The organism is Pseudovibrio sp. Ad37, assembly GCF_001623075.1.
Taxonomy (GTDB): Bacteria; Pseudomonadota; Alphaproteobacteria; order Rhizobiales; family Stappiaceae; genus Pseudovibrio.
Map to the genome: position 1 here is coordinate 1 of NZ_LMCF01000211.1, position 54723 is coordinate 54723.

The window sequence follows — 54723 nt, forward strand, 5'->3', positions numbered from 1 at the left end:
GCAGCAAGAAGTTATCAAGCACTGTGGCAGGCCGTAGGCCAAGTCTGCGACCTCTTCACAAAGCAAGAGTGCAACAACTTCTTCAAAACAGCTGGATACATGACCGATTAAACGCGACAAGCTCTAGCACGAACAGGGAAGGGTTTCAGAACACAGATTGAAGCATCATTTAAGGCTAAAAATGTAAAATTAGGGGATGAGCACCTTCAAGTGATTGAAGAAATCTTCGTTGACGAATTCAAAAAAGAACTCCCAGAACTGATGAAAGAAATCCGCACTCTCTCACTTGAGACCTATACGGTTGAAGAACTTAAGAAAGCTCTTGAGTTACTGAGAACACCTGAAGGCCAGCGCTTTCAGAAAAAACAAGAAATGCTCATTCAAAAGCTCGTAATGATTAGCGTGCAAAGTGGAATGAGGGCGGGCAAAAGAGCCCAACCGGCAATGGCAGATTACATGAAGGCACACGTTGTTCCTAAGCAAAGCAAATAAGCAGATCATCAAAAGCAACAAGTCAAAGACCTCCACCAGAGGTGGGGGGTTGTTTTGCCTACAAAAAAAGGCCCCGGATCTCTCCGAGGCCTTTCTCATTTCATAGCAGCAGCGCTGAGGCTTACTTGCTCCACCAGTTGGCGGAAGGTTCGAAGCGGCCAGCGGCTTGCTCAATCACTTCACCAACCTGGAACAGGGTGCCTTCGTCGAATGGTTTACCGATCAGCTGCAGGCCCAGTGGCAGGCCGTCTTTGTTAAGGCCAGCTGGGATGGACATGCCCGGAACGCCAGCCATGTTAGCAGTCACGGTAAACACGTCATTCATGTACATGGTCACTGGATCAGTGATCTCGCCTGGAGCAAAGGCAGCATCAGGAGTGGTCGGTGTCAGGATTGCATCCACACCGTCCGTCCATGCATTGTCAAAGTCCTGCTTGATCAGGGTACGAACCTTCTGCGCTTTCAGGTAGTACGCATCGTAATAACCTGCAGACAGAACATAGGTGCCGATCATCACGCGGCGCTTCACTTCATCACCGAAGCCAGCTGCACGAGTGTTCTCATACATCTCTACAATGTCATTGCCCGGCACACGCAGACCGTAACGAACACCATCATAACGCGCCAGGTTGGAAGACGCTTCCGCTGGTGCCACAATGTAATAAGCAGGCAAAGCGTATTTAGTGTGTGGCAGAGAAATCTCGACGATCTCAGCGCCAGCTTCCTTCAGCCATGCAATACCCTGCTGCCAGAGTGCTTCAATCTCCTCTGGAATACCGTCCATGTGGTATTCTTTAGGAATACCGATCTTCATGCCCTTGATGGACTTGCCGATGAAATCTTCATAGTTCGGCACAGGCGCATCAACAGAAGTGGTGTCTTTCGCATCAACAGAAGCCATGGACTTCAGCAGGATCGCGTTGTCACGCACGGTACGGCCAATTGGACCAGCCTGATCCAATGAGGACGCAAACGCAACCATGCCCCAACGAGAGCAGCGGCCATAGGTTGGCTTGATGCCAACAGTACCGGTCAGTGCCGCAGGCTGACGAATGGAACCACCGGTATCAGAAGCTGTTGCCGCCGCACAAAGATGTGCAGCAACGGCAGAAGCGGAACCACCAGAAGACCCACCAGGAACCAGCGCAGTCTCAGTGCCATTGCGGCGCCAAGGGTTCACAACATTGCCGTAAAAAGAAGTCTCGTTGGAAGAGCCCATCGCGAACTCGTCCATGTTCAGCTTACCCAGCATCACAGCACCGTCGTCAAACAGGTTCTGCGTAACAGTGGACTCGTACTCAGGCTTGAAGCCATCGAGGATATGAGAACACGCCTGAGTGTGAACACCTTTGGTCGCGTAAAGGTCTTTAATGCCGAGAGGAATACCTTCCAGCGGACGCGCCTCGCCAGCAGCGATTTTTGCGTCAGACGCTTTGGCCTGCTCACGCGCAATATCACCAGTCACAGCAATATACGCATTAAGCGCCTCATTGCCGGACTCGATAGCACCAAGATAGCTCTCAGTCAGTTCAGTTGCAGTAAAATCACGGGCAGCAAGCTTGTCGCGCGCCTCAGCGATCGTCAGTTTGGTAAGATCAGTCACAGTCATTATCCTTGTGAAATCGGGCGCTTATTCAACAACTTTAGGCACGGTGAAGAAGTTGTCTTCATGCACTGGCGCGTTGGAAACGATCTTGTCCGCATAACCGCCATCGCTCTGGCCGTCAGCCCGCTTCTTCATGGTGGTTTCAACCACAGAGGTCATTGGCTCAACGCCGTCAACATTCACCTCATCCAGCTGCTCAACAAAACCAAGGATCGTGTTCAGCTCACCAGTCATTTTCTCCGCCTGCGCGTCATCAACCTTGATGCGCGCCAGACCGGCAACACGTTTTACGGTGTTCAGATCAACCGACATGTTTCACTCCGAAATTACGGGGGCAAAAGACTGCCCGCCTCGAATTCATGGCAAAGAGCTATAAACACAAAAAAACAGCAGAACAATCACTGCCCTGCTGTTCATCCCTCATATTCTCTATATTACGGAACTAATCAGTACCGATTATTGAGGAGCGTATGCAGGCAATCTCCCGCGAACGCCTGACACCACCAACCACAACGCCAGACCTAGCAACAGCGGAAGCGCAGAAAGTGAAAGCCCTGCCCAGCCAACAGTGCTGAACAAAATACCCGTTGAAAGTGCACAGATCGCAGACACCAAGGCCACGACTGAATCATTGGCTCCTTGAGCAAGCGGCGCATCTTCAGGTGCAACAACCTCAACCAAACGAGACGTCGCGCCGATAAAACCAAAGTTCCAGCCAACACCCAGCAGGATCAAAGCCACATAGAAGGCCCAAATCTCAACACTCAGCGCACCAATCACACCAGCCCCAGCAAGCATCAACAAACCCAGCACCATGACCGAGGTCGTTCCAATCCGGCGGATGATAAAGCCAGTAACAAAGCTCGGACCAAACATGGCAACCAAATGCCAGCGGATTACATCGCTGGATTGACCAACAGAAAACCCACAATAGTCCATCGCAAGCGGTGTCGGAGACATCTGCATAGTCATGAAGCCAAAGGAAAGCCCGGCACACGCCGTCGCACTCCAGACAGCTGGTCGGCGCAGCACCTTCAAGGACGCAACAAACCCTTTGGTAGTCTGATCTTTCTTCAAAGCAGGTGGCAGGCTCAAACCAAGCACAGGCAATGCGCCCACAACAGCAACACCTGCCAACGCCAGATAACTGCCCACAAACGGAATGACTCCGCCGAAATCTTTCACCACACCAACAAGGCTTGGGCCAAGCAGCGCAGAGAGCAACCCCATAGACATGCTTAGCGAGATCGCCATGGGCTTCCACTTTTCGCTGGCGCTATCAGACGCAGCAAACCGCATAAAAGTGTAGGCCGCCGTGGCAATGCCTAAAAGAACATGTCCAACAAGCAACACAACAAACTGATTGGAATAAAGCGCATAAACGCAGAGCAACGAACCGATAATGCTCAGGACTACACCCAACAATATCCCGTTCCGACGCCCATACCGCCCCATAAACAGCGAGATAGGTGTAGCAAACAGAAAGTTACCAAACATCTGCAAGGCAAGCGGCACAGTTGCCATGCTGGGATGGGGCGCAAGATACGATCCTGCCAGAGCACTGATCGCAATCAGAATAGGCATCTTCATAGAAAGGATTGCTGTTGCAATCAAAATGAGCGGAAAATTGCGCGCCCTATAGGCAGTCCCCGGCTCCGCTACCTTTGAAAATTCCATTATAATTCCTCGAAGAAACTTTGACCTCCTTGAGATTACCCCCTACAACAATTGGCAGTTAGGACATTCAAGCTTCAAATCATGCCAAACACACAAATCGAGCATTACCGTCATATAGATGCACTCGTGTATCACGGGATCAACCTTCTGGATCTGGCAGGCCCGATGCAGGCTTTCTGGACGGCAGACAGTTATCATCCCAAGTATAAGCTCAGAATTCTCTCTGTTGATGGTCAGCCGGTAGAAACCCAGCCCGGGATCAAAATCGCCGTTGATGGCAATATATCCGACTGGAACCCAGCCGCTGATCTTCTCATCCCCGGAGGGCGTGTCGATAAAGAGCTGGGCAGCAGTACCCTTCGCTCGCTTCTTCAAAAAGCTGCAGCAAGAACGAACGGAGAGCGCATCATCTCCATCTGCTCCGGCGCACTTATTCTGGCAGACGCTGGCATTTTAGATGGCAAGCAAGCCAGCACTCATTGGAGCCGCGCTTCCACAGCACAAACAGAGTTCCCAAATGTGAACTGGCAGCTCAACCAACTCTTCGTCAATGCAGGCAATGTCTACAGCTCTGCAGGTGTCACTGCAGGCATCGACCTGACCTTGCACCTCATCGAGCAAGATCTGGGAGCTGCGATCTCACTGAAGACCGCGCAGGAGCTGGTGGTCTATCTGCGTCGCAACGGGGGGCAAGCCCAGTTCTCCTCCGCCCTTTCCCTGCAAGCCGCCGGTCAATCCAACATCGCAAAACTCTCAGAGATCATTCTGTCAGAGCCGGAAGCTGACTGGACCATCGAGAACATGGCAAAATCAGCTGGTGTCTCCACGCGCACCCTGCACCGCCGCCTGAAAGAAGATATTGGCGCAACCCCAGCTCAGTTCGTAGAGCGTCTTCGGTTGGATCTTGCCAGAACAGCCCTTCTCAAACGCAGCTCCATCAAACAGGCAGCTCATTTGTCCGGCTTTGGCCATATCCAAAACCTGCGCCGCGCCTTCCAACGCAACTTCGGCATCACACCCTCTGAATATGTAGAGAGGTTTTCCTGATGCCCGAGACAACCACACCACGAGGCCGACCACAAAACAGTGAGCTTACCCGCCAGATCCTGACCACAACGCTCAATGCGCTTGCAGCGGGCGGATATCATGGAACCTCAACGCAGCAAATTGCAGATGCGACAGGCACGTCCAAACAAGCGCTTTATCGCCGCTGGAAGAATAAAGCCGTCTTGGCACTCGAAACCCTCCGCTACGGGTTCCGACAAGTGCCACCCACCTATCCCGGTATGTCCTCTTTTCACAATGATCTGCTGGAAGCCACCTCAGGCACCCTCAACGCCCTACACGAAACCCCGCTAGGCACCGCATGGCTCGCCTTGCTCTCAGAACCTTCGTTAGCGGAGGAACTTTCCCTCATTGAAGGCGAACAGCGCACGCACTTCAGACAGATTTTCGTCTACTGGAATACCACTGCAACCATGGAGACAAGCATCGACCAACTGCTCGGTTTTGTGTTTTTCACCAGCCTCGTTCGCAGGAGAAAACCGACACTACGGGAAATTACCGAGTTAATTCAGAGCATTACAAGCCGATCATAAAAAATCAAAGCCGCTCTCCTCTTGGTGAAGACACTTGATTGGCACTTGTACACCCTCCTGGGGCAAGAAGATTGGGCCTCGCAAGAACGGGCAATTTCCGCAGGCCGAGGTTGTCGAACAAACAAAGCATTCTTCCTGACCAGGTTTTGTTTGTCCGGCGAAATTCATTGTTTCATTGAGGGTAATATAATGAAAATCAAATCTATCGCTGTTGCAGCGGCTATTGCAGGTGCTGCCCTGTCCGCAAGCACATTCGGCGCATTCGCTGATGAAATCTCGACCTACACCTCTGGTGGTTATGCGATTGGTGGCACCGATCCTGTTGCATACTTCACACAAAACAAGCCTGTTCAGGGTAAAGCTGAATTCACCGCACAGTACGACGGCGTAACCTGGAAATTCTCCAGCGCTGAAAACCGCGACAAGTTCGTTGCAGAACCAGCAAAGTTTGCTCCGCAGTACGGTGGCTGGTGTGCAGTTGGTGCTTCCTTCGGCAGCAAGCTTGAAACCAAGCCTGAGCTTTGGGACATCGTTGACGGTAAGCTCTACCTCAATGCCCACGATGGTGCAGTAAAGCGCATGCAGTCCCGCACAATCGAAACAATCACCAATGCAGACACAAACTGGGTTGAGATCCGCGACGTGCCAGCAGACAAACTCTAAGTTTCCTTCAGTGCATATGCCGCAATAGGCGATGCCTAGCGCCTATTCCGACATCTCCCCAAATCTCATGGTGGCATATGTATTGAGCCCTAGAGAAAGCCGCAGATTTCTGCGGCTTTCTTTCGTTTAGGGCACCCATTCGCTCAAAGCACACATAAACGAAACTAACGCTGCATTTACAACGAGTTGCACATCTTGAAATGCACTTTGCAGCGAGTAAACCTTCCCCTCACAACCACTTCTCAAAACGGTGATGAAGCGTTATTGGCCTTCAAATAGGTATTCACGCATAGTGTTTTCAGAACATAGATAAAAACCAGTGGTTCCCCCTAATCAACTGGTAAACGAAACAAGCCAGACTTGGCTTCAATGATCAGTCCGAAGGAGTTGCCCATGCCGATCAAATCTTCAGTTCTTGCAGTTGGACTAGCACTGTCAGCACTTGTAACTGTTCCGATGACGGCAATGGCCGATGACGTAACCAACTTCGTTGAAGAAGGCTACGCAATCAAAGGAACTGATCCGGTCGCTTATTTCACTGAAGGCAAGCCAGTCCCAGGCAAAAAAGAGTATTCCACGCAGTATCAGGACGTAACATGGCTGTTCTCTTCTGCTGAAAATCTCGACAAGTTCAAAAAGGATCCAACCAAGTACGCGCCTCAGTATGGCGGTTGGTGTGCAACTGGTGTGAGCTTCGGAGTAAAAATTCCGATCCAGCCAGAGCAATGGAAGATCGTTGACGGCAAACTTTACCTGAATGCCCATGCAGGTGCACAGCGTCACTTCCTGAAAGACCCGAACGCTTCCATCGCCCGGGCAAATGAAAACTGGCCAACAATCATACACACGCCAGAAGCAGACCTTTAAGCGAACCCCACCCAAGCTCCCTTGAAGGCCATTCAAGCTACGCGTGCCCCCAACTAAGCGTAGCTCCCGCGGTGAAAGCAAAAAAACGCGGAATGTGTCCCTTTCAAACTTTAAAGGCCTCAGTTCATGCTGAGGCTTTTTCTTGTCCCAGTAACAAAAATCGACGCAGCTATGAAGCAGCAACACTGTTATTGACTGTCACCGTCTCCCCTGGCTTCAGTTTAGCCACCCGAAACGCATCATCCTCCATGCATTCGGTAAACTGATCTGCGCTTTGGTCTAAAATTGGGAAGGTACCGTAGTGGCACGGAATGATGGTTTGAAACTCGAAGAACCTCTGACATGCCATCGATGCGGTGCGAGCGCCCATGGTGAACCGATCCCCGATCGGCACAATCCCAATCTGGGGCCGGTAAATCTCGTTGATCAACTCCATATCAGAGAAGATATCCGTATCACCCATATGTAACAGTGTTGGCTCATCCTCAGCCATCACCACAACGCCCGCCGGATTGCCCAGATACACATCCGCAACGCAGCCTTCACTATCAAACGAACAGGCAGAACTGTGCACTGCATTGATAAGCGCCACACCAAACGCCCCCATGTTCACGCAGCCGCCATGGTTCATAGGATTGATCTTCTCAATACCTTTGTCCTGCGCCCACATACAGATTTCCCAGTTCGCCGTAAGCGTTGCACCAGTCGCTTTCAAAATATCGATGGTATCGCCCACATGATCATCATGGCCGTGAGTCAGCAGAACATGATCAACACCTTCACTCACCTGCTCCACACTCATCTCTGCCGGAAAGCTCGGGTTGCCAGACAAGAACGGGTCAATCAGAAGCGTTGCCCCTGGAATGTAAACCTTGAAAGCAGAATGGCCCAGAAACTGTAAATCCATACTACCAATCCCCCAATGCGGAGCGCCGAAACGCGGCACATCCGTGATACCGAAAATATTATCTAAACTAGTAGGAATTTGGTTACACAACCCTTAAATGTAACCGGACACTGGCAAAACTCCGATAATGCCCTAGGAGATCTTCCAGTCAATCTCTGCAATACCATGTTCTTTCAGGTAGGCATTCGTTTTGGAAAATGGAGCCGACCCGATAAAGCCGCGCCGTGCCGACAACGGCGATGGATGGGCACTCATCAAAACCAGATGCTTACTCTCATCAATCAGATCCAGCTTCTTCTGTGCATGCGCGCCCCAGAGGATAAACACCAGATGCTCTCGTGCCTCGGACAAGCCCTTGATCGCAGCATCTGTAAACGGCGCCCACCCTTTCTTGGCATGAGACCCGGCCTTGGCTTCCTCCACACTCAAAGACGTGTTGAGCAGCAAAACACCCTGCTCCGCCCAATGCGTTAAACACCCATGAGTTGCTGGCGCTAAGCCAAGGTCACTCTCCAACTCCTTGTAGATATTGCGAAGCGACGGCGGTAGTTTCACGCCTTTGCGAACTGAGAAAGAAAGTCCATGTGCCTGCCCTTCCCCGTGGTAGGGATCTTGCCCAAGAATGACAACACGCACATCACTCAGAGCAGCTGCATTAAAGGCAGCGTAGCAGTCAGCTGTCGGAGGATAAATGGTCTTACCTTCCGCTTCCTCAGCATCCAGAAAGGCCTGGAGTTTCTGAAAGTAGGGTTTATCCATTTCAGGAGCCAGAATGCCCTGCCATCCCTCTTCAAACTGCACTTGCATCACGCCTATATCCACCTGCTCAATCGTCTTGCACCCTTACCTTTATCAGAACAGCTGTCGCACAGTTCAGCAGGAAACAGCATGTCCCCGAGAAAAATATAGATTACCTGCTTGGCGTTGCTCTCAAGCCGTGCTAACCCGCCGCCATGGCAAATGATCCCTCACTTTCTCTCGAAGATTTCTGCGACGCGCTTTATGATGATGACCGCTTGATTGGTATCGATCTTGGCAGCAAGACCATTGGTTTGGCACTGACTGATTCAGGTCGGCAGATTGCATCTCCGCTGGAGACCATCAAGCGCAAGAAGTTTACGCAGGATGTCGAACGTCTGCTGGATCTTTGTAAGGAACACAGCGTCTTTGGCCTCGTGATTGGCCTGCCGCTCAACATGGATGGCACCGAGGGCCCACGCTGTCAGGCGACCCGCGCGTTTGTGCGCAACCTTGCCCAGAAAACGGAAATCCCAATCACCTACTGGGACGAGCGTCTCTCCACCGCTGCAGTCACACGCACACTTATCGAAGCAGACCGTTCCCGCGCCCGCCGAGCCGAGCTGGTCGACAAGATGGCTGCCTCCTACATCCTGCAGGGCTTCCTGGACCGCATCAACTATGGCGGCACCTCTCTCTTTGAGGACGAGTAGGTCCAGCTCTCAAGCAACAACACTTGAGAAAATTTAAGGCGCCCTGCGCTTTACCACTCTGCTTTTTTCAGGCTACGTGAATAAACGGATACGCGCCTCAATGCGCTGTTTGTCCATCCACTTGCAAAGACACTTTCCTGTCTATGCAACAGCCTGAAAAGCATAAGCATGTTCTCTGCCCTGTCAGCCATCATCTCTGTCTTGCTCCTCACAGCCACAGGATGGTTCCTCCGTCACCGCAATCTCATCCCAAGAGAGCGCTGGAGCGGTATGGAAGATCTGGCCTATTGGGTTCTGTTCCCTGCGATCATCCTGATCAACGTGGGCACCTCAGACTTTTCGGCAATGCCAGTCATGGAAATCACCATATCCGTACTGGGAACCTTCTCGCTTCTGGCCATTCTCTGCCTCGTCCTGCAACCCTTTCTAAAACAGAAGTTTGCAATCGAAGGTCCGCGCTTCACTTCCATTTTTCAAGGTGTTGTGCGCTGGAATGGTTTTGTCGCCATGGCAATCGCAGCCAATAGTTTTGGAGAGGAAGGTGTGGCGCTGGTGGCGGTCATCATGGCAATCATGATCCCGGCTGCAAACTTGCTCTGCGTGATCGTTCTGTCGATCTACGCAGGAGGGTCTGTCCCCTCACCAAAGACGCTTGCAAAAGAACTGATCAAGAACCCTTTCATCATCAGCGTTGCAGCTGGAGGCCTCATCAACGCCTCCGGTGGCTATATCCCAGAAGTTATTGCAAACTATTTGACATTTTTAGGAAGTGCCGCCCTGCCAATCGCAGTTCTGTGTGTCGGTGCAGCTTTAGATTTGGGAGCACTACGACGCCCAGGCTCAGCGCTCACATCAGCTCTGCTGTTGCGCAACGTACTTGCACCGGGCATCGCATTGAGTTTCGCGCTCGCACTTGGGCTTGACGAAATCTCGGCAACCATCGTCACACTGGTGTTTTCTGTTCCGGCAGCAGGGGCAAGTTTTGTTCTGGCGAGGAAAATGGGCGGCGACGCCAAGTTGATGGCCGAAATTCTGACCCTTCAGACAGTCGCCGCCGCAATCACTATTCCGACGTGGTTATTGGTCGTGGCCTACTTGATCGGGTAAAGCCACTCAAGGATCCCCTTGGCGTCATAGCGTGCATCCAGCATGCCATAGCTTGAACGCCACTGACCTGCCATACGGGTCTCAATAAACGCATTGGCAATCGCTGGAGGAGCAACTTCTTTCAGCGCTGCAGCTGCAGCTGTGATCGCCAGTTGTTCAGTCAGCAACCGGGCACCACCTTCATCTTCCAGACACGTCCGCGCTGCAGCCTGCAACACTTCAACAGACACCTTGCCGGCAGGGCCAAGATCAGCTTCCAGCATGCCAAGCACATTCATGAAGCTGTCTGGAGTGCGGTGCATAGCCCGCAGCAAATCCAGCGCCATGATGTTGCCTGAGCCTTCCCAGATGCTGTTGACTGGAGCTTCACGGTAGATACGAGCCATATCGTGATCTTCCACGTACCCGTTGCCACCCAGACACTCCATCGCCTCAGCCGCAACGTTCTCTGCACTCTTGCAGATCCAGTATTTTGCAGCAGGTGTGATGATCCGCAGGAAGTCAGCGGCCTGGCTGTCTTCACCTTCCAAATCCATGCAATGCGACAGTTTCAGCGCCAGTGCCTCACTTGCTGCCATATCCAGAGACATATCCGCAAGAACCCGCTGCATCAGTGGCTTCTCAATAAGACGAGCCCCAAATGCACTGCGGTTGGAGGTGTGATGAACCGCTCTGGAAATCGCAGCCCGCATAAGGGCAGAAGACCCAATACAACAGTCCACACGGGTAGGTGTCACCATTTTCAAAATGGTCTTGATGCCCTTACCCACTTCCCCGACAAGGAAACCAACAGCGTTGTTAAACTCAACCTCGGAAGAAGCGTTGGACTTGTTACCCAGTTTGTTCTTCAGGCGCTGGAAGTCCAGTCCATTCACTTCGCCAGATTCCAAAATACGCGGCACAAGGAAACAGGTCGGCCCCTCTTCCAACTTCGCCAACACAAGGAACGCATCACACATTGGCGCAGAGAAAAACCACTTATGACCATTGATCACATAAGTGTCGTCAGAAACCTTTTCAGCGCGAGTGATGATCTGACGCAAGTCGGACCCACCCTGCTTCTCCGTCATGCCCATGCCAAGGCTCGCACCCATCTTCTGGCTGGCAGGGCGGAAACGTTGATCATATTTGCGGCTCAGGATGCGCTCATTCCACACCTTGGCAAGTTCAGCGGCCTGAGTAAGGGCCATGGCAGACGCGTTGGTCATGGTCACCGGGCAAAGGTGCCCACCTTCCACCTGACTCATCACGAAATACTTGCGCGCACGATTATAAAACGCACGCTCACCACCCGGTTCCATGGACTCAACGGACGCACTGTGCAGGCCAGCTTCAAACGAGCGGCGCATCAGCGCGTGATAGGACGGGTGAAATTCAACAACATCCAGACGGCGACCATACGGATCGTGTGTTTTCAGCACCGGTTCATTAACATTTGCCAATCTCCCCAGATCCAGTGCATCTGCGGCTCCACACTGCTCGCCAAACTTGATAAGCTCTTCTCGTGCAGAATCGTTGGTTCCCGTGCCACCCAGATCAGCAAGGAGAATTGGATCACTCTCGGCAAGGTTATACCCACAATATGGCGGGGCCTGATTAATTACCCCTGTCGTCATAGTGGCTTGTGAAACTTTATCCATTTTTCCTCCCGCGAGTTGCCCCAGCGATTTTGATAGGTTAGCGCGCACGTTGCAACTGCGATTTGCACAATAAAAACTATACATCTGTTGAGCTCTTTACGAACTCGGTGTTTCTGCCTATAAAAGGGTCTTCGATGAGCAAGAAAACCACACATCGATCCTCAGCGTTCCCGCATCGCCATCTCCTCGGTATCGAGGGATTGCAGCCTCCCCACATTAATTACCTTTTGGACCTTGCCGACGAAGCCGTCGAAGTCTCCAGACAGGTAGAAAAGCAGAAAGCTGTTCTGCGTGGGCGAACGCAAATCAACCTCTTCTTTGAGGCTTCCACCCGCACCCAATCTTCTTTTGAGCTTGCAGGCAAGCGCCTGGGCGCGGATGTTATGAACATGTCGGTCTCCACCTCTTCGGTGAAAAAGGGTGAAACTCTGATCGACACCGCAGCAACCCTGAACGCCATGCGCCCTGATTTGCTGGTTGTTCGCCACCACGCCGCTGGAGCAGTCCACCTGCTGGCCCGCAAAGTCGGCTGCGCGGTCGTCAACGCCGGCGACGGCCCTCACGAGCACCCAACACAGGCTCTGCTGGATGCCTTGACCATCCGCCGTCACAAAGGAACCCTCGGCGGCCTGACAGTAGCTATATGCGGCGACATCCGCCATTCCCGTGTCGCACGCTCCAACATCATCCTTCTCTCCAATATGGGAGCCCGCGTGCGTGTCATAGCTCCCTCTACACTACTGCCCTCTGGTATTCATAGTATGGGCGTCGAAGTATTCACAGACATGCGCGAAGGACTAAAAGGCTGCGACATCGTCATGATGCTGCGTTTGCAACGCGAACGTATGAGCGGTGCGTTTGTACCATCTGTTCGTGAGTATTTCCGTTACCACGGTCTGGACTCCGAAAAACTCTCCTACGCCAAACCTGATGCTCTGGTCATGCACCCCGGCCCTATGAACCGTGGTGTCGAGATCTCGGCAGAAGTTGCAGATGGTCCACAAAGTCTTATCCGCGAGCAAGTGGAGATGGGCGTTGCCATTCGCATGGCAGTGCTTGAAGCTCTTGCCCAAAACCTTCCTGACAACCACTAGAGGACACGCGCATGTACAAGAATGTAAACCCGCTGGTCCTGACAAACGCCCGCATCATCGACCCAGCAAACAATGTTGATGAAGCAGGTGCAGTGATTGTACAGGACGGCACCATTCTCGCCGCTGGTGCAGAGGCTCTCAATCAAGGTGCTCCAGATGGAGCAAAAACCGTTGACTGCCACGGTGCTGTCGTCGCACCCGGTCTCATAGACATGGGCGTCAGCGTAGGCGAACCCGGCGCAGAACACCGCGAAACGCTGGAGAGCGCCAGCCGCGCAGCAGCCGTTGGCGGTGTAACCACCATCCTCACCAGCCCCAACACGGACCCGGTGATTGATGATCCTGCACTGGTGGATTTCATGCTCCGCCGCGCCCGCGACACGGCCATTGTCAACGTCCATCCAATGGCCGCCCTTACCAAGGGCCTGGCTGGCAAGGACATGAGCGAGATCGGTTTGCTTAAGGAAGCAGGCGCCATCGCCTTTTCCAATGACAGACTGCCAATCACCAACTCCTCCGTTCTGGTCCGTCTGCTGACCTACGCTCGTGACTTCGACGCGCTGGTGGTTCATCAGGCTCAGGATAAGGATCTGGCAGGCTCCGGCGTCATGAACGCAGGTCTGAGGGCCTCATGGCTGGGTCTGGGCGGCATCCCACGCGAGGCTGAGTTCGTCGCAATCGAACGCGATATGCGCCTCGTTGCCATGGCAAAAGGCAAGTATCACGCACGCCTGATCTCCTGTCCGCAAAGCGCTGAAGCCATCCAGAAAGCAAAGAACGACGGCCTCAACGTCACTGCAGGCATCTCCATCAATCATCTCACGCTCAACGAAAACGACATCGGCCCCTACCGGACCTTCCATAAGATGTCGCCACCGCTGCGCACGGAAGATGATCGTCAGGCCATGGTAAAAGCACTGGCAGATGGCACAATCGACATCATTATGTCCGATCACAACCCACAAGATGTGGAAACTAAGCGTCACCCCTTTGCAGAAGCCGAATATGGTGCTTTAGGGCTTGAAACAATGCTTGGAGCTGGAATGCGCCTCGTTCTGAATGAGGACATCTCACTTTCCAAACTGCTTGCAACAATGACCTGCAATCCAGCGGACCGTCTTGGTCTTCCTGCTGGCCGCCTCTCAAAAGGTGCTCCAGCAGACCTGATCGTGTTCGACCCGCAAAAACCATGGATCGTAGAAAAAGATAAAATCCGTTCGCGCTCAAAGAATACCCCTTTTGAGGACGAAACTTTGACAGGTCGGGTTTTGACAACCATCGTTGCAGGCGGCATCCTAGATCACGACGCAATTTAACGTGTAGCTCTGAACCAGCCCACGAGGCTTTGGCACAATGCACGCGATACGATAAAGTTTTAAAGCAGTATGCTCATCCGCGAGGACAGGCATACTGCTTTAATATTCAACTACTGGAGAACACCCGTGCCTGATCCAATCAGCTGGTCCCTTGATTTACCCTACTATCTGGCTGCGTTGGCCTTTGGCTACCTATTAGGCTCCATTCCGTTTGGCCTGCTCTTTACAAAAATGGCAGGTCACGGCGATATCCGAAACATCGGATCCGGCAACATTGGCACCACCAACGTCCTGCGTACCGGCAGCAAGAAACTCGCAGCCCTCACTCTGCTGTGTGACGCGCTCAAAGGTACCGTTGCTGTCGTACTTGTGTCTCTTTACATGGGCGGTGAAGCAGCATTAATCGCAGGTCTCGGCGCGTTCCTTGGTCACCTTTTCCCGGTCTGGCTCAAGTTCAAAGGCGGCAAAGGCGTTGCTACTTACATCGGCATCCTGCTCGGCATCTTCTGGCCGGTTGGCGTCATCTTCATCGCCATCTGGATTGCGACTGCCTACATCACTAAGTTCTCATCCCTGTCAGCACTGGTAGCAAGTCTTGTCACTCCCTTTATTCTGCTGGCTTTCGATCAGTGGCAAATTGCGCAAATGATGGGATTACTCAGCATATTGCTATGGGCAAAACATCACGAGAACATTGCCCGCCTGCTGAAAGGCAAGGAAAGCAAGATCGGTTCCAAGGGATGATGTAAATGGAGACAGCCACCAAAAGCCGGGCACCACACCTAAGTGACACCCAGCGGCTTGCGTGGCTTCGCCTTATCCGCTCTGAGAATGTCGGGCCAAGAACATTCCGGGAGCTTTTCAACCATTTTGGCTCAGCACAAGCGGCACTTGATGCCCTGCCAGAGTTATCCCGAAGAGGCGGTAAGAAAACTTATCGCCTTTTTTCTATGGACAAGGCCGAAGCCGAATTGGCATCCCTCTATAAAATGGGCGCACGCCTCATAGCCATGGGCGAGCCCGCCTATCCTCCCCTTCTCAGACACATTGATGCACCCCCACCTCTTCTCGCGGTTCGAGCCCGAGAGCCGTTGCAACAAGAGCTCACTGGCACGCAAAAGACGCTTGCGATCATCGGCGCCCGCAATTGTTCGGTCGCCGGAGCAAAGTTTGCATCAAAACTGGCTGGAGACCTTTCTGCAGAAGGTTTCACAATCATCTCAGGTCTGGCACGGGGCATCGACAGCGCAGCGCATCAGGCCGCTCTCACGTCTGGAACCATCGCAGCCTTTGCCGGAGGCATCGACACCATCTACCCAAAAGAAAATATGGAGCTTTTTGCAAAGATGATCGCAGCCAACGGAGCAGCCATCAGCGAAATGCCCATGGGCTGGAACCCGAGAGCTCGGGATTTCCCCCGCCGCAACCGCCTAATCTCCGGAATGTCATTAGGTGTTATCTTAATTGAAGCCGCAGAAAAATCGGGATCTCTGCACACCGCCCGATATGCGCTGGAGCAAAATCGAGAGATATTGGCCGTGCCGGGTTCTCCTCTGGATCCCCGGTCAGTCGGCGCCAACAAACTTATCCAGCAAGGCGCTGCACTCATTCAATCCACTGACGATATTCTGGAGATCATGGAACCCAAAATCTCTATGTCCCTGCCACTTCATCAGGGGATTGACGAACCTGCCATGGGCTGGCCAGCATTGGAGCAGGCAGATACAGACGAGACCTCAAACCCACTCAATGCCAAAGAACAGGACAGACAGGCCGTCATCGATGCACTGAGTGAGACACCCATAGATCAGGATGAACTTCTGCGATTTACCGGTGTCACCTTACAGACCCTTCAACTCATCCTGTTGGAGATCGAACTGGCCGGACGCTTGGAGCGGCACAAACCCAACAAGCTTTCTTTGATACATTCTGACAGAGCGTGACAATTTTGCGTCTTAGTCGGTTTAGTTGTTTTTGAGATCCAAGTCCTCAATCTCAACAGGGTCCGGTAATCCACTGGATTGAGCTTGCGCTTCTTTTTGAGCCAGAAGCAATAAGTACCTCAGCAGGTCGAGCCTCTGCGATCGCGCCATGTCACTCAATTCACGACACATTTTGGCGCAGTACTCTGCTACGTCACGTGTTTCGATTGTTCTGTCATTTTTCGGCAACGGGTAATTACGCAAGCTTTTTAACCTTCTTATGCAACCATGACACAAGCCTCAGATGGTAAAAAGCGCTTTGCAATCTGAGGGTTACAGCAAGCTAAGTCATTACCTTAGGTTGCTTACATTAGCAAGCGCAACCAAAATATGACCCAAGGAAAATTAAGGGAGTGGCTTTTCCGCTCTTGACCAATTGATCTGAAAAGGCCATTTGACAGCCGCGAAGTCATCCGAGATTGTGTCGGTTCGACTCATAAAACGGTTTTTGATTTATCAATTCCAAGACGAGATTTACGCGAAAGCCAGGAAATCAATGAACGTAGTCATTGTGGAATCACCGGCGAAAGCCAAGACCATCAATAAATATCTGGGCAAGGACTATATAGTTCTGGCGTCCTACGGCCATGTGCGCGACCTGCCTCCAAAGGACGGCTCCGTGCTGCCGGACGACGACTTTGCCATGTCTTGGTCTGTCGATTCCAAATCTCAAAAGCGCCTGTCGGATATCGCCAACGCGGTGAAGGAGGCTGACCGCCTTATTCTCGCAACTGACCCCGACCGCGAAGGAGAGGCCATTTCTTGGCACGTCTTGGAAGTTTTGAAAAAGAAACGCGTCCTGAAGGATAAGAAGGTCGAGCGCGTGGTATTCAACGCGATCACCAAGAATTCCATTCTGGAAGCAATGAAAAATCCGCGCGAACTGGATGTGCCGCTTGTCGACGCGTATCTGGCTCGTCGTGCACTCGACTATCTCGTGGGCTTTACGCTCTCTCCGGTTTTATGGCGCAAGCTGCCAGGTGCCCGCTCCGCAGGCCGCGTGCAATCCGTTGCGCTGCGCCTTGTGTGTCAGCGCGAGAACGAGATCGAGACATTCCTCTCTCAGGAATACTGGTCCATTCTGGCAAACCTGAACACACCGGAAAACGCGCCGGTTCAGGCACGCATCACTAATTTTGACGGTCAGAAGATTACGCGCCTCGACATTAAGAACGAGCAGGAAGCCACAGCGATCAAGCAGATGCTTGAAGGTGCGAGCTTCTCTGTCAGCAATGTTGAGAGCAAGCCACAACGACGTAATCCATACGCACCATTCACCACCTCTACCCTTCAGCAGGAAGCTTCCCGTAAGCTCGGCTTTGCAGCAGCACGCACCATGCAGGTTGCGCAAAAGCTTTATGAAGGCGCGAACATCGGCGGTGAAACCACTGGTTTGATCACCTATATGCGTACCGATGGTGTGCAGATCGCTCCGGAAGCAATTCAAAGCGCGCGCGCCGTCATCGGCTCCCGTTATGGGGACGAGTACGTTCCTGAAAAGCCACGGGTGTATACCTCCAAAGCCAAAAACGCTCAGGAAGCGCACGAAGCGATCCGCCCGACTGACTTGTCCCGTCACCCACGGGACATGGCAAAGTTCCTCGACGAGGACGGCGCACGCCTTTACGAGCTGGTCTGGAAGCGTACCATCGCCTCTCAGATGGAATCTGCTGTACTGGAGCGCACCACTGTTGATATCGAAGCTGCAAACGGCGCCAAGAAAGCTGCCCTGCGCGCATCTGGCTCTGTTGTCCGTTTCGATGGCTTCCTCACCCTTTATCAGGAAGGTAAAGATGATGAGGAAGACGAGGAAAGCAAACGCCTGCCGCCAATGACGAAGGGCGACAGCCTCGGCCGCAAAGGCATTGAAGCCAACCAACACTTCACAGAACCTCCACCACGCTTCACCGAAGCAACACTGGTGAAGAAGATGGAAGAGCTGGGGATTGGTCGCCCGTCCACCTACGCCGCAACGCTGCAAACTCTGCGCGATCGCGAATACGTAGATCTGGACAAGAAACGCCTGATCCCACAGGACAAAGGTCGTCTGGTAATTGCATTCCTTGAAGACTTCTTCAATCGCTATGTGGAGTATGACTTCACTGCAAGCCTTGAAGACCAGCTCGACAAGATCTCAGCTGGCGATCTGGAATGGAAGGCCGTCTTGCGTGACTTCTGGAACCCGTTCCACGAAATTTGTGATGAGGTGATTAAGCGCTCCAACACGGAAGTGTTGGATGCCCTGAATGAAACCCTCAAAGCACACGTCTTCCCAGACAAGGAAGATGGCTCTGATCCACGCAAGTGCCCGAAATGTGAAACCGGTCGCTTGTCATTGAAAGTCTCCAAATTCGGCGCGTTTGTTGGTTGTTCCAACTACAACAAAAACAAGAAAGACGGCAAAGAACCAAACGAAAATCCGCCACATTGTGATTATACACGTCAGCTCACCTCAGGCGGTACATCTGATGCGGGCGCAGCAGCAGACGGACCTCAGGTTTTGGGCATTGATCCGGAAACCGGTTTGGAAGTCTCCTTGCGCACAGGCCGTTTCGGCCCATATGTACAGCTAGGTGAAGAAGCTAAACCAAAGCGCTCGTCCCTGCCACGTGGCTGGAGCACTGCTGATCTGGATCTGGAGAAAGCCCTTCAGTTGCTTTCCTTGCCACGTGAAGTTGGCACCCATCCAGAAGATGGCAAGACCATTTCCGCAGGCCTGGGCCGTTTTGGACCGTTCGTGCTACATGATGGCACCTATGCCAATCTGGACAGCCCGGACGAAGTCTTCTCCGTCGGCATCAACCGCGCCGTAACCCTGCTTGCTGAAAAGCGTGCCAAGGGCGGAGGCCGCGGAGCTGCCGCAAAACCACTCAAAGAACTGGGTGACCACCCCGATGGCGGCGCCATCAACGTATACAGCGGTCGGTATGGCCCCTACGTAAAATGGGAAAAGATCAACGCAACCCTTCCAAAGGACGTTGCACCAGAAGCTGTCACGTTGGAACAGGCAACAGAGCTTGTAAACGCCAAGGCAGCAACAAAAGGTAAGAAGAAAGCGCCTACCAAAAAGGCAGCTGCAAAGAAAACAACGGCCAAGAAAGCAGCGCCCAAAGGGGCACTGAAAGAACTTGGCGATCATCCGGATGGTGGAGCGATGGAGCTGCGCGACAGTGGCCGCCTCGGCGTTCGGATCAAATGGGGCAAGGAGTTCACCTCCCTGCCAAAAGGAACAGACCCGGAGACGGTAACCCGCGAACAGGCAATCGAGCTGATCAACGCGAAGAAGGATTAAGATCCCCCGTTACTCTCCGGACAACGAAACATAAGGGCTTCCGTTCATCGGGAGCCCCTTTTCGCGGCATAAAAGCCGCACTGGATGAGATACATTGAGCCGAAAAAAGGCCACTGAAAAAAGACACAAGGGACCGGCAGAAATGCCATCCCGCGAAGACATTCTGAAGTTTATTGCCGACAATCCCGGCAAAGCTGGTAAACGCGAAATCGCCCGCCATTTTGGTATCGTCGGCGCCGCGCGCATCCCCCTCAAACGAATGCTGAGAGATTTGACTGAAGCTGGTCATCTCGAAAAACGCCGGAAACGCATGTTGCGTCCAGGCGATCTTCCTCCTGTCTTTGTTGTAAAAATCACGAGCAGAACTGCTGACGGTGAGCTCCTCGGCATCCCGATGAACTGGGATGAAGAGCATGGAGAGCCACCGAACGTTCTCGTCTTGTCGCAAAAGAACAAAAACAAATTCAACCCCGTCCCAGGCATCGGCGACCGCGCCCTTGTGAAACTGCTGGACGATCAGGATGGATCGCCCGAAGCCAAACACGTCGTGCGCGTGATGAAGCGTCTGGAGAACCAGGACACCGACGTCCTTGGCATCCTGCGCATCAACAAAGCAACCAAAGCAGCAACTCTGGAACCAGTTGACCGCAAACAACGCGCTGTCGACCTGGATCCGCGCGAGCTGATGGAATCTGAAGACGGTGACCTCGTAAAGATCGAAGTCCACAAAGTCGGACGATACGGCACACCGCGTGGCCGCATCGTCAAACGCTTTGGGTCCACAACCTCAGAAATGGCTGTCTCCGAAATCGCATTGCACACACAGGGTATTCGTAATGAGTTCCCAGGAGCTGTCATTGCTGAATCGGAAAACATCAAGCCTGTTGGCCACAAGGGCCGTGAAGATTGGCGTGACATCCCGCTCCTCACCATCGACCCTGCGACAGCAAAAGACCATGATGATGCGGTCTATGCTCAGTTGGACAACAGCCCGGAGAATGAAGGCGGCTGCATCGTTTACGTCGCAATTGCAGACGTCGCAGCCTATGTCACTCCGGGCTCTCCGATGGACAAGGAAGCACTGCTGCGCGGCAACTCGGTCTATTTCCCGGACCGCGTGATCCCAATGCTGCCTGAGCGCATATCCAACAATCTGTGTTCCTTGCGCGAGAATGAAGACCGCCCATCCATCGCAACACGGATGGTCTTTGACAAGAACGGTAAGAAAACATCTCACTCGTTCCACCGCGTCATCATGCGCAGCGCGGCCAAACTCTCCTATCAACAGGCCCAGAAAGCCATTGAAGGAGTAACAGACGACAAAACCGGTCCTTTGTTGGAACCGGTTCTTGAACCGCTGTGGGCAACCTACGAGATTTTGAAACGGGGCCGCGACAAACGCCAACCGCTGGAACTCGACATCCCGGAACGCCGCATTCTACTCAAAGAAGAAGGCACGGTTGATCAGATCGTCGTCCCAGACCGACTGGATGCGCACAAACTCATCGAAGAGTGTATGATCCAGGCAAACGTTGCAGCCGCAGAAGAGCTTGAGAAGCGCAACTCTTCCCTGCTCTACCGTGTCCACGATGCCTCAACGCCGGAAAAGCTGGAGAACCTGAGAGATTTCCTCTCCACGCTGGACGTCAAACTGCCTCACATTGGCGGCCTGCGTCCTTCTGTGTTCAACAACATTCTCGACAAGTTCAAAGACACCGCAAGCGCAACCATGGTGTCAGAGGTCGTGCTGCGTTCACAGGCACAAGCAGAGTACAATGCCGAGAACATCGGACACTTCGGATTGAACCTCCGACGTTATGCACACTTCACATCCCCTATTCGCCGCTATGCAGATTTGATAGTGCACCGTGCCCTCATTCGCGCACTCGGCCTCGGTGATGACGGTCTGCCATACGGCATGGAAGAGAAGCTGCCTGCCATCGCAGCAGAGATTTCTGCGGCAGAACGACGCGCAATGCTGGCTGAACGCGAAACCATTGACCGACTGATTGCTCTGTACCTCTGCGAGAGAATTGGGGCTGAATTTTCGGGACGAATTGCCGGAGTGACCAAGTCTGGCCTGTTCGTCAAACTGCTACAAAATGGCGCAGATGGCTTCATTCCTGCATCTACCATTGGTATGGATTACTACGAATATGTAGAATCGGCTCATGCCCTCGTGGGCAGAGCAACTGGTGAAACCTACCAACTTGGTGACGCAGTGCAGGTCAAACTGATGGAAGCCGCCCCATTTGCGGGCTCTTTACGGTTTGAAATGCTCACAAAAGGCAAATCCAAGGGCGAAGCAGCGGGACGGGTTGCTAAGCACAAGGGTTGGCAAGCAAGAAACAACAGCAAGCCAAAAGGTTTACGCCGGTCAAAAAACGAAAATAAGCGGAAGCGCACATAAAAAAACGTGCGCTCCCCTGCATTTACGGGACGGAAAAGGCAGGTATAAATGAATACCCATCAAGATCGGAATACCGGAGAAGCGGTGCTGCGTGGCATGCGCTGCAAATGTCCTTCCTGTGGCATTGGCTCTGTCTTCGACGGTTACTTGAGCGTGAAACAGTCCTGCGACAACTGTGGTGAAGAACTTCACCACCACCGCGCAGATGATGCTCCGCCCTATTTCACAATCTTTATCGTTGGTCACGTCGTCGTTGCGCTGGCCATGTGGGTAGAGATGGCCTACGTGCCGCCTATGTGGCTCCACATGGCTGTCTGGCTGCCTTTAACCATCATCATGTCTCTGAGTCTCCTGCGCCCAATCAAGGGCGCCTTGGTCGGTTTGCAATGGGCACTACGTATGGATGGCTTTGCAACTGCCGGCAAAGCACCTAGTTTTGGCCCAACACGCGCCAATCAGAGGTAAGGAATGTCCACGGAAGACCTGACAAAAGAAGTCAAAGTTGAGCGAGCGGAAGAAAACAACAACCCAGCCGCTCAGCCTTTGAGGCCAAAAGACGCCTCCACACTGCTTATTCTGGATCGCAAGGACGATGGCTCCCTGCATCTGTTGATGGGCAAGCGTCACATGGCGCACAAGTTCATGCCTGGCAAATTCGTGTTCCCAGGTGGCCGTGTCGATTCTGAAGACAGCCGCGTAAGATATGTGCGCGACTATCATCCAGATGTTCTCGCCAAACTCAACTACGACAAAAAGCAGATCAAGACTGAAAGCCGCCTGCGTGCGCTGGCAATTGCTGCCATTCGCGAAACCTACGAGGAGGCAGGCCTGTTTGTTGGCCGCAAAACCGAAGGCGAAAGCGAACCAGCTGGTCCGGGCTTTGAAGCTTTTGACGAACTGGGCATCCTGCCGGATCTTGAGCCACTTCGCTACGTTGCCCGTGCAATCACCCCTCCAGGCAGGACCCGTCGCTTTGATGCACGTTTCTTCGCTGTTTGGGCGGACCAGATTGCGCACAAGCTGGAAACCGGCATTGGACCAACAGAAGAGCTGGAAGAGCTCCAGTGGCTGCCAATTGAGCAGTGCAAAAAGCTGGACTTGCCACGCATCACTCTAGCTGTCCTGACAGATCTTGAAAATCGCCTTGCCAAAGACCCGGATCTTTCTCCAGATGGCCCCGTGCCATATTACTACTGGAAGAACGACGGCTTCGCGCGCGAAGAAATTTAATTCTGATTATCCAAGGCGCAACAAACATATATCGCCACGATACTATGTGTTGCGCCTTGCACTTTTCCTGATAGAAGCATTTAGAGCGTTTCCCCGAAAGCAGATCTGTTTTTCGGACAAGAACACGCATGAAACACGGCTTTAGAACATGACGCGTGAATGTATATAAGCGCAAAATGGACGAAAGCACCTGCTCATAACGAGCTTGAAACGCAGTTGTGTAAATGCTTCAGACATCGGGCACTTTAGCCAATTCCCTCTCACCGAAACAGATTCGCGGCATCATTGCGGCTATCGCGGCGATCACAGCTGTTGGCCTTTCCCTGTCCGCAAGCCTGCCTCTGCTTGCACTCACGCTTGAGTATCGCGGTGTCAGCGACACATGGATCGGCATCAACACCGCATTCTCCGGCGTTGCCTCCATTGTTGCGACTCCAGTCGGCCCATACCTTGCACGCAAACTGGGCACACCCCAGGCGCTCCTGATCAGCCTGTTGGTCGCTGGCTTCTCCCTGCCCTTCTTTTTTGTGTTTGAAAACTTCTGGGCATGGTTTCCACTCCGTCTGCTATTCCACGGCGCAACAACCTCTGCCTTCATCCTCTCCGAGTTCTGGATCAACGCACTGGCACCTTCAAAGCACAGAGGCTTCCTCATGGGCGTTTACGCCACTGTGCTGGCTCTTGGCTTTGCCTCAGGGCCTCTGGTACTTGCATTTGCGGGCACAACAGGCGCACTCCCATTCTTGCTGGCAAGCGCAGGCATCATTATTGCAGCCTTACCTGTGTTGATCGGCTTCAACGCTGCGCCGAGAATCGAAAGTGAAGCAACCTCAAAGCTCTATGCATTTTTGTGGATAGCCCCAGCTGCCACATTCGCCGGATTTGTCTTCGGAGCTGTGGAACAATCAGGCATATCATTGCTTCCTTTGTTCGGCCTCAAGATTGGCCTGACAGCGCAAACTGCGACCCTGCTCGTCTCTGCAATGGCTGCCGGCAACATGGTACTCCAGATCCCGCTGGGGCTGCTCTCTGATCGCATGAACCGCCGTCACCTGCTGATCTATTGCGGAGCTTTTGGTGTGATCGGCGCACTACTTATGATCCCGCTCTCCGGCAGTTTTTATGGCATCTGTGCTCTTCTCTTTGTCTGGGGCGGCGTCGTGGCCGGGCTTTATACAGTTGGCCTCACACACCTTGGTGCGCGCTTTGATGGGGCTAACCTGGCTTCCGCCAATGCAGCCTTCGTTCTCATGTATTCCGTTGGCCAGTTGGTGGGCCCTGCCAGCACCGGATTTGCTCTTTCCGCGTGGGGTGCGGACGGACTACCACTGGTATTTGCAGGATTCTTGGGCGCATATGTAATTATATGCCTGATAAGGGGGACAAGACTCGGCTCAGCGCCCTAATGCATCTTGACTTTAGCCCTGTGATTAGTAATGTGCGCGCTGAATTCCCAAAGTTTCCCCGGAAGCGCACCCTACCCGAAGCGAAGGTGTGAGGGTGCCACCGGGACAAACAAAACAACCGGCCACTTCTTAAAAAGGCCGAAAACAGACAGGATCCTTAGCGATGGCCAAGGCGACCACCATTAAGATCAAGCTGCAGTCCACTGCGGACACCGGCTACTTCTACGTGACCAAAAAGAACTCCCGCACCATGACCGAAAAAATGGTGAAGCGTAAATACGACCCAGTCGTAAAGAAGCACGTTGAGTTCAAGGAAACCAAGATCAAGTAAGTCTTGGCTTCATCTGAATTTTCAAAAAAGGCGTTTGCAATCTGCAAGCGCCTTTTTTGCATGCATACTCAAGAGCGCACCCTCACAGCACTCAAACGCAAGTAAGAATCGCTAACTTAACCCTCCGATGACAACCCGCCTGCGAGCCTGAACCACTCAATTGTTAGGGGTAGACAACATTTCCTCACACAAGAGGAAGTGGACTGAGTATAGTCCACTCAACACGGTCAATTCCGCTTCAAATTCAATGAGAACTGACCATCACGATCACTTTGACACATAAGAAAACTGCCCAGACTGAATGACTCATCACACCGGTTACACGCCTCAGGCAACCTCTCCGCACACCAACTCTGGCATAGACGTACAGAATCCAGCGCAAACAGCGTCAGATGCACAAGCATATGCTTGCGAGCGTCAACCCTTAGAGATTTGGAAGAAGTGGTGGCCGGCGAGAACCGGATGACACGAGGAGGCCACTCAGAACCCGCTTACTCGCCGGCCAACCCCACGGACCCAGGAGATGCGGCGGACCTGAGCGCTCCGTAGGGAAACTATGAAGCAGTATTGCCGGGGCTTATTCAATCAACCAAAGGCCAATACTGCAATTTTGCAGTCAATAATTTCATGAAACTGATGATTTCGTATATCACCATCGCAACATTTACGACTTTAGTAAAGCTTTAAGCTAATTGCGCTCCTGAAAATGGAGGGGATTCTTCACCTATACACAACAAAAGGAAAGAAACCGCCGATTATCAAGAGGCATACGCACAGAAACCCAACAGTCCCCACAAGACTCACTCGGTGATTTCATCTAGTTTCAAAGACCTACGACTTTTGATGAGAGTCTTTCACTCAATGAAAACTGGTAAGATCAAACAGATTACTAAAACTTTGCTTTCTGAGGATTGGCAAATCCACAACTTCTAGCTGAGCACAATTTACCAATTAACCACAATCACAACTAATCACGGTTGTATTATGTATCCTTCAGGAACCCTGAGACCGTCTCCAGGAAGCTGCTAACAGAGATTGGTTTGGAAATGTAAGCCTCACACCCGCCCTGGCGAATGCGCTCCTCGTCCCCCTTCATGGCAAAAGCAGTCACCGCAATCACAGGAATGATCTTTAAGTCATCATCCTCTTTGATCCACTTAGTCACTTCAAGCCCTGAAACTTCAGGCAGCTGGATATCCATCAGGATCAGATCCGGTTTATGTGCACGAGCGAGCTCAAGCGCTTCCATACCATTGCGAGATTGCAAGGTCGCGTACCCATGGGCTTCAAGCAGATCGTTAAACAGCTTCATGTTGAGTTCGTTGTCTTCAACAATCAGCACGGTCTTTTGCATCAGTTCAGTCCTGCACAGAATGCCGCCCCAAAAATGGTTTAGCCATAAATAAAGGTGTGGTGCAGCCGCGTTACGACTGGCATTGGGACAAGTCCCACACTAAATTTCCTGCTACATAGTTAATTCGGATTCGTTTCAGAAAGGCAAACACCAATGAATTTAGGCAAAACCGGCAGTTTGACCGAAGATACTGCACAGGAAATTGCAATTGGTGCCCTTACATTTCTTGGCAGCGAGCCTGAACAGCTCGGTCGCTTCCTGTCTTTAGCCGGGATCGGGCCTCAAGAGATTCGCGATGCAGCAGCCGAGCCAGGCTTCCTGGCAGGCGTCCTTGAATTCCTGATGCAGGACGAACAACTGCTGCTGGCCTACACCGAAAGTGTCGGCGTCCGCCCAACCATGATTGCTGCTGCCCATCTTAAACTTGCTGGAGGCGTAGATTTCCTTGCCCAACATTGAGACCGCAAGCGCATTGCAGCAAATCAAAGAGATAGAAAAACGCGCCCACCCGCTTCTCATCTGCGACGTGGACGAAGTCCTACTGCAGTTCATCCCGCACCTTGAGCGTTTCATGAAAGATCATGGCATTTCCTTCAAGGAAACCGCCTACCGCCTCAAGGCAAACATGGTCTACACGCAAACAGGTGAAAATCTGACAGACGATGCTTGCATGGCAGTCATTCATAACTTCTTCGAAAGCGAAGTCGGCAAACAGGAAGCCGTCCCGCATGCAGCTGAACAGCTTGAGCGCCTGTCAAAGCTCTGCGACATCGTCATCCTGACCAATCTGCCCGGCAGCCACAACAAATCCGCCCGCGAAAATCTTCTCACACGCCTTGGTATGGACTACCCGCTTGTCACCAACGAAGGCCCAAAAGGCGGAGCTGTCGCCGCTCTGTGCGCCGAACGGGGGCATCACCCAGTCATTTTCATTGACGACAGTCCGACCAATATTATCTCCGTCGGCAAAAGCACCCCTCACGTTCAGCTCGTACATTTCATTGCCGATTCACGCTTCTTCGCAACCGCTGGAGATCTGCCCAACGTTGCCCTAAAGAGCAATTGCTGGAAAGAAACAGGCGATTTTATTGAAAATCTGCTGGTCGCTGCGGTAAGGTAAGCTCACAGCTGTAAGTGAACCTTTCACAAAACCAGAGAATCCAAGCGTGGAACAACTTTCAAGCACGACCCTCCAGTATTTTCTGGAGCGTTTCGGACATTTAAGCGGAGCGATATTGCAAAGTGCCCTGTTCACCTCTGGGGTATCCGGTGGCCCTGGCTCCATGCTTCTGGAGTTTGCAGCACGAGACTCCCAACGCCCAGCAACCTCTCCGCAAGGTGCCATCAGCAAGCTGAGGATCAGGATCGAAGAGAGCCTGGAGTTCAATCTCCATGAACCGGGCGGCGGGACTTACACCACGATCAAACACCCCATTGTCGGCATGTTTTTGCAAGACAAGTTTTTCCTGAACTTTGATCCCGTCAATTCAAAAGACTGGACCATCGAGGAATGGGACAAAGACCAGATGCGCAAATCAGTGTTTTATGTGGCTGGTGCGCGAATTTCCTGGGAGATTGAGGACTAGGTCATGCTACAGACCCAGCATCTGACATCCGAAAACAACCCAAGGCCTGGTTTCCATGGCAACTGAGGCCACAGCACCTCTAAAAGCACTCTGCAGAGACTGTACACACAGGTTTCGGGCAGACCTGACGCGCTGCCCCAAATGCGGCAGCCCGCGCATCCTTGCCCACGCAGAACTGGATACACTCGAAATCGCGCATATCGACTGTGACGCGTTTTATGCCTCCGTCGAAAAGCGTGAGAACCCAGAGCTGGCAGATCGCCCTGTCATTGTCGGCGGTGGCCAACGCGGCGTTGTCTCCGCAGCGTGTTACATCGCCCGCATTTACGGCGTGCGCTCTGCCATGCCTATGTTCAAAGCTCTTGATGCCTGCCCAGATGCCGTTGTTATCAAACCGCGCATGGATCTGTATTCTCACGTTGGCCGCCAAATTCGCGAAGAGATGGAAAAACTCACCCCACTTGTCGAACCCCTGTCCATTGATGAGGCCTTCCTGGACCTCTCCGGCACACAGAGACTTCATGGCGCGACACCAGCTGAACTACTCGTCCAGTTAGTGAACAAGATCCAGACAGAATTCAGGCTCTCAGTCTCCGTCGGCCTCGCCCCCAACAAGTTCCTCGCCAAAATCGCCTCAGACTTGGACAAGCCCCGTGGCTTTTCTGTCATTGGCGATGCGGAGAAGAAAGAATTCCTCGCCAAACAACCAACCAGTGTCATCTGGGGCGTAGGCAAGGTATTTCAGGGCAAGTTGGAACGGGACGGCATCAAAACCATCGGCCAGCTACAACTCAAAGACCCGACAGACCTTGCCCGCAAATACGGCGCCATGGGCCTTCGCCTCGCGAAGTTGTGTCAGGGAGAGGATGACCGGCACGTCTCCTCAAACAGAGGCGCAAAAAGCATCAGCGGCGAAACCACATTCAACACAGATGTCTCTGACGTCACTCAGCTCTCAAAAAGCCTTTGGACGCTGACTGAAAAGGTCTCCTACCGCACCAAAAAGGCAGAAAAATCCGGCAGGTCCGTCACGCTGAAACTCAAGACAGCCGACTTCAAAACCATCACCCGTTCGCGCATGCTGCACGATCCCACCCAGTTGGCCGACAAGATCTTCCGCACAGCAGACGATCTGCTGCACAACGTGGCTGACGGCAAAATGCGGTTCCGTCTCATTGGCGTAGGGATTGGAGATTTAGGTCCGGCAGATCAGGCCGACCCGGAAGACCTGCTGGACGAGCAGGCGGAAAAACGAGCCAAAGCAGAACGGGCAATGGATGCCTTGCGCGGAAAATTTAAAGACAGCTCAGTCGTCTCTCTTGGCCGCTCCATAAAAGCACCCAGCAAGCGTTGAACTAACGCAACTGCTCTTTCTTGATCGCCCCTGCAAACGGTGCACTCACTTCCTCTTCAAGCACCACTGAGCTTCCGCAAGTACTGACATGTACCATAGGCTTCAGGTTCAGCTCAACCAAAGCACCTTCCAGTTCAAACACCCCATAATTCAGGTTCATGCTTCTGGAGACCCCATTTTCATGAAGTACTGTCCGTAACTGGTAATCCGGCATCCGTTCACCGCGCGCACCATCGCTTAAGTTGAAGTAGGCAATAGAAACCGGCCAGGCATCTGCATCTCCTAGTGCGTTCGGCAAGGAAAGCTGATCAGAGCGCTGAGACAATGGATCAGCCAGTTTGCGACCAACAACGGTGGTTGCCTCAAACAACTGCTCACCGGTGACACTGCCATCATACAACTTGGAAACCATAAAGTGTTGCCCACCCGCAGCGCCATCAATCACGCTGTGCAGATGCTGCAGCGGGAACATGATGGAACCATCAAAGCTCAGCTTCTTCTCATCCGGCCCGCTCAAATCCACGTCCACTTTGGAACTTTGATGCTCCGCAGTGCCTTGTGCCTGTTCCGCCAGAAAATCATCGATGAAGGTTTTGTAGGCAAACGAAAGTTGAGAATTGTCCGGCGATTCAAAATAGGTACTGCGCAGGTCCGTGATCGTCTCCTGTCCCTCGTCATCAACACTCATCACCACAAAGCGCAGGTCCACAGTAAATCCATCACAAACAGAACCGGATAGCTCATAGACCATACGCCCGTTCACATCAGAGATGTCCGCTCCATTTTGGGCACTCGACAATCTCATGTCATAAACGGCTTTGTGAGGCTGAAGATCGGCGGCACTGCTCAACGAGGGAAGCAGAAGAGAACTCAAAGTGAGGGAAGAACCTGCAATCCCGCAAAGACAATGTCCCAAGCGTAGTTTCAGCATAAAACCTCCGATCATGTCGGAACAAAAGACACGTGGGCATGCCTCTCTTCCATCGTTGAAGAGTGCATAAACGCCACCGCCAACGCAAACATTCCGCCAAGGAAATCAGTGCTAGGGTAAATCTTTCAAATTAGATACACGTTTCCCACGTAGACAACGCCCCATGCACCCTTGCAACCATAGTGATTCTAATGTGAGTCTGCGCCTCACCTTGCAGACCACGGCTTCGTGAAGAGATAAACTCTTGAGTTTTCGTGGATTTGCATCACTTATTGCAAAAGATCATTCCGACCGGAGGGAAAACGAATGTCTGATACAATCCAGCAGAATCTTGAGAAGCTTGGCGTCACACTGCCGGAAGCCGCTGCTCCTGCTGCCAATTATGTGCCTTTCGTAAAAACCGGAAACCAGCTTTTCATCTCCGGCCAGCTACCAATGCAAGATGGCAAAATCGCAAAAACCGGTAAGGTTGGCGCTGACCTGAGCATTGAAGATGGTGTGGAAGCAGCACGTCTTTGCGCAATCAATCTGCTGGCACAGGCAAAAGCTGCCACTGGCGATCTGTCTAAAGTGGTACGTCTTGTGAAAATTGTTGGCTTCGTCAATTCCAATGGCGACTTCGGCGACCAGCCAAAAGTCATCAACGGTGCATCAGACTTCATGGTTGCCGCCCTAGGTGATGCTGGCCGTCACACGCGCTCTGCCGTCAGCGCTGGAGCTCTGCCATTCAATGCAGCTGTTGAGATCGAAGCAATTTTTGAAGTTGCCGACTAATTCTGCTCTGATCCTCAGAACATCTCCCATTTATTGAAGAAGCAAGTTCGAATAATCCATGCAAGATCTATCCTGGCTCACCGCTCGCCCGATCGCTCACCGTGGCTTCCATAACAAAGAAGCAGGCATTCTTGAAAACACCCCATCTGCGGTCAAAGCTGCTGTCGAAAACAACTTCGCCATTGAAGTCGATCTGCAGGAAACCAAAGACGGTCAGGTCATCGTATTCCACGATCCAAACCTTGAGCGCCTGACACACAGCGAAGGCAAAGTCATCGACTTCGATCTGGCTGACCTGCGCAACCTCTCCATGCGAGGCTCCACTGATCCAATGTGGACCCTGCAAGAGCTGCTCGATCTGGTCGACGGCAAGGTGCCGCTGGTTATTGAAATCAAAACCCTGAACCTTGCAGAAGGTCAGGATGAGTTCATTAAAACCATTGCCAAAATCCTCAGCGATTATAAAGGTCCGGCAGCAATAAAATCCTTTGACCCGAAGATGCTTCGGACCATGAAGGATGTCGCTCCGCAAATCCCGCGCGGCTGCATCTCCATGACCACCCTGAGCGAGAACGATCACCTGCACCTGACAGAACACGAGATCGAGAAAATCTCCTGGATGGTGCACATGGCAGGCACAGACCCGCACTTCGTCTCTTTCTTCGTAAAAGATCTGCCAGCAGATGGTCTAAGCTTCCTGCGTGAGTTCTATGGCCTGCCTGTCATGACATGGACCGTTAGAACCAAAGAAGATCGTCTCAACGCGGCCAAACACGCTGACCAGATTGTCTTCGAGGGCTTCAATCCAGACGAAGATCCACTTTAGGACCAATTGATTTGCCAGTACCACCATCACCCGTTCTGAAAGTTCTCTCATCATTGGATGAGATACCCAGCACCGACTGGGACGCACTGGCAAATCCCGGCACGCCGCCGATCCTTTACGATCAACAGGATTGGATCGATTCACCTGAAACGACCCAATCCGCACCAAACTCGCAAACTGAATCAACTTCTCAAGTTTGCGAGTTTAACCCAATGCTTTCACACGCCTTTTTACAGGCGCTAGAAGAAAGCGGATGTGTCGGATGGGACGCAGGCTGGATCCCGCAACACATCTGGTGGGAAGAAAATGGCAAACCAATCGCTGCCATCCCAACCTATGCAAAAAGCCACAGTCAGGGCGAATACGTTTTCGATTATCCATGGGCTGAAGCATTTCAGCGTGCTGGTGGAAACTATTATCCCAAACTGCAATGCTCCATTCCCTTCACGCCTGTACCGGGACGTCGCCTCTTAATCTCACCAGAGGCCAACCGACCAGAAACGATCAAGATCCTCACCATAGGCCTGAAAGAGCTGGCAACACGCATCGAAGGCTCATCAGCCCATCTCACCTTCCTTACTGAGCAGGAGTGGAAGGAACTGGGCGACGAAGGCTTTCTGTTACGAACAGACCAGCAGTTCCATTGGGAGAACAACGGCTACAGCGACTTCTCCGAGTTTCTGGAAGTCTTATCCTCCCGCAAACGCAAAAGCATCCGTAAGGAGCGTAAGACCGCGCTGGACCACGATATTGAGGTGGAATGGATCACAGGCCCGGATTTACAAGAATGCCACTGGGACGCGTTCTATGAGTTTTACGTAGACACTGGCAATCGCAAATGGGGTTCGCCTTACCTCAACCGGGAATTCTTCTCACTCCTCAGCGAAAGACTGGCTGACCACACCTTGCTCATCATGGCAAAGCGCAATGGCCGCTACATTGCAGGCGCGCTCAACATGATCGGCGGCGGCACCCTGTATGGTCGCAACTGGGGCTGTATCGAGAACCACCCCTGCCTGCATTTCGAGATCTGCTATTATCAAGCCATTGAGTTTGCTTTGTCGCGCGGTCTGCAACGTGTTGAGGCTGGCGCGCAGGGAAGCCACAAACTCGCCCGTGGCTACATGCCCAACCTCACCTACTCCGCTCACTGGATTGCACACCCTTCGTTAAGGAATGCAGTCGCACACTATCTGGATCAGGAGCGCCAAGCCGTTCTGCATGAACAGAAAATCCTGTCGGAACACGGACCGTTTCGCCAACAGGACACCTAGAACCTACATTAAGACACCCCCACAAGATTCTGAAGAGACTCACGAATCTTACCAAACTTGAATCAGTTTCTTAAGTCCACTCAGGTTCTCAACACCTACCAGATCACAACACATATTTCTTATTGGGATTTCCGCAGTGAATCGCGATATGAATGGGGCCAAACATTATTGAGACCATTGAGGACCCCACAATGACCAGCTCCGCATATGATGAACAAAACATCTTCGCCAAAATTTTACGCGGCGAACTGCCTTCCGAGAAGGTCTTTGAGGACGAAAATACCATTGTAATCATGGACATCATGCCACGCGCAGATGGTCATGTGCTGGTTCTGCCTAAAAACGGCTCCCGAAACATCCTCGACATTGAAGAAGCTGACCTTACAGCTGTCGCAAAGACAGCCCAGAAGATGGCTCGTATCCTCAAGCAGGCATTTGCAGCGGACGGTATCACCATCCACCAGTTCAACGAAGGCGCTGGTGGACAGATGGTGTTCCATACCCATTTTCACGTCATTCCGCGCACCGAAGGCGTTTCCCTGCGCCCACACACAGGCGAGATGGAAGACGGCGACAAGCTCAAAGCAAACGCAGAGAAAATCCGCGCAGCTGTTGCAGCTCGCCCCTGATCATTTCAAGTGAAACAACCTCGCGCATTCACACCAGATTGCGCGAGGAAAATTCGATTCACTTGAAACGACCACCACACCGGCCTGCAATTTTGATTCTGAAATCAACGCACTAGCCCGCACACTTGAATCAGATCCTCAAGGGTTCAAAATTTCGATTCATCTGAAATGATCAAACCAGCTCGATAGACACTTTCTCATTCAATGCCTTTTGCATGATTTTATCGAAGCGTGAATCCATGCAAACACTCAGGTCTGTCGTCACAAACTTCCCGCTCCAGTACAGCGAGAAAATCGTAGCAGCAGTCGGCGCCGACTGCGCTTTTTCCAGTGTATCAAGATGAACGATCTTGAGCGGCAACCCACGCTTTTGAGCAGTCTCTTTCAGATTCTGCATCACATGATGATCCGTGAACGGACAGCGATTGGAGTAGTACGCAACCAGCCCCTCCCCCTTTGGCCCAGCTCCTTTTTGAACCACCTCAGAGAAGGTCGCTGAACCAGCCTGTCCATCAACACCAAGCCGCAACAGCTCAATACCATCCGGCGAGGTGTCGCAAACCTCAAAGCCTTGCCGCTTGAACCATTTGCCATCTGAGAGGAAAGGCATCTTCTTGGCGCCAGCAATCGTCACCAGACCCGTTGCACCAGCCTGACGCGCCGCATCCACGGCCCTGGCCAACAACGCCTTGCCATGGCCCTGCCCTTTGTACTTGCCAGAAACCCAGAAGCAATTGATGAGCAGATGTCCGGGAGCAACCACAGGCGCCCAGCCAGCTTCCGCCGGACCAAACTCAATGAACACCTTTGCGCGCTCATCCAACCGTATGAACTGGTAGTCCGAGGAGAATTGCTGGCTCAGCCAGTCCTTCTTCAACTGGTAGCCCTGCGCACATTTTTTGTCCGAGATTGCACAGCAGATATGCTCATCACAGAGTGTCTGCTCATTCAAGGCAATATAAGTCATCGTCAGCTCCCGAGTCGCTAACTTACGTTAGAGCGGGAAACAACGATCAGCAATGCGTGCGATCAAGCTTAGCAAGATCCGCTAAATCAAAAAGGCCCAACCACCAATCAGCACAAACTCAGCTGTAATAATCCCGGCCATCAGCCGGTCGTTGAGGAGTTTGTATCCAACAACACCGCCAGCCACCGCAGCAAGACGCAGCCACACCGGCACATCGCCCAGCACACCTTCCGGAAACAAAACCAACCGCGCAATGATGCCAGCAATCAACGCCGTCGCAACGGCCCGCACCCACGCAAACAGCAAACTATCCTCGCGCAGCTTGCCGGAGGCGAACACTCCTATCCAGCGCCAGCACTCTGTTGCCAGAAAGCCAGCAACGAGGATCATCACATAAGGCCACCACCAGCTGCCATAAACTTCACTCACAGCTCAGCCCTCCGCGTTGCAAACAACCAGCCCGCAAAGGCAACTGTGCCGCCCACAAACCCGGTCAGCAGCAAATCAGCTCCTGGAAAGAAGTGATAGAAGACAGGCCCGAGAATGAGCCCAAGAATGAGCGCGGCCCTATCACCACTCGTGCGAGAAGCCTGATACATGGAAAACATGAAGTAGATCGGCGTCAGCAAAACCAGACCAGCAGCAATCGGCCCTTCTACCGCTGGAAGCACTATATAAGACAACGCCGTCGAACACAGCACCACAAAATGCACTGTGGACCCAAACCCGGCAAAGAACGGAAGGCGCGCCGCCCTTGGCATGCTTGGCAGATTGCGCATGGCAAACACCCACGCCGTCACGGCCACGAAATGTGACACAATCAGCATATGCCACGTCTTGGTTCGCTTCTCATCCCGCAGAACGGGCATCAGCGCCACCGTCATCGGCATCAAACGCACAGCGGAAAGAGCCACTGCAATCGCAGCGGGGATCAATCCGGCCCCGGCACTCATAGCGCCCGTCAAAACAACAATGCTTGGCAACGCCCACATGAACAGGCTCATCAAGAGCACTTCAGTGAGCGTAAGCCCAACTTCGCGGGCCAGCGAGGTAAACCCCACAAAGGCCATCATCAAAATAAGTGTCGGGAGGCAAAACGCGCCTTTAGCTCCTTGGCGGAACCAATAGGCACCTCCCTCAAATTCCGAAGGATCCTCTCCTTCGTCGATATCCATGTCTGAACTGGTCATTTAAGAACTCGGAGGCTCACGAGAAAGAAGAGCCTTTGGGGAAGAAGAAACGCAATCTATTGAAGCTGCATAAAGAAGCCTACACAAGACTACGTAGCCCCACCATACAAAAAAGCCGGAGCAGATGCTCCGGCTTTTTCTCAACTATCAATGCTTTAATCCGCAATCGGAATACCGGGAACATCACCACGCTTGGTGGCATCAGCACCCCGGCCCGTTTTCGGAACAACGGATTTGCCCTTGCCTTTGGCAACCGGCTTTTTCTTGGCAGCCTTCGCCTTAGGTGTCGGACGTTCCTCAACGCTTTCAAGAAGCAGACCTTCAAGATCCTCAGAAACGGAGACCTTAACAGTCCCACCCTTCTGAAGCTTGCCGAACAGAACCTCATCAGCCAACGGCTTCTTGATGTGCTCCTGAATAACACGGCCCAGCGGACGGGCCCCCATCAGACGGTCGTAGCCTTTCTCAGAAAGCCAGGCCACAGCTTCAGGTGTCAGTTCAAAGGTCACGTTACGCTCCGCAAGCTGAGCTTCCAGCTGCATAACGAACTTCTCAACCACACGATGAATAACGTCACTATCCAGATTTGCGAACGGAATGATCGCATCAAGACGGTTCCGGAACTCCGGAGTGAACATCTTGTTGATCGCATCCATATCATCGCCATCACGGTCAATGCGATTGAAGCCCATAGGAGCTTTCGCCAGATCAGCCGCACCAGCGTTGGTGGTCATGATCAGGATCACATTGCGGAAATCGACAGACTTACCATTGTGGTCCGTCAGCTTACCGTGATCCATAACCTGCAACAAAATGTTGAACAGATCAGGATGAGCCTTCTCGATTTCATCCAGAAGCAGCACACAATGCGGATGCTGATCAACAGCGTCCGTCAGCAAGCCACCCTGATCAAAGCCCACGTAACCTGGAGGTGCACCAATCAGGCGGGAAACCGTATGGCGCTCCATGTACTCGGACATATCAAATCGGGTCAGCTCAACACCCAGTGTCGATGCCAGCTGGCGCGCAACTTCCGTCTTACCAACTCCAGTCGGGCCAGAGAACAGATAAGAGCCAATTGGCTTATCCGGTTCACGCAGACCGGCACGGGCCAGTTTGATGGACGCAGACAACGCTTCAATCGCCGGATCCTGCCCATAAACAACGCGCTTCAGACTATCCTTAAGGTTGGACAGAACCGCTGCATCGTCCTTGGAAACAGACTTCGGAGGAATCCGCGCCATAGTCGCGATGGTTGCTTCAATTTCCTTCATGCCGATTGTCTTGCGACGTTTGCCCTCTGGCAGCAACATTTGCGACGCACCAGACTCATCAATCACATCAATCGCTTTATCCGGAAGCTTCCGGTCAGCAAGGTAACGAGAGGACAACTCAACAGCCGCCTTGATCGCATCATTGGTGTACTTGATGTTATGGAAGTCCTCAAAGTAAGGCTTCAGCCCTTTCAGGATTTCAATCGCATCTGGAATGGTTGGCTCGTTCACATCCACTTTCTGGAAGCGACGCACCAGCGCACGGTCCTTTTCAAAGAACTGGCGATACTCTTTATATGTGGTGGAACCGATACAACGGATCGTACCGGATGCCAACGCAGGCTTCAGCAGATTAGATGCATCCATCGCACCACCTGACGTCGCACCTGCACCAATCACGGTGTGGATCTCGTCAATAAACATGATCGCACCCGGATAATCTTCGATTTCCTTGACGACCTGCTTCAGACGTTCCTCAAAATCACCGCGATAACGAGTACCTGCAAGCAGAGACCCCATATCCAGCGCAAAAATCGTCGCGTTTTTCAGCACCTCAGGCACATCACCAACAATGATGCGGCGCGCAAGCCCTTCAGCGATCGCTGTTTTTCCAACGCCCGGATCACCCACATAAAGCGGATTGTTCTTGGCACGGCGACACAGGATCTGAATGGTGCGCGAAATTTCCTTCTCACGCCCGATAAGCGGATCAATTTTACCGGAAAACGCTTTGTCATTGAGATTCTGACAATAAGCCTCAAGAGCTTCTGTTTTCCGCTTTGTTTGGTCAGAAGAACCACCAGATGGAGGCTGCGGCATGCTCACATTAGGGTCAGCGCCACTATCGGATTCTTCTTCAGCACCACGTACCCGACGTGGTTCAGACAAGCCAGCCCGTTTTGCAATACCATGGGAGATATAATTGACAGCGTCGTACCGTGTCATTTCCTGTTCTTGCAGGAAGTAAGCAGCATGGCTTTCACGCTCAGCAAAAATGGCGACAAGAACGTTGGCACCAGTCACTTCTTCACGCCCGGATGATTGAACATGAATGACAGCACGTTGAATGACACGCTGGAAACCGGCGGTTGGTTTTGAATCATCATCCCCGTCAACAACGAGGTTCTCTAGTTCAGTATCAATATATTCGACAATGCTTTTTCGCAGTTGATCGAGGTCCACATTGCATGCACGCATCACCGCAGCAGCATCCTGATCATCAATCAATGAAAGCAGCAGATGCTCCAGGGTCGCATATTCCTGATGGCGTTCATTAGCAAACGCCAAAGCTTGATGGAGAGCTTTCTCCAGACTGCGAGAAAATGACGGCACAGGCGCCCCCTATTACTTTTTCTCCATTACACATTGCAATGGATGTTGGTGTTTTCGGGCGAAATCCATAACTTGTGTGACCTTTGTCTCGGCCACTTCATAGGTGAAGACTCCACACTCCCCTACGCCATGATGATGGACATGGAGCATAATCTGCGTCGCATCTTCACGATCCTTATGAAAGAACCGCTCCACAACGTGGATCACGAACTCCATCGGCGTAAAATCATCATTGAGCAACAACACGCGATACAAACTGGGCCTTTTTGTTTTTGGCTTAGGTTTGGTAACGGTTATCGTCCCGCCATCATCGTCATTATCCAGGTCGAAATCGCTGCTCATTTGTTCTCTTTGTCCCTCCATGTATAACGCAGAGGACTTTATAGTATTTAAACGTACCCCCTGCGAATTCAAGGGATATGCATTTTCATAGGGCACACCAACAACTCCAGAAAAATCAAACAGCGTTTCATTTTCTGTTTCATTATACACCGTAAGCATAAGATTATCTCCCCTGAGAACACTCATTGCCTGTCGCTGGTCTCTCATTCACACTCTCGCTACAGCATCTGCGCTGTCTTTTCGCTCTGGTTTACAGACTTGCTGGCGCCAACGCCCCGCACCTGGCGGCATCAGCAGCCTCCCGAATGTACCTGCCAGATCAATCAATTGCAGACATTCAGGACACGCGAAGCCTTCTCTTTCATTGTTAGTACTGATTATTCCCCGAGCAAACTGGAAAATGCAAACCAATAAGAAGAGAAAACACTCAGACTATCCGAAGGGTTAAACCCTGCTCCCAACGTAAGATGAGCATATTCGGGCCATTCTGCGGACCCAAACATGCCCGCCAGAATTCAGGATACTGAATCACAATGTTTTGAGAGGGCCTTGAAGAAGAGAGATAGGTTGTCTGAAAATGGAAACAACCAGGGCAATCTATTTAAAACGCGCAAAACCAAAAAGCCCGAAGCGCTAACGCACCTCGGGCTTTCAATCTCAATTATGCCAGTAGATTACTTGGCAGCTTTAGACAGCATACCCTCATAGGGCTTATAAGCGTCCTTAGCGATCTCAGCATACATTTCGCCGATTTTAGTTGCCTGACCGACCATGCTTTCGTAGCTCACTTTGGCAAAATCTGCCTGAGCTTCCATAGCCTTATCAAGAGACTTCGCGCCAACAACTTTCTCCATTGCTGCGCTGCTCTCTTCCATTGACTTCTTAGAGTAGTCCGCAACCTCAGCAGAGATCGCCTGCATGCCCTTGGAAAACGCGCCGAAGCTTTGCATAGCTACGTCCATGTTATCTTTTCCAAGCTTCTGCATATTCTCAAATCCTGTGACCATGAAAATTACCTCATCAATTGGGCGGCGCCGGTATTTCGATGATTAGGTTTTTGTCTCTTGGGGAGCAAACGCCACATTTCTAAACTTACGCAGCGATATTATGCGCCGCACAAATTTTGTCAACTTTTATTTTGCGCTGCAATATCATGAAAAGACAGGGGCGTAGCCACAAACAAAAAACGGATAAAAACAATATTTTTGCAATCTGCCTTATCGTATTTACAGAATTGTAACCGTAATCGCATCATTCTGGGTATGACGCGAACGGGGGGAGTCACCTGCGCCGCATTTTTAGCGGCTGAGGCTTTCTGAACACACCTCCGCTAGCAATGAGAGAATTTATTTAGTACAGAGCGCGTAAACCGCCATTATTGCTCACGGGGCGAAAAGAACATGGGTCTGCGTAATTTTGGGCCATTTGGGCGCCTAAAAAAGGCATTGGGACAAGCTGTCGGCATTCTTGCTGTATCCTTAGCAATCGCTACAGCTCCGACTGTTGCCCAGGCAAATTCCAAATATGCTGGTATTGTCGTTGATGCAAAAACCGGGAAGGTTTTGTACGCCAACAACGCCAATGCACGACGCTACCCTGCGTCCACCACAAAGATCATGACACTTTATGTGCTCTTTGAGGAACTGGAAGCTGGCCGCGCGACACTAAACACTAAAATGAAGGTCTCCCGCTACGCAGCAGGTCGCCCACCGACAAAGCTTGGCTTGAAGGTTGGCAGCTCTTTGCGCGTTAAGGATGCCATCTATGCACTCGTCACCAAGTCCGCAAACGATGCGTCGACTGTGATTGCAGAGCATATCTCCGGTTCTGAAACAGCCTTTGCGCGCCGCATGACGCAGACTGCCCGTGCAATTGGCATGCGCAACACCACATTCAGAAACCCGCATGGCTTGCCAAATTCTAAGCAGGTGACCACCGCAGCAGACCTCGCTCTGCTGGGCCGTGCGATTCAGGATCGGTTCCCGAAGTATTATAAGTACTTCAACACCCGCTCTTACACATATGCTGGCCGCCGCATGGGCAACCACAACAAGTTGCTCGGTCGTGTCCGTGGTGTTGATGGAATCAAAACCGGTTACACCAACGCCTCCGGCTTCAACCTTGTGACCAACGTTAAACGTGACAATCGCCAGATTGTTGCTGTGGTTCTGGGTGGCCGTACAGGCAAAAGCCGTGATGCACAGATGGTCAAGCTGATCAGCCAGTACCTGCCAAAAGCATCCCGTGGTCGTCGCACCACACCGATGCTCTACGCAGGAACCACAAAACGCTATCAGTTCCCAAAAGTTGCTCCGGCTATTCCAGTTGCCAAAGCAGGCACACCAGTTGCCGAGCAGCCGACACTGCTGGCATATGCCAACGCGACCGGCACAAAACCGAATTCGAAGCCATCTGATCCAATCGCAAAAATGCTGGAACATCAGGCCACAGCCCCTTCTCCGGCACCGCGCAAGGACCTTGTTGCCAATTCACTGGCTGCCCCTGCTATTTCTGCCTCGGCAAAACTGCAGCAGCCAGCGAAAGCAGCTGCACCATCTTCCGCTCCAATTCAGCAGAAGATTGCAAGCTTGAAGCCAGAGGACATCGACACCTCCGGTTGGCACATTCAGATTTCTGCGACCGACAGCCAGGATAAAGCAATCAAGATCCTGGAAAATGCGCGCGCTGCGACAGGGGCCACCCTGCGTAACAAACGCATTTACACAGAGCCGGTCAAATCTAAGAAACAAACCCTGTACCGCGCGCGGTTCATCGGGTTTGAAACCAAAACAGCAGCCTGGGATGCTTGTGCCAAACTCAAGAAGGCCAAGTACTCCTGCTATGCCGTCTATCAGTAACTCGTATCAGTCACGGTGAGTCTAATGTCTGTTGAGAAGCCGATCCTTCGCCTCGTTGAGTTTGGAAGCCAGGAAAGCAGAACCCCCACTATCGGGGTGCAATCGTTTAATCAGTCTGCGGTGAGCAGCACGGATGTCTTCCACGGAGGCTCCCGGCGCAAGTCCAAGAACCTCGTAGGCCTCCTTCTCAGTCAGAGCGCTCGAGCTCGACGTGTCTCTCTGCCCCGCTGTGGAATCCGCGTGGAAGTCTACACGCCAGTTGGAGAGCCTGCTATCGAGGTAAGCTTCGAGTAGGGCAACGCTGTCGCCGTCTGGCTGCACGTCGCGCCAAAGCTGTTTGAGCTCTGCAACCTGCAAAGAACTCAGCGCGCGGCCAGCAAAGGAACCGGCAAGCACTTTGCCCTCAAGCTTCTTGCTATCATGATCCAGCTCCATATGGAGAAATCTGGAGGAGATATTGGAAGTCTGACCGGCACTCTTGGAGGCACCACCCAATCCTCCGAAGGGGAAACCACCGGGAAACTTGAAACTCTGCGCAGACCCCCAACCCAAAAGGGACAGCGCAAAGGCCGCAAGTGGCAGCGCGATAACGTATCTGCCAGTAACGGCAAGAAAAGCGCAGAATGCCAGCAGCAGTCCGCCAATCAGCATTTTCAAAACTTCTTTAAGTTTAGCCGGATTTGACTGCGTCAGCCACTTTGCGAAGAAATAGAGGATGGCAAGCACCAATCCTCCCATGACCAAATAGCCCATTTAGTACCTGACATGTATTAGGCGCATTCCCCAAAAGTGGTTCCGGTTTCCGGATCAGAATACGCACAAAATTAGAGAGCCGAGCGTGATGCGTGAATGTAAATAAACGCGGCGTGCTCTAGCTAAGGTGTTCTATCAAGAATTGAGCACCTTTATGCCCCGATTGCTCAAGGCGCTCAAGGGCCTGTCTGCCCCCGGCGGAAAATGTTGCAATCGCAGCCAGTAATCCGCGCAAGCTCGCAGCAGATCCGTCATCAAAGTTCAGATAGACCCCGTTGCTCAACCGGGCGATCTCCCGATACGCCCGCTCCGCCAAGATGTCCTTGCCTTCCTGAAACACAAAAACCGGCACGCCCAACAACCCGAGCTCCCCTGCCTTATCGCAGACCAGATCAGGATTCTCCTCCATACAATCGCCAATATAGACAACCGCCTGCACCCGCTTTTTCCGCGTCTCAGCCAGGGCATGGTCCAGCACCTTCCGAATCTGCGTGCGTCCGGCCTGCACGCGAATCTTGCGCATCATTCCGCCCAGCTCTTTGGAATTACTGACCCAGCGCGAGGATTTACACTCGCCATACCCGCGAAAGAACACCAGCTGCACATCAAGCGGCCCAACCCGGCCCGCTTCAATGAACATCTCTTCCTGCAGATGACAAGCCTGATCCCACGTGGGTTGCCGACTCATTGTGGCATCCAGCGCAAAGATCAAACGGCCCCGCTCATCCCCGGCAGGCGCTGCAACCGCGTCTTTGGCAGCCTCCAGAAAGTTGGAAAGATCACTCTTGCTGTCTGCAGGACTGTTTAAAGATCCGGATCTTTTGGAGAGCTTGTCTGACATGGGCGTACCTGTATTCACGTCACAAAGGATTACGAAGGCATTTTATTCCAACAACTTAACAATTATTGGGACAGATTGGTTATTTCGCTCGCTAAAGACCAATACCCACTATTGGTGCAATGAGAATAATCACAAAATCTGCTAAAATCAGTTATATCAGTTTCTGCTTGCAATTGGGTTCAACAGTTTCTGGGCAAACCCATTACCAACAACAGATAAAAACGCTGCAAAGCAAAGAAATTAAGGGATGAGGTCCCACATGGAGACGCCTATGAGAAATCTCCCAGACGTATACCGTGGTGTAGACGACCTGCGGGCTGCACTATTACCTCTGAGACGAGAAGGCAAAACAATCGCTCTGGTTCCAACCATGGGGGCACTGCACGCAGGCCACCTGTCTCTGGTCGAAAAGGCCCGGGAACATGCGGACATCGTGATTGTTTCAATCTTTGTGAATCCAAAACAGTTCGCGCCGGGCGAAGATTTCGAGAGCTACCCAAGAACGGAAGAGACCGACCTGCAAAAGCTGGCGGGCTACGACGTGTTTGGCGTCTTTGCTCCAAATGCGCGGGAAATGTACCCGAACGGCTTTGCCACATCTATTCAGATCGAAGGCCCGGCCCTTGGTCTGGAAACAGATCACAGACCGCACTTCTTCAACGGCGTGGCCACAGTGGTGGCGAAACTGTTGCTGGCCGTTTTGCCAGATGTCGCTGTGTTCGGGGAAAAAGATTACCAGCAGCTGCGCGTCATCAAGCAACTGGCCAGAGACCTGCACCTGCCAACCAAAGTCATCGGCGCTCCAACCGTGCGCGAAGAGGATGGCCTCGCCATGTCTTCCCGCAATGAGTATCTGGATGATAAGGAACGCACGACAGCCAGAACAATTTCTGAAACACTGCAGACTGCGCGCAATGCACTCCATAACGGTGAAAACTGGATTGAAGTGCGCAAGAAAGCCCTTGTTGTCCTCAAGCTCTCAGGATTTGCGACAGACTACTTCGAGCTGCGCCACGGCAAGCATCTGGGCACACCCATCGACGCCAAAGGTGCCCGTATTCTGGTCGCCGCCAAAGTTGGCGATACCCGCCTGATCGACAATATCGAAGTATAAAACGACTCTCCGGGCGAATGAATGCATTTGCCCGGAACCCTACCGCGTCTCAGAAGCTTTCAATTCGCATCTTACTTTGAGAAGAGCTTGCCCGCACAAGGCATCCTAAAAATACCCGACATAGCTCAGATAAGCACCTATTGCGGTAAAAGCGGTGCCTGTGGCGAGAATTCCCCTCTTCCCCATTTGCTGTGACTTTGTCATGTAATCCGGAATGACAATAAGACTTGCCCCCTTCAACACAGCAGCAGCCCCAACCAGTGTTACGAGAGCGCCGGCCATACTGGACACTTTGAAATGGTTGGCAAGCACAACCATACCAACCACAAAATGCACAGCACCAGACAGATTGAGCAAGATCGGATTCGCATCTGATTGGGCAGCAATCATCCGCTGGTAAAAACTGCTGGAAATAAAGAAGCCAAGGCCTGTCACGAAAAGATACGGCCCGGCAATCGATGCGATAAGCTCGGTCACAGCATGGTTCTCCCGAACAGACAGTCACATGCCGCGTTTATCTCATCCAGCCTTTACAGATGCAATCCGCAAAAAAGAGACCGCTTAAATCAGGCAAAGCTCCTGCAACTCGCGGCGCATACCCTCTGGCATTTCGGCAAGTTGATCCCCATCCAGCATTGGCCCGCTCACATCCGGCGGTGCATCTGACACTTTCAGATATCGCCAGCCCTGAAAGGCACGGCGTGGCTGAAGTTGAGTCTGGTGGAGGAAAGGCTCCATCACAAGGTCACAGCGCTTCTTGCCGGAATCATCCTTGTGCACGCGGATATCAATCAGTTTCTGGCGAACCTGAACATTGCCTTTGATCACCCAGTACAGCGAACCACCATCCAGCAGCTCGTCAATGCGAGTCGGCACCATACGAGTGGTATGGATCTGCTCGTCACTCAAACCGTGTGACAGCGCCAGAATCTGTCGCTGTTCAATGTAATTCCGCAGCTGGTCAACGCTTTCCACGCCAACACAGAGTTTCACCAGATGTAACGTCATAGCGCTCAAATAGCAGGAAGCTTTGGCTTTTGCCAGTCATAGCAGCCTCCATAGCTAACGCATTGCACAAACATATCGGTGATCGCGCAGCCACGCTCTCCATTTTCTAATTTGACTCGGTAGAATGATCGCTCTACCAATTAATCATGACTGATCTTGAACATTCCATCTGCACAGGCCTGGAAGGTGTATTCGCAACGCGCGGCTTCACAGCTCCTGGCGTTGCAGAACTCAAGCGCGGCTCTAATGTGAGCCTGCGCACACTCTACAAATACTTCCCTTCCAAAGAGCATATGATCATCGGCGCACTGGAAGTCCGTAATCAGCGCTACCTGTCCTTCCTGAGCGAGGCTGCAACCCACTCCCCTGATGATCCTCTGGGGGGCATTCTCAGCACCATCGAACATTGGATGGCAAACAACGCACCACACGGCTGCATGGATCAGGCGGCCCTTGCGGCCTATCCGGACAGCGCACTCGTCAGAGAATGCGTTACACGCCACAAGCAGCAAACCAAAGACCAGCTGGCAGCTCTTCTCGGCCTTGAGACCAATGCCGGAGAGCTCTTCATGATCCACGAAGGCGTTGTCTCAACCTATCCCCTGCACGGATCCACCGTCTTCACTTGGGCCAAGTCCGCAATTCAATCACTCACTCAGAAAGCAACATGATGAGCACCTCCCCACCACAATGACTGCAGTAATGCTCACTGGGCACGGTGGCCCGGACATGTTGGAGCTGCGCACCGACCTGCCCTTGCCTGCCATCGGGCCTGAGGATGTGCTGATTGAGGTTCTAGCGGCTAGCGTCAACAACACAGACATCAACACACGAAAAGCATGGTACTCACGTCACGACAATCAGGCAGAAGATGCCACATGGTCAGGCGAGCCACTCCAGTTCCCCCGCATTCAGGGCATAGACGTGTGCGGACGGGTCGTCGCGGCAGGCGCTAAGGTCGATCGGGCCCTTCTGGGCAAGCGCGTGCTGGTGGAGCCCTGCCTGCAATATGCCAATGGCAAAAAGCTGGAGTCTCCATGGTTCATGGGATCAGAGTGTGATGGCGGATTTGCTGAATTTGTTTCAATCGATCACCGTCACGTCTACCCAATCCAAAGCCAGCTGAACGATCTGGAGCTGGCATCCTTCCCCTGCTCGTATTCAACCGCTGAGAACATGCTGACACGCGCCAACCTCAAAGCCGGAGAGACCGTTCTGGTGACAGGGGCCTCAGGAGGCGTTGGCTCAGCGGCCCTCCAGCTGGCACGCGCACGCGGTGCAAACGTCATCGCCATCTCCTCCACCTCAAAGACTCAGCTGCTTCAGGAGCTCGGAGCAAGCCGTGTGCTGGATCGCAGTGATGATCTGGTTGAGAGCCTTGGCTCCAACAGCATTGATGTGGTGGTTGATCTGGTCGCCGGCCCGCAATGGCCAGACCTCCTCGCTATTCTCAAGCCCAGGGGCCGCTATGCAGTCGCCGGAGCGATGGCTGGCCCTATCGTGGAACTGGATGTCCGTACACTCTACTTGAAAGACCTGAGCTTCTTCGGTTGCACCGTGCTGGAACCCGAAGTCTTCGGGAACCTTGTTGCTCACATTGAAGCAGGCAGCATACAGCCTCTGGTCGCGCAAACCTTCCCGCTTGCTGAAATTGGCAAAGCACAAGAGGTTTTTGAGCAAAAGAAGCATCTGGGAAAGATTATGCTGGCAGGCGCAGGCGATTGCTCTGGCGAGAAAAACGCACGCAATCTGCCCTAGCGTCCATTACGTGACAAAAAGCACATTATCGATTTTGAAGTAACACTAGAACCAGCTCAAAGAAAAAGGGATGCAGACGTCACATCTGCATCCCTACCAAAATCCGCGTTCAAGCAGTTATCTTGGGATTAACTGCCGGCACCTGCAAATACATAAAGCAGCGCCATAACGCCGCCGAGGGTTGCGACAGTCCACACAGTGAACCCCCAGCAGGACTTCTGAATTTCGTGATCCATAAAACACCGTTTAATGGTTGATACACGTGCGCCGAGGAAACCCCGTCAGCACAGGGCGCTCGGAATATCCCTTCCGTGATCAAAGCGCAACAGCAAAATGGCAAAATTTGGCTTGGCAGACTGCCACACCTTACTAGATATAATTCATTACTCATTCACCAGTCAGATATACCTACACCATAAAAACTCATATCTCCAAAGAGTTAGGGCTCATTAGAATTAATAAAATTATCGATAACCATAAAAAAATTCACTCAAAATTTTTATGCAAAAATTCGTTCAAAACTCGACTTTATTGAGAATTGGGTACCTTACAGGACAACTCAAACTCCATTTTTTGACCATTCTGAGTCTGTTTTCACGCAACTTTGCCGGGCTCACACAGCCGCATATCATGCGCGCCCACTAGCCCCTCTCCGCAAATCATGCCAAACATAAGACTGTCCGTTTCCATCAAAATGGGCTCATGTCCGGACTCAGGCTTAAAAACAGAAAGACCAATGCTTCAGATCCAGTTTTCCAACTTCATTGCCGTCCTCGTCTTCGTCTCCTCATGGGGCTTGTACAGCTGGCTGGCCTATCGAAGCCGCTGGTCAAAAAACACGCTCTCTCATGCCATGGATGCGTACCGTTACCGCTGGATGCGCGCTATGCTCAAACGAGAGGTCCGCATTGCTGACACCAATATTGCGTCCGGCCTGCAGCAAGGCACCGCATTTTTCGCCTCAGCCTCCCTTCTGGCCATCGGTGGCACGGTCACTTTGCTCAGCGCAATGGACGAGGTCACCGCCCTCGCCCGCACGCTCGACCTGCCATTTTTGGATGACCCAATACAGAATGAAGCCAAGACCTTCGGTTTGATGATCATTCTGGCGTACGCGTTTTTTAAATTCGGCTGGGCTTACCGCTTGTTTAACTACACTACCATTGTCATGGGCTCGATCCCGGATGATTGCCATGAAGACAATGAAGAGGCTGTTGAAGCATCACTGCGTGCAGCACGGCTGGCAACCCTCGCGGGCCGCCATTTCAGCAACGGCCAGCAAGCGCTCTTCTTCGCAGTAGGTTATCTGGGATGGTATGCAGGGCCGTTCGTGTTCATCGGAACGACCCTGATGGTGACATTGGTGCTGCTGCGCCGTCAGTTCTTCTCAAAGGCGAGAAAAGCCGTGTTACCGGGTCCAAATACACAAGACCGCGTCAACTCCGGCGCTTGATAAACTTTCACCGGTATGGGGAAGCCCTTAAGCGGATATGTCCCCACATAGGTATCCTCACAACAGCTGAGAACTTCCGCAACTGCCTGCGAAATCAACATTTCCTGATTAAGGCGCTTTGAAAGGTCGGCAATCCGTGCGGCCTCATTCACCACAGGTCCAACAACCGTAAAGTCCAGTCGCCGCTGACCACCAACATTGCCAAAGAACACACGCCCTGAATGCACGCCCATACCAACATGGATGGCAGGCAAATCAGGAAACCCGCGCGCATTCGCAATCGTCAGATCCGCCATGCTTTCTCGCAGTGCCGACATGGCTTCAAACGCCGCTATTCTGGCGCTTTGCTCATCCGTATAGGGAAACACCGCCAGAACTTCATCGCCGATAAACTTCAGGATCTCGCCGCCGTGCTGCTCAACCCGCGACGTAACAATGCCAAAATACTCGTTAAGCAGCTGCAACAAGGCTTTATCTGTCAGGTAATTTGAAAAGCCAGTAAAGTTGCGAATATCGCAAAACGCCACAATCGCGTTGATGTGTTCCCCATCTCCCCGCCGTATCTCACCATTCATCACCCGCCGTCCGGCACGTGTTCCAAGATAGGTGTTAAGAATGTTCTCAGAGGCCTGCCGGGAATTAAACAGCTCACAAATCAGCGCAAGGGGAGCAGTGATCTGCTCAAACACGCTGATAAACTCATCCTTGAAACCATCAGCCGCCCGCGAAGCAAAAGCCAGCCCATGGACCTCACCATCCGAGAACACCATGGGGAGGGCAACGTAATCCGTGTACCCTTGCTCTTTAAGCTCTTGAATAACCTTGAGCCGGTCATACTCATCATGATGTCCAAACTTATGCCGGATCATATGTCCGGCTTCAGTGGACCGTTTCCAAAGGCTTTGATTGTAGGATTCACTCATCTCAGGTGTGTGCTGGAAATATCGCACACGCGGACCAACGCCCCGCTCCCAGATAAGCCCCTCACCATGATAGTTCGGATCCAGAATAGAGATACCCGTAGAGATCCGGTCCACCTCCACGCCTATATTCTGCAAGTGTTCGCCCAATGCCGCAAAGATACGACAGGGACGCCCCAACATTTTTGCGTCCTTGGACAGCCATTCCATTAAATCGCAGAGGGAAAAAGGCTCATTACTAGACATTTACACCCCAGAGACGAGCGGAGAAGAAGACCACGTAAAATCACCACACTCGCAAGCAAACACGGCAAAAATTCCAATATTTCTTATCATTTACTTTTAAACTCAGACATTTACAGGAATCCCATCAAGAAACTCTCGCCTTTTTTGCTAGACTTTCTCCACAATTCAACACACGCACAACGTGTAAATGCTTCAAATTTTAGAAATTTGTAGCCAACAACCTGATCAACTCCTATTTTCGCTCAAAAGTATGAACGCAGCACGCATCTGGTGATTGTCCATCCAATCACTGCGCTTTTAACCGAGAAACCCTGCAATGTTAGATCGCTTTTATTTGATCATCGATGGCACCCAATGGCTGCCACGTATCCTTCCTCTTGGCGTCAAATGTCTCCAACTCCGCATCAAAGACAAGTCAGAGGATGAAATCCGGTCGCAGGTCCGGGAAGCAAAACAGCTTTGCGACAAATCCGGCACAGTGCTTATCGTCAACGATCACTGGCAAGCCGCCTACGACGCAAACGTGGGCTATGTGCATTTAGGACAGGAAGATCTGAAAACCGCAGATTTCCGCGCACTCCGTTCCGCAGGAATCTACTACGGTGTTGCCACCCATGATGAAGCCGAGCTCGACACAGCTCTGGCACTAGATCCTGAATATGTGGCCCTTGGTCCAATTTACAATAGCGCAACAAAAGAAATGCGCTGGCAGCCTCAGGGTCTCGAAACACTCAAAAGATGGCGTACGCGCACAAGTAAACATCTGGTCGCCATCGGCGGCATCACTCTGGACCGCGCCAGTCAGGTCTTTGAAAGCGGCGCCGATTCCATCGCCACCATTTCCGACGTCATCAACGCGCCCAACCCAGAACACCGCACCACCCAATGGCTCCAAGCCTCCCAAAACTGGCAGGGATAGAAGCACACTTCATAACGCGTCGTCTCTTTATATAAGGAGAGCGAACTTGCCCGTCACTCATCCTGACCCGGGCAGCAAAAAAGGCAGCCAAACGGCTGCCTTTTTCAAATTCCAGCAAGCAAGGTACTAGCCAAGCTCGGAGACGTTGTTGATGACTTTACCAACAAGACCGTACTCGATGCCCTCTTCCGGGCTCATCCAGTAATCACGGTCGGTGTCTTTTTCAATGCGCTCAATCGGCTGACCAGTTGCATCCGCAAAGATCTGGTTCAAACGATCACGCATCTTCAAAATTTCTTTGGCCTGAATTTCGATGTCAGTTGCCATACCGCCGGCACCACCAGATGGTTGGTGAAGCAGGAAACGTGTGTTCTTAGTGCAGGAACGACGTTCTCTAGGCACTGACACATAAATCAGAGCACCAGCGCTCGCGACCCAACCCATACCAAGAATGCGAACTTCCGGCTGAATGAACCTGATCATGTCATGGATCATATCACCGGACTCAACGTGTCCACCCGGAGAAGAAACAATAACGGTAATCGGGTCGCTGCTAACCTGGGAAAGCGCAAGCAGACGGGAACAGACTTCCTGGGCCATCTCTTGAGTCACAGGTCCTGTAATCAGCACTGTACGCGCATCAAAAAGATGCTTGTCCACCGGGATGGACTTGTCAGGATTCTTTGGCGCGTCTTCATCACCTTCGAGGCGAACTGACGTCGAAGCACAAATGTCCGTCATGCGAATGACATGCTCCCTTATATTAGCTACCGCCCCACGCGGCAGACTGTGATCAAACATAACTAAAAGATACTGCGGCAGACCGCAAACACGCAAAGTCATAGCCTAACAGAAATTCCCTAGGAAAAAGAGGGCGTTCTCCCCTCACTTTTGATAGGCTTTTCGGAAAGCCGCCGTTTCTCCACTTAAAATCAATGCATTATGCACATTTTCAGTTTCTTTGTTCCAACTTAAAGACAAAGGAATAACGTTTTAATAACCTTGCAACTCACATAATCGGTAAAAATAACAATCTACCTATCGCTGATATAGACATGCAGGGGATGATGTCTAGTCCTTGGACACAGCACAAAGGGATTTTCGGGTTTGACTGGTTATACTGAAACGCTAGATGCCAACGTCCAATATCATTCGCCTGTCCCGGCGGAAGACCAACGGGCTTTTGCGCGCGTGGATGTTCCCATGTACATTGTTGATGTCAGCCAGACCAAGCTTGTCTGGGCAAATTCTGCGGGCCTGTCCTTCCTGGGCCTTAGCCTGCGCGATTGTATAGACCCCTCCGGAACCTTCAGAATGGACCTGCCTGCGCCGTTCGATGACCTCTCCTATCAGCGCCAGCTTCATTCCTATCTGAGCCGGGTCACGGAAGAAGGCCGCATTACAGAGTGCATCACCGTAATTCCAAACTCCCAGCCGGTCTCTGTGTATTGCTCTATCTCCCCGCAGCCATTGATCACGGGAAACCCTGCACTTTTGGTGCAAGTCATCTCAGAAGTTGGCAACGAGCCTGAGCAAGTCCGCAGCGCGCAGGTGCTGCTTTACACCACATCCATGATCAGCATGTTTGATGAGAACGGCAAACTCATCTTTGAAAACCCCGCAAGCCGCCTCAACCGTCCAGACGGCTGCGAAGACCTGATCAACCGCATGTGCAACCGCCGCGATTTTGATGCGCTGCTGGATGAACTGCGCAAAACAGGCAGAGCGAATCTGGTCTCACTCATGCACTCCTCTCAGGGAGAACGCTGGTTCGATCTCAACGCCCGCAGTGGATACGATCCTTATTCCGGCTCCAGAGCCATTCTGCTCAGCGCCACAGATGTCACCAAACGCCTGAAAGCAGAGCACGAAGTCCGCTATCTGGCCCACCATGACACCCTGACAGGATTGGCCAACAGATCCTTTCTTGAGATTGAAGCAGAACGCTATCTGGATGAAACCCGCATCAGTGGTAATCCCGGTGCGCTGATCTTCATTGATCTTGACCGCTTTAAAACAATCAACGACACCCTCGGCCATCTGGTCGGCGACGACCTGCTCGTCGTCATCGCCAAGCGCCTCAAAGAGGTTGTTGAAGGCATAGGCTTTGTGGCGCGTCTCGGAGGGGATGAGTTCGTAGTCCTCATTGCCAACTTCGCAGATTACGACCTGCTCGACGACATCAGCCGCGAAATCAGAACCGCCCTGTCCAAGCCCTGCAAAGTGCGCGGACATATGCTGCAGGTGACCCCATCCATTGGCGTGTGCACCTATCCCGAACACGGCGTTGATCTGGACACGCTCATGCGTAAAGCCGATCTTGCCATGTATAAAGCCAAGGATCTGGGCCGCGACCGCATCTGCTTCTTTGATGTGTCCATGTCCCGCGAAGCGGAAGAGCGTGTCAGTCTGGAAACAGCACTGCGTCAGGCTCTGCGCAATCAGGAGCTGGCCGTCCACTATCAGCCGCGTGTGTGTCTCACAACCAATCGCATTGTGGGAGCAGAAGGCCTGCTGCGCTGGCACCATCCAACGCGAGGCCTTGTATCCGCCGCCAGCTTCATCGAGATCGCTGAAGAAGCGGGCATGATTGATGAAATCGGAGACTGGGTGGCGCGCGAAGCCATGCTCCAGCAAAAACAATGGGCATTGTCTGGCCACGACATCGCAATCTCAATCAATCTGTCTCCGGCACAGTTCCGGCGCGGACGCATATCCCAGCGCCTCCACCGCATACTGATTGAGACCGGCGCCTCTGCCAGATCAATCCGCCTTGAGATCACCGAAAGCGCTCTTCTCAGTGATGCCAATGAAACGCTGAAGGAACTCACCGCACTCCGCGACTTGGGCTTTACGCTGGAAATTGATGATTTTGGAACCGGATACTCAAATCTGGGCTATCTCCAGCGTTATCCGGTGACAGCCCTCAAGATCGACCGCTCCTTCATCGCCGACACCAAACGCTGGCCAATCGTACAAATGATTGTGCAGATGGGCCGTTTGCTGAACCTGACACTGGTGGCAGAAGGCATCGAGACACGAGAGCAGCTCCGCCAGATCCAAAAACTGCAGTGCCATGAATATCAGGGATACTTGTATTCCCCTGCCGTCTCCCCTCACACCTTCGAGTGTCTGCTCAAAGGGCAGCAAACCGTCACGTCTCCCCCCACAGTCGGCGCCTTAGCTTAACCCAGCTTTCGCGGAGCGGCTCAGCTCTTCCAGAGCAGACAACGCATCCTCGGCCTTTTCTTCCGGCACAAAGATGTGGTCGTGATAATACGCAGCCACAACATTGGCAGAGATCCCCACATCTGCCAGTGCCTTGGAAAGCGCTGCTGTCAGACCTACAGCCTCCAGCGAACTGTGAACCGCAAGCGAAATACGCCGGAAGCACGGCTCAGTATCAACGCCAGCCTTACCGGCATTCTCAATGGAAAGAATAGCTGTCAGACCTTCATTTTCCCAGAACAACCCTAGTGGTGAATGCTCAGCCAAGGCTTCAACACTGCCATTGGGAAAGCAGCAAAACACAAAGCTCTCTTCAGAAAGAGAGGCTTCCATGGAAGCGAGAAGTTCTTGCAAATCCAGTCCGCCGCGCATTGTCATACCCAATGGCTCCCTCTCTCAGCACTCAAAACATCTCTCAGTAAGTCCTAGCATATCCCAGTGAACACTCAGGGGAACAAGAAAGCGTATTCCCGGACAACAACGCGCCCTACTCTCCTGGAGAGAACGTGCCATCAGTATTGTAGTCAACAACAACGATTTGCGGCCCATCAATAGCAAACTCAATCAGCACAGGTGCGGAACCAGCGAGATTGTAATGAGCCTCCCCCTTTGAAGTGGTCCACGCCTATAGTTAGGAAACCGGAGGACCATAGATGGCTATCAAGCGCCCCAAACCTGAAGATATTGTTGTGAAGTTACGGCAGGTTGAAGTTCTGATGGGGC

At 52.3% G+C, this 54723-nt stretch carries 53 protein-coding genes; 32 read left to right on the top strand and 21 right to left on the bottom strand.

Annotated features, from left to right (window positions below; all coding sequences use genetic code 11):
- Positions 1–210 precede the first annotated feature (210 nt).
- Positions 211–492, top strand: a complete 282-nt coding sequence (locus PsAD37_RS21445) for a hypothetical protein (protein ID WP_063297865.1) — start codon at positions 211–213, stop codon at positions 490–492.
- A 121-nt stretch (positions 493–613) separates the two neighbouring features.
- On the opposite strand, the gene gatA is transcribed toward PsAD37_RS21445, so the two are convergent.
- The 3 genes from gatA to PsAD37_RS21460 form a co-directional block, all read right to left on the bottom strand.
- Positions 614–2101, bottom strand: a complete 1488-nt coding sequence (gene gatA / locus PsAD37_RS21450) for an Asp-tRNA(Asn)/Glu-tRNA(Gln) amidotransferase subunit GatA (RefSeq protein WP_063297866.1) — start codon at positions 2099–2101, stop codon at positions 614–616.
- A 21-nt stretch (positions 2102–2122) separates the two neighbouring features.
- Positions 2123–2410, bottom strand: a complete 288-nt coding sequence (gene gatC / locus PsAD37_RS21455) for an Asp-tRNA(Asn)/Glu-tRNA(Gln) amidotransferase subunit GatC (RefSeq protein WP_057463353.1) — start codon at positions 2408–2410, stop codon at positions 2123–2125.
- A 144-nt stretch (positions 2411–2554) separates the two neighbouring features.
- The gene (locus PsAD37_RS21460) at positions 2555–3775 is read right to left on the bottom strand and encodes an MFS transporter (protein WP_063297867.1); all 1221 of its coding nucleotides are present in this window, start codon (positions 3773–3775) and stop codon (positions 2555–2557) included.
- Between the two features lie 81 nt (positions 3776–3856).
- On the opposite strand from PsAD37_RS21460, the gene PsAD37_RS21465 reads away from it, so the two are divergent.
- From PsAD37_RS21465 to PsAD37_RS21480, 4 genes are all read left to right on the top strand, one after another.
- The gene (locus PsAD37_RS21465) at positions 3857–4822 is read left to right on the top strand and encodes a GlxA family transcriptional regulator (protein ID WP_063297868.1); all 966 of its coding nucleotides are present in this window, start codon (positions 3857–3859) and stop codon (positions 4820–4822) included.
- Positions 4822–5373 (top strand): TetR/AcrR family transcriptional regulator, encoded by a 552-nt coding sequence (locus tag PsAD37_RS21470; RefSeq protein ID WP_063297869.1) that lies wholly within the window; start codon positions 4822–4824, stop codon positions 5371–5373. Before PsAD37_RS21465 ends, PsAD37_RS21470 begins: the two co-directional genes overlap by 1 nt.
- 189 nt (positions 5374–5562) lie before the next feature.
- The gene (locus PsAD37_RS21475; RefSeq protein ID WP_057463357.1) at positions 5563–6036 is read left to right on the top strand and encodes a YHS domain-containing (seleno)protein; all 474 of its coding nucleotides are present in this window, start codon (positions 5563–5565) and stop codon (positions 6034–6036) included.
- A 393-nt stretch (positions 6037–6429) separates the two neighbouring features.
- A complete protein-coding gene (locus tag PsAD37_RS21480; RefSeq protein WP_063291709.1) occupies positions 6430–6903 on the top strand; it encodes a YHS domain-containing (seleno)protein in 474 nt (157 codons plus the stop codon).
- Positions 6904–7072: 169 nt separating this feature from the next.
- On the opposite strand, the gene PsAD37_RS21485 is transcribed toward PsAD37_RS21480, so the two are convergent.
- On the bottom strand, positions 7073–7810 hold the full coding sequence (locus PsAD37_RS21485) for a metal-dependent hydrolase (RefSeq protein WP_063297870.1): 738 nt from the start codon (positions 7808–7810) through the stop codon (positions 7073–7075).
- Between the two features lie 132 nt (positions 7811–7942).
- Entirely contained in the window at positions 7943–8617 is a 675-nt protein-coding gene (ung, locus tag PsAD37_RS21490) for a uracil-DNA glycosylase (protein WP_063297871.1), read from the bottom strand.
- A gap of 146 nt (positions 8618–8763) precedes the next feature.
- On the opposite strand from ung, the gene ruvX reads away from it, so the two are divergent.
- The gene (gene ruvX, locus PsAD37_RS21495) at positions 8764–9261 is read left to right on the top strand and encodes a Holliday junction resolvase RuvX (RefSeq protein ID WP_063289427.1); all 498 of its coding nucleotides are present in this window, start codon (positions 8764–8766) and stop codon (positions 9259–9261) included.
- Positions 9262–9429: 168 nt separating this feature from the next.
- On the top strand, positions 9430–10368 hold the full coding sequence (locus PsAD37_RS21500; RefSeq protein ID WP_063297872.1) for an AEC family transporter: 939 nt from the start codon (positions 9430–9432) through the stop codon (positions 10366–10368).
- Here PsAD37_RS21500 and PsAD37_RS21505 read toward each other — a convergent pair.
- Entirely contained in the window at positions 10353–12008 is a 1656-nt protein-coding gene (locus PsAD37_RS21505; protein WP_084408036.1) for an acyl-CoA dehydrogenase family protein, read from the bottom strand. The two genes, PsAD37_RS21500 and PsAD37_RS21505, sit on opposite strands and share 16 nt — an antisense overlap.
- Positions 12009–12142: 134 nt before the next feature.
- On the opposite strand from PsAD37_RS21505, the gene PsAD37_RS21510 reads away from it, so the two are divergent.
- From PsAD37_RS21510 to rpmG, 10 genes are all read left to right on the top strand, one after another.
- Positions 12143–13102, top strand: a complete 960-nt coding sequence (locus PsAD37_RS21510; protein WP_082827010.1) for an aspartate carbamoyltransferase catalytic subunit — start codon at positions 12143–12145, stop codon at positions 13100–13102.
- An 11-nt stretch (positions 13103–13113) separates the two neighbouring features.
- On the top strand, positions 13114–14418 hold the full coding sequence (locus PsAD37_RS21515) for a dihydroorotase (RefSeq protein WP_063291713.1): 1305 nt from the start codon (positions 13114–13116) through the stop codon (positions 14416–14418).
- 126 nt (positions 14419–14544) lie between these two features.
- Positions 14545–15162: a glycerol-3-phosphate 1-O-acyltransferase PlsY gene (plsY, locus tag PsAD37_RS21520; protein ID WP_063297873.1), complete on the top strand. Its 618-nt coding sequence runs from the start codon at positions 14545–14547 to the stop codon at positions 15160–15162.
- Between the two features lie 5 nt (positions 15163–15167).
- Positions 15168–16361, top strand: a complete 1194-nt coding sequence (dprA, locus tag PsAD37_RS21525) for a DNA-processing protein DprA (protein WP_063297874.1) — start codon at positions 15168–15170, stop codon at positions 16359–16361.
- A gap of 535 nt (positions 16362–16896) precedes the next feature.
- Positions 16897–19692: a type I DNA topoisomerase gene (gene topA, locus PsAD37_RS21530; RefSeq protein WP_063297875.1), complete on the top strand. Its 2796-nt coding sequence runs from the start codon at positions 16897–16899 to the stop codon at positions 19690–19692.
- A 142-nt stretch (positions 19693–19834) separates the two neighbouring features.
- The gene (gene rnr / locus PsAD37_RS21535) at positions 19835–22102 is read left to right on the top strand and encodes a ribonuclease R (protein WP_063297876.1); all 2268 of its coding nucleotides are present in this window, start codon (positions 19835–19837) and stop codon (positions 22100–22102) included.
- A 48-nt stretch (positions 22103–22150) separates the two neighbouring features.
- Complete coding sequence (locus tag PsAD37_RS21540) at positions 22151–22567, top strand: DUF983 domain-containing protein (protein ID WP_057463365.1); 417 nt, start codon at positions 22151–22153, stop codon at positions 22565–22567.
- Positions 22568–22570: 3 nt separating this feature from the next.
- On the top strand, positions 22571–23332 hold the full coding sequence (locus tag PsAD37_RS21545; RefSeq protein WP_063297877.1) for a hypothetical protein: 762 nt from the start codon (positions 22571–22573) through the stop codon (positions 23330–23332).
- 224 nt (positions 23333–23556) lie between these two features.
- A complete protein-coding gene (locus PsAD37_RS21550) occupies positions 23557–24738 on the top strand; it encodes an MFS transporter (RefSeq protein ID WP_063297878.1) in 1182 nt (393 codons plus the stop codon).
- A 163-nt stretch (positions 24739–24901) separates the two neighbouring features.
- Complete coding sequence (gene rpmG / locus PsAD37_RS21555; protein WP_008552972.1) at positions 24902–25069, top strand: 50S ribosomal protein L33; 168 nt, start codon at positions 24902–24904, stop codon at positions 25067–25069.
- Between the two features lie 982 nt (positions 25070–26051).
- Here rpmG and PsAD37_RS21560 read toward each other — a convergent pair.
- Entirely contained in the window at positions 26052–26423 is a 372-nt protein-coding gene (locus PsAD37_RS21560; RefSeq protein ID WP_063297879.1) for a response regulator, read from the bottom strand.
- A gap of 153 nt (positions 26424–26576) precedes the next feature.
- On the opposite strand from PsAD37_RS21560, the gene PsAD37_RS21565 reads away from it, so the two are divergent.
- From PsAD37_RS21565 to PsAD37_RS21580, 4 genes are read left to right on the top strand one after another with little or no spacing between them, the layout of a single operon-like run.
- Positions 26577–26882, top strand: a complete 306-nt coding sequence (locus PsAD37_RS21565) for a DUF3572 domain-containing protein (RefSeq protein WP_057463369.1) — start codon at positions 26577–26579, stop codon at positions 26880–26882.
- On the top strand, positions 26869–27543 hold the full coding sequence (locus PsAD37_RS21570) for a hypothetical protein (RefSeq protein ID WP_063297880.1): 675 nt from the start codon (positions 26869–26871) through the stop codon (positions 27541–27543). Before PsAD37_RS21565 ends, PsAD37_RS21570 begins: the two co-directional genes overlap by 14 nt.
- A gap of 46 nt (positions 27544–27589) precedes the next feature.
- On the top strand, positions 27590–28009 hold the full coding sequence (locus PsAD37_RS21575) for a hypothetical protein (RefSeq protein ID WP_208992014.1): 420 nt from the start codon (positions 27590–27592) through the stop codon (positions 28007–28009).
- A 55-nt stretch (positions 28010–28064) separates the two neighbouring features.
- A complete protein-coding gene (locus PsAD37_RS21580; RefSeq protein WP_063297882.1) occupies positions 28065–29363 on the top strand; it encodes a DNA polymerase IV in 1299 nt (432 codons plus the stop codon).
- A gap of 1 nt (position 29364) precedes the next feature.
- Here the strand turns inward: PsAD37_RS21580 and PsAD37_RS21585 are convergent, their stop codons facing one another.
- Positions 29365–30294 (bottom strand): EipB family protein, encoded by a 930-nt coding sequence (locus tag PsAD37_RS21585; protein WP_084408042.1) that lies wholly within the window; start codon positions 30292–30294, stop codon positions 29365–29367.
- A 306-nt stretch (positions 30295–30600) separates the two neighbouring features.
- Here PsAD37_RS21585 and PsAD37_RS21590 point away from each other — a divergent pair, with 306 nt between their 5' ends.
- The 4 genes from PsAD37_RS21590 to PsAD37_RS21605 all read left to right on the top strand — a co-directional run bounded on the left by PsAD37_RS21590 (position 30601) and on the right by PsAD37_RS21605 (position 33797).
- Entirely contained in the window at positions 30601–31068 is a 468-nt protein-coding gene (locus tag PsAD37_RS21590; RefSeq protein ID WP_063297883.1) for a RidA family protein, read from the top strand.
- A 58-nt stretch (positions 31069–31126) separates the two neighbouring features.
- Positions 31127–31894 carry a glycerophosphodiester phosphodiesterase family protein gene (locus PsAD37_RS21595; protein ID WP_063297884.1) on the top strand — a complete coding sequence of 256 codons (768 nt, stop codon included), beginning with the start codon at positions 31127–31129 and terminating at the stop codon, positions 31892–31894.
- An 11-nt stretch (positions 31895–31905) separates the two neighbouring features.
- A complete protein-coding gene (locus PsAD37_RS21600; protein ID WP_370446626.1) occupies positions 31906–33168 on the top strand; it encodes a GNAT family N-acetyltransferase in 1263 nt (420 codons plus the stop codon).
- Positions 33169–33359: 191 nt separating this feature from the next.
- On the top strand, positions 33360–33797 hold the full coding sequence (locus tag PsAD37_RS21605) for an HIT family protein (protein ID WP_063297885.1): 438 nt from the start codon (positions 33360–33362) through the stop codon (positions 33795–33797).
- Positions 33798–33969: 172 nt separating this feature from the next.
- Here PsAD37_RS21605 and PsAD37_RS21610 read toward each other — a convergent pair whose 3' ends face one another.
- From PsAD37_RS21610 to PsAD37_RS21640, 6 genes are all read right to left on the bottom strand, one after another.
- Positions 33970–34764: a GNAT family N-acetyltransferase gene (locus PsAD37_RS21610; RefSeq protein ID WP_063297886.1), complete on the bottom strand. Its 795-nt coding sequence runs from the start codon at positions 34762–34764 to the stop codon at positions 33970–33972.
- Positions 34765–34845: 81 nt separating this feature from the next.
- A complete protein-coding gene (locus PsAD37_RS21615; RefSeq protein WP_063291725.1) occupies positions 34846–35193 on the bottom strand; it encodes an AzlD domain-containing protein in 348 nt (115 codons plus the stop codon).
- Positions 35190–35954 carry an AzlC family ABC transporter permease gene (locus tag PsAD37_RS21620; RefSeq protein WP_063297887.1) on the bottom strand — a complete coding sequence of 255 codons (765 nt, stop codon included), beginning with the start codon at positions 35952–35954 and terminating at the stop codon, positions 35190–35192. Before PsAD37_RS21620 ends, PsAD37_RS21615 begins: the two co-directional genes overlap by 4 nt.
- 155 nt (positions 35955–36109) lie before the next feature.
- Positions 36110–38560, bottom strand: a complete 2451-nt coding sequence (gene clpA / locus PsAD37_RS21625) for an ATP-dependent Clp protease ATP-binding subunit ClpA (RefSeq protein WP_063297888.1) — start codon at positions 38558–38560, stop codon at positions 36110–36112.
- A 12-nt stretch (positions 38561–38572) separates the two neighbouring features.
- Complete coding sequence (gene clpS, locus PsAD37_RS21630) at positions 38573–38902, bottom strand: ATP-dependent Clp protease adapter ClpS (protein WP_057463448.1); 330 nt, start codon at positions 38900–38902, stop codon at positions 38573–38575.
- A 674-nt stretch (positions 38903–39576) separates the two neighbouring features.
- Positions 39577–39909 (bottom strand): phasin family protein, encoded by a 333-nt coding sequence (locus PsAD37_RS21640; protein ID WP_057463379.1) that lies wholly within the window; start codon positions 39907–39909, stop codon positions 39577–39579.
- Positions 39910–40302: 393 nt separating this feature from the next.
- Between PsAD37_RS21640 and PsAD37_RS21645 the strand changes: the two genes are divergently transcribed.
- Positions 40303–41760 carry a D-alanyl-D-alanine carboxypeptidase gene (locus PsAD37_RS21645; protein ID WP_063297890.1) on the top strand — a complete coding sequence of 486 codons (1458 nt, stop codon included), beginning with the start codon at positions 40303–40305 and terminating at the stop codon, positions 41758–41760.
- Positions 41761–41781: 21 nt separating this feature from the next.
- Here PsAD37_RS21645 and PsAD37_RS21650 read toward each other — a convergent pair whose 3' ends face one another.
- Both PsAD37_RS21650 and PsAD37_RS21655 read right to left on the bottom strand, forming a co-directional pair.
- Positions 41782–42513 (bottom strand): DnaJ domain-containing protein, encoded by a 732-nt coding sequence (locus PsAD37_RS21650; RefSeq protein WP_057463381.1) that lies wholly within the window; start codon positions 42511–42513, stop codon positions 41782–41784.
- A 118-nt stretch (positions 42514–42631) separates the two neighbouring features.
- Entirely contained in the window at positions 42632–43354 is a 723-nt protein-coding gene (locus tag PsAD37_RS21655) for a hypothetical protein (protein WP_063297891.1), read from the bottom strand.
- Positions 43355–43625: 271 nt separating this feature from the next.
- On the opposite strand from PsAD37_RS21655, the gene panC reads away from it, so the two are divergent.
- A complete protein-coding gene (gene panC, locus PsAD37_RS21660) occupies positions 43626–44468 on the top strand; it encodes a pantoate--beta-alanine ligase (protein WP_063291747.1) in 843 nt (280 codons plus the stop codon).
- A gap of 105 nt (positions 44469–44573) precedes the next feature.
- Here panC and PsAD37_RS21665 read toward each other — a convergent pair whose 3' ends face one another.
- Together PsAD37_RS21665 and PsAD37_RS21670 are read right to left on the bottom strand one after the other, a co-directional pair.
- The gene (locus tag PsAD37_RS21665) at positions 44574–44945 is read right to left on the bottom strand and encodes a hypothetical protein (protein ID WP_063297892.1); all 372 of its coding nucleotides are present in this window, start codon (positions 44943–44945) and stop codon (positions 44574–44576) included.
- A gap of 84 nt (positions 44946–45029) precedes the next feature.
- Complete coding sequence (locus tag PsAD37_RS21670; protein WP_057463384.1) at positions 45030–45476, bottom strand: DUF1489 family protein; 447 nt, start codon at positions 45474–45476, stop codon at positions 45030–45032.
- 146 nt (positions 45477–45622) lie between these two features.
- Between PsAD37_RS21670 and PsAD37_RS21675 the strand changes: the two genes are divergently transcribed.
- The 3 genes from PsAD37_RS21675 (at position 45623) to PsAD37_RS21685 (ending at position 48687) form a co-directional block, all read left to right on the top strand.
- On the top strand, positions 45623–46147 hold the full coding sequence (locus PsAD37_RS21675) for a TetR/AcrR family transcriptional regulator (protein WP_063297893.1): 525 nt from the start codon (positions 45623–45625) through the stop codon (positions 46145–46147).
- A 31-nt stretch (positions 46148–46178) separates the two neighbouring features.
- Complete coding sequence (locus PsAD37_RS21680; protein ID WP_244272556.1) at positions 46179–47234, top strand: alcohol dehydrogenase family protein; 1056 nt, start codon at positions 46179–46181, stop codon at positions 47232–47234.
- Positions 47235–47970: 736 nt separating this feature from the next.
- A complete protein-coding gene (locus PsAD37_RS21685; protein WP_063297895.1) occupies positions 47971–48687 on the top strand; it encodes a DUF599 domain-containing protein in 717 nt (238 codons plus the stop codon).
- Here PsAD37_RS21685 and PsAD37_RS21690 read toward each other — a convergent pair.
- Positions 48612–49790, bottom strand: a complete 1179-nt coding sequence (locus PsAD37_RS21690; RefSeq protein ID WP_193778322.1) for an adenylate/guanylate cyclase domain-containing protein — start codon at positions 49788–49790, stop codon at positions 48612–48614. The genes PsAD37_RS21685 and PsAD37_RS21690 overlap by 76 nt on opposite strands.
- A gap of 379 nt (positions 49791–50169) precedes the next feature.
- Between PsAD37_RS21690 and PsAD37_RS21695 the strand changes: the two genes are divergently transcribed.
- Positions 50170–50772 carry a thiamine phosphate synthase gene (locus tag PsAD37_RS21695; protein ID WP_063297897.1) on the top strand — a complete coding sequence of 201 codons (603 nt, stop codon included), beginning with the start codon at positions 50170–50172 and terminating at the stop codon, positions 50770–50772.
- Positions 50773–50898: 126 nt separating this feature from the next.
- On the opposite strand, the gene PsAD37_RS21700 is transcribed toward PsAD37_RS21695, so the two are convergent.
- Complete coding sequence (locus PsAD37_RS21700; RefSeq protein WP_063297898.1) at positions 50899–51513, bottom strand: ATP-dependent Clp protease proteolytic subunit; 615 nt, start codon at positions 51511–51513, stop codon at positions 50899–50901.
- Positions 51514–51879: 366 nt separating this feature from the next.
- On the opposite strand from PsAD37_RS21700, the gene PsAD37_RS21705 reads away from it, so the two are divergent.
- Entirely contained in the window at positions 51880–53961 is a 2082-nt protein-coding gene (locus tag PsAD37_RS21705) for a bifunctional diguanylate cyclase/phosphodiesterase (RefSeq protein WP_208992015.1), read from the top strand.
- Here PsAD37_RS21705 and PsAD37_RS21710 read toward each other — a convergent pair.
- A complete protein-coding gene (locus PsAD37_RS21710; RefSeq protein WP_063297903.1) occupies positions 53953–54372 on the bottom strand; it encodes an ACT domain-containing protein in 420 nt (139 codons plus the stop codon). The genes PsAD37_RS21705 and PsAD37_RS21710 overlap by 9 nt on opposite strands.
- Between the last annotated feature and the right edge of the window lie 351 nt (positions 54373–54723).

Bases quoted from the DNA above. Each gene is read 5' to 3' on its own strand.
- PsAD37_RS21540 (WP_057463365.1), top strand. From the start codon at position 22,151: ATGAATACCCATCAAGATCGGAATACCGGAGAAGCGGTGCTGCGTGGC.
- clpS (WP_057463448.1), bottom strand. From the start codon at position 38,902: ATGAGCAGCGATTTCGACCTGGATAATGACGATGATGGCGGGACGATA.
- PsAD37_RS21510 (WP_082827010.1), top strand. From the start codon at position 12,143: ATGAGCAAGAAAACCACACATCGATCCTCAGCGTTCCCGCATCGCCAT.
- PsAD37_RS21675 (WP_063297893.1), top strand. From the start codon at position 45,623: ATGACTGATCTTGAACATTCCATCTGCACAGGCCTGGAAGGTGTATTC.
- PsAD37_RS21505 (WP_084408036.1), bottom strand. From the start codon at position 12,008: ATGGATAAAGTTTCACAAGCCACTATGACGACAGGGGTAATTAATCAG.
- PsAD37_RS21580 (WP_063297882.1), top strand. From the start codon at position 28,065: ATGGCAACTGAGGCCACAGCACCTCTAAAAGCACTCTGCAGAGACTGT.
- PsAD37_RS21515 (WP_063291713.1), top strand. From the start codon at position 13,114: ATGTACAAGAATGTAAACCCGCTGGTCCTGACAAACGCCCGCATCATC.
- ruvX (WP_063289427.1), top strand. From the start codon at position 8,764: ATGGCAAATGATCCCTCACTTTCTCTCGAAGATTTCTGCGACGCGCTT.
- rnr (WP_063297876.1), top strand. From the start codon at position 19,835: ATGCCATCCCGCGAAGACATTCTGAAGTTTATTGCCGACAATCCCGGC.
- PsAD37_RS21695 (WP_063297897.1), top strand. From the start codon at position 50,170: ATGTTAGATCGCTTTTATTTGATCATCGATGGCACCCAATGGCTGCCA.
- PsAD37_RS21480 (WP_063291709.1), top strand. From the start codon at position 6,430: ATGCCGATCAAATCTTCAGTTCTTGCAGTTGGACTAGCACTGTCAGCA.
- PsAD37_RS21465 (WP_063297868.1), top strand. From the start codon at position 3,857: ATGCCAAACACACAAATCGAGCATTACCGTCATATAGATGCACTCGTG.
- PsAD37_RS21650 (WP_057463381.1), bottom strand. From the start codon at position 42,513: ATGGGCTATTTGGTCATGGGAGGATTGGTGCTTGCCATCCTCTATTTC.
- PsAD37_RS21560 (WP_063297879.1), bottom strand. From the start codon at position 26,423: ATGCAAAAGACCGTGCTGATTGTTGAAGACAACGAACTCAACATGAAG.
- rpmG (WP_008552972.1), top strand. From the start codon at position 24,902: ATGGCCAAGGCGACCACCATTAAGATCAAGCTGCAGTCCACTGCGGAC.
- PsAD37_RS21645 (WP_063297890.1), top strand. From the start codon at position 40,303: ATGGGTCTGCGTAATTTTGGGCCATTTGGGCGCCTAAAAAAGGCATTG.
- gatA (WP_063297866.1), bottom strand. From the start codon at position 2,101: ATGACTGTGACTGATCTTACCAAACTGACGATCGCTGAGGCGCGCGAC.
- PsAD37_RS21550 (WP_063297878.1), top strand. From the start codon at position 23,557: ATGCTTCAGACATCGGGCACTTTAGCCAATTCCCTCTCACCGAAACAG.
- gatC (WP_057463353.1), bottom strand. From the start codon at position 2,410: ATGTCGGTTGATCTGAACACCGTAAAACGTGTTGCCGGTCTGGCGCGC.
- PsAD37_RS21470 (WP_063297869.1), top strand. From the start codon at position 4,822: ATGCCCGAGACAACCACACCACGAGGCCGACCACAAAACAGTGAGCTT.
- ung (WP_063297871.1), bottom strand. From the start codon at position 8,617: ATGCAAGTGCAGTTTGAAGAGGGATGGCAGGGCATTCTGGCTCCTGAA.
- PsAD37_RS21685 (WP_063297895.1), top strand. From the start codon at position 47,971: ATGCTTCAGATCCAGTTTTCCAACTTCATTGCCGTCCTCGTCTTCGTC.
- PsAD37_RS21700 (WP_063297898.1), bottom strand. From the start codon at position 51,513: ATGACGGACATTTGTGCTTCGACGTCAGTTCGCCTCGAAGGTGATGAA.
- PsAD37_RS21605 (WP_063297885.1), top strand. From the start codon at position 33,360: ATGACCAGCTCCGCATATGATGAACAAAACATCTTCGCCAAAATTTTA.
- PsAD37_RS21585 (WP_084408042.1), bottom strand. From the start codon at position 30,294: ATGCTGAAACTACGCTTGGGACATTGTCTTTGCGGGATTGCAGGTTCT.
- PsAD37_RS21565 (WP_057463369.1), top strand. From the start codon at position 26,577: ATGAATTTAGGCAAAACCGGCAGTTTGACCGAAGATACTGCACAGGAA.
- PsAD37_RS21485 (WP_063297870.1), bottom strand. From the start codon at position 7,810: ATGGATTTACAGTTTCTGGGCCATTCTGCTTTCAAGGTTTACATTCCA.
- PsAD37_RS21610 (WP_063297886.1), bottom strand. From the start codon at position 34,764: ATGACTTATATTGCCTTGAATGAGCAGACACTCTGTGATGAGCATATC.
- panC (WP_063291747.1), top strand. From the start codon at position 43,626: ATGAGAAATCTCCCAGACGTATACCGTGGTGTAGACGACCTGCGGGCT.
- PsAD37_RS21670 (WP_057463384.1), bottom strand. From the start codon at position 45,476: ATGACGTTACATCTGGTGAAACTCTGTGTTGGCGTGGAAAGCGTTGAC.
- PsAD37_RS21655 (WP_063297891.1), bottom strand. From the start codon at position 43,354: ATGTCAGACAAGCTCTCCAAAAGATCCGGATCTTTAAACAGTCCTGCA.
- PsAD37_RS21595 (WP_063297884.1), top strand. From the start codon at position 31,127: ATGCAAGATCTATCCTGGCTCACCGCTCGCCCGATCGCTCACCGTGGC.
- PsAD37_RS21460 (WP_063297867.1), bottom strand. From the start codon at position 3,775: ATGGAATTTTCAAAGGTAGCGGAGCCGGGGACTGCCTATAGGGCGCGC.
- topA (WP_063297875.1), top strand. From the start codon at position 16,897: ATGAACGTAGTCATTGTGGAATCACCGGCGAAAGCCAAGACCATCAAT.
- PsAD37_RS21640 (WP_057463379.1), bottom strand. From the start codon at position 39,909: ATGGTCACAGGATTTGAGAATATGCAGAAGCTTGGAAAAGATAACATG.
- PsAD37_RS21690 (WP_193778322.1), bottom strand. From the start codon at position 49,790: ATGTTGGGGCGTCCCTGTCGTATCTTTGCGGCATTGGGCGAACACTTG.
- PsAD37_RS21710 (WP_063297903.1), bottom strand. From the start codon at position 54,372: ATGCGCGGCGGACTGGATTTGCAAGAACTTCTCGCTTCCATGGAAGCC.
- PsAD37_RS21475 (WP_057463357.1), top strand. From the start codon at position 5,563: ATGAAAATCAAATCTATCGCTGTTGCAGCGGCTATTGCAGGTGCTGCC.
- PsAD37_RS21500 (WP_063297872.1), top strand. From the start codon at position 9,430: ATGTTCTCTGCCCTGTCAGCCATCATCTCTGTCTTGCTCCTCACAGCC.
- dprA (WP_063297874.1), top strand. From the start codon at position 15,168: ATGGAGACAGCCACCAAAAGCCGGGCACCACACCTAAGTGACACCCAG.
- PsAD37_RS21620 (WP_063297887.1), bottom strand. From the start codon at position 35,954: ATGACCAGTTCAGACATGGATATCGACGAAGGAGAGGATCCTTCGGAA.
- PsAD37_RS21590 (WP_063297883.1), top strand. From the start codon at position 30,601: ATGTCTGATACAATCCAGCAGAATCTTGAGAAGCTTGGCGTCACACTG.
- PsAD37_RS21545 (WP_063297877.1), top strand. From the start codon at position 22,571: ATGTCCACGGAAGACCTGACAAAAGAAGTCAAAGTTGAGCGAGCGGAA.
- PsAD37_RS21680 (WP_244272556.1), top strand. From the start codon at position 46,179: ATGCTCACTGGGCACGGTGGCCCGGACATGTTGGAGCTGCGCACCGAC.